Source organism: Aeromonas sp. s2 (assembly GCF_040907935.1).
GTDB classification, from domain to species: domain Bacteria; phylum Pseudomonadota; class Gammaproteobacteria; order Enterobacterales; family Aeromonadaceae; genus Aeromonas; species Aeromonas dhakensis.
Map to the genome: position 1 here is coordinate 2,501 of NZ_JBFOCR010000025.1, position 55,979 is coordinate 58,479.

The 55,979-nt window shown below is 61.1% G+C and carries 55 protein-coding genes (2 of these 55 running past the window's edge); 18 read left to right on the plus strand and 37 right to left on the minus strand.

Going from position 1 to position 55,979, the window contains the following annotated elements; all coding sequences use genetic code 11:
• The 6 genes in view from AB5Y81_RS19045 to AB5Y81_RS19070 are tightly spaced (at most 2 nt apart) and all read right to left on the minus strand, a layout consistent with a single transcriptional unit that may run on beyond the window.
• Window positions 1–684: the 5' portion of a hypothetical protein gene (locus AB5Y81_RS19045; RefSeq protein ID WP_017781085.1), read on the minus strand. 495 nt of this gene lie to the left of the window's left edge; 684 of the gene's 1,179 nt are visible here — the first part of the coding sequence; the start codon lies at window positions 682–684; its stop codon lies beyond the left edge, outside the window.
• Window positions 685–686: 2 nt separating this feature from the next.
• Entirely contained in the window at window positions 687–1,349 is a 663-nt protein-coding gene (locus tag AB5Y81_RS19050) for an energy transducer TonB (RefSeq protein ID WP_017766612.1), read from the minus strand.
• Entirely contained in the window at window positions 1,346–1,747 is a 402-nt protein-coding gene (locus tag AB5Y81_RS19055; protein WP_010635580.1) for a biopolymer transporter ExbD, read from the minus strand. The genes AB5Y81_RS19050 and AB5Y81_RS19055 overlap by 4 nt, the downstream gene beginning before the upstream one ends.
• Complete coding sequence (locus AB5Y81_RS19060) at window positions 1,744–2,274, minus strand: MotA/TolQ/ExbB proton channel family protein (RefSeq protein ID WP_005307253.1); 531 nt, start codon at window positions 2,272–2,274, stop codon at window positions 1,744–1,746. The genes AB5Y81_RS19055 and AB5Y81_RS19060 overlap by 4 nt, the downstream gene beginning before the upstream one ends.
• Window positions 2,271–3,578 (minus strand): MotA/TolQ/ExbB proton channel family protein, encoded by a 1,308-nt coding sequence (locus AB5Y81_RS19065; RefSeq protein WP_017781086.1) that lies wholly within the window; start codon window positions 3,576–3,578, stop codon window positions 2,271–2,273. The genes AB5Y81_RS19060 and AB5Y81_RS19065 overlap by 4 nt, the downstream gene beginning before the upstream one ends.
• A complete protein-coding gene (locus AB5Y81_RS19070) occupies window positions 3,575–4,336 on the minus strand; it encodes a DUF3450 domain-containing protein (RefSeq protein ID WP_164464913.1) in 762 nt (253 codons plus the stop codon). The genes AB5Y81_RS19065 and AB5Y81_RS19070 overlap by 4 nt, the downstream gene beginning before the upstream one ends.
• A 209-nt stretch (window positions 4,337–4,545) precedes the next feature.
• Between AB5Y81_RS19070 and AB5Y81_RS19075 the strand changes: the two genes are divergently transcribed.
• Window positions 4,546–5,322 carry a LuxR family transcriptional regulator gene (locus AB5Y81_RS19075; RefSeq protein WP_016352388.1) on the plus strand — a complete coding sequence of 259 codons (777 nt, stop codon included), beginning with the start codon at window positions 4,546–4,548 and terminating at the stop codon, window positions 5,320–5,322.
• A 69-nt stretch (window positions 5,323–5,391) separates the two neighbouring features.
• Here the strand turns inward: AB5Y81_RS19075 and glmS are convergent, their stop codons facing one another.
• Together glmS and AB5Y81_RS19085 are read right to left on the minus strand one after the other, a co-directional pair.
• Window positions 5,392–7,224 (minus strand): glutamine--fructose-6-phosphate transaminase (isomerizing), encoded by a 1,833-nt coding sequence (gene glmS / locus AB5Y81_RS19080; RefSeq protein ID WP_010635584.1) that lies wholly within the window; start codon window positions 7,222–7,224, stop codon window positions 5,392–5,394.
• A gap of 51 nt (window positions 7,225–7,275) precedes the next feature.
• Window positions 7,276–8,049, minus strand: coding sequence for a DeoR/GlpR family DNA-binding transcription regulator (locus AB5Y81_RS19085; RefSeq protein ID WP_005307234.1), 774 nt, complete (start codon window positions 8,047–8,049; stop codon window positions 7,276–7,278).
• Window positions 8,050–8,171: 122 nt separating this feature from the next.
• Between AB5Y81_RS19085 and blrA the strand changes: the two genes are divergently transcribed.
• The 4 genes from blrA (at window position 8,172) to creD (ending at window position 12,651) form a co-directional block, all read left to right on the plus strand.
• Complete coding sequence (gene blrA, locus AB5Y81_RS19090; protein WP_026141422.1) at window positions 8,172–8,846, plus strand: beta-lactam response regulator transcription factor BlrA; 675 nt, start codon at window positions 8,172–8,174, stop codon at window positions 8,844–8,846.
• A 34-nt stretch (window positions 8,847–8,880) separates the two neighbouring features.
• A complete protein-coding gene (gene blrB, locus AB5Y81_RS19095) occupies window positions 8,881–10,302 on the plus strand; it encodes a beta-lactam sensor histidine kinase BlrB (protein WP_201892915.1) in 1,422 nt (473 codons plus the stop codon).
• 75 nt (window positions 10,303–10,377) lie between these two features.
• Window positions 10,378–11,172, plus strand: a complete 795-nt coding sequence (blaOXA, locus tag AB5Y81_RS19100) for an OXA-12 family class D beta-lactamase (protein WP_017780307.1) — start codon at window positions 10,378–10,380, stop codon at window positions 11,170–11,172.
• A gap of 117 nt (window positions 11,173–11,289) precedes the next feature.
• The gene (gene creD / locus AB5Y81_RS19105) at window positions 11,290–12,651 is read left to right on the plus strand and encodes a cell envelope integrity protein CreD (protein WP_017780308.1); all 1,362 of its coding nucleotides are present in this window, start codon (window positions 11,290–11,292) and stop codon (window positions 12,649–12,651) included.
• A 50-nt stretch (window positions 12,652–12,701) separates the two neighbouring features.
• On the opposite strand, the gene glmU is transcribed toward creD, so the two are convergent.
• The 15 genes from glmU to mioC all read right to left on the minus strand — a co-directional run bounded on the left by glmU (window position 12,702) and on the right by mioC (window position 26,493).
• Window positions 12,702–14,063 (minus strand): bifunctional UDP-N-acetylglucosamine diphosphorylase/glucosamine-1-phosphate N-acetyltransferase GlmU, encoded by a 1,362-nt coding sequence (gene glmU, locus AB5Y81_RS19110; protein WP_099360459.1) that lies wholly within the window; start codon window positions 14,061–14,063, stop codon window positions 12,702–12,704.
• A gap of 94 nt (window positions 14,064–14,157) precedes the next feature.
• Window positions 14,158–14,586, minus strand: a complete 429-nt coding sequence (locus AB5Y81_RS19115) for a F0F1 ATP synthase subunit epsilon (RefSeq protein WP_005307217.1) — start codon at window positions 14,584–14,586, stop codon at window positions 14,158–14,160.
• An 18-nt stretch (window positions 14,587–14,604) separates the two neighbouring features.
• On the minus strand, window positions 14,605–15,993 hold the full coding sequence (atpD, locus tag AB5Y81_RS19120; protein WP_005307215.1) for a F0F1 ATP synthase subunit beta: 1,389 nt from the start codon (window positions 15,991–15,993) through the stop codon (window positions 14,605–14,607).
• Window positions 15,994–16,026: 33 nt separating this feature from the next.
• A complete protein-coding gene (atpG, locus tag AB5Y81_RS19125) occupies window positions 16,027–16,893 on the minus strand; it encodes a F0F1 ATP synthase subunit gamma (protein ID WP_005307212.1) in 867 nt (288 codons plus the stop codon).
• A gap of 43 nt (window positions 16,894–16,936) precedes the next feature.
• Window positions 16,937–18,478 (minus strand): F0F1 ATP synthase subunit alpha, encoded by a 1,542-nt coding sequence (gene atpA / locus AB5Y81_RS19130; RefSeq protein WP_010635591.1) that lies wholly within the window; start codon window positions 18,476–18,478, stop codon window positions 16,937–16,939.
• Between the two features lie 15 nt (window positions 18,479–18,493).
• Window positions 18,494–19,027 (minus strand): F0F1 ATP synthase subunit delta, encoded by a 534-nt coding sequence (gene atpH / locus AB5Y81_RS19135; RefSeq protein WP_010635592.1) that lies wholly within the window; start codon window positions 19,025–19,027, stop codon window positions 18,494–18,496.
• A 13-nt stretch (window positions 19,028–19,040) separates the two neighbouring features.
• Window positions 19,041–19,511 (minus strand): F0F1 ATP synthase subunit B, encoded by a 471-nt coding sequence (gene atpF / locus AB5Y81_RS19140; protein WP_005307207.1) that lies wholly within the window; start codon window positions 19,509–19,511, stop codon window positions 19,041–19,043.
• A 52-nt stretch (window positions 19,512–19,563) separates the two neighbouring features.
• The gene (gene atpE / locus AB5Y81_RS19145; RefSeq protein ID WP_005307205.1) at window positions 19,564–19,806 is read right to left on the minus strand and encodes a F0F1 ATP synthase subunit C; all 243 of its coding nucleotides are present in this window, start codon (window positions 19,804–19,806) and stop codon (window positions 19,564–19,566) included.
• A gap of 58 nt (window positions 19,807–19,864) precedes the next feature.
• The gene (atpB, locus tag AB5Y81_RS19150; protein WP_005307200.1) at window positions 19,865–20,647 is read right to left on the minus strand and encodes a F0F1 ATP synthase subunit A; all 783 of its coding nucleotides are present in this window, start codon (window positions 20,645–20,647) and stop codon (window positions 19,865–19,867) included.
• Between the two features lie 8 nt (window positions 20,648–20,655).
• A complete protein-coding gene (locus AB5Y81_RS19155; protein ID WP_010635593.1) occupies window positions 20,656–21,066 on the minus strand; it encodes an ATP synthase subunit I in 411 nt (136 codons plus the stop codon).
• Between the two features lie 190 nt (window positions 21,067–21,256).
• Window positions 21,257–22,171 carry a ParB/RepB/Spo0J family partition protein gene (locus AB5Y81_RS19160; protein ID WP_279485075.1) on the minus strand — a complete coding sequence of 305 codons (915 nt, stop codon included), beginning with the start codon at window positions 22,169–22,171 and terminating at the stop codon, window positions 21,257–21,259.
• Window positions 22,168–22,971 (minus strand): ParA family protein, encoded by an 804-nt coding sequence (locus AB5Y81_RS19165; RefSeq protein WP_005307193.1) that lies wholly within the window; start codon window positions 22,969–22,971, stop codon window positions 22,168–22,170. The genes AB5Y81_RS19160 and AB5Y81_RS19165 overlap by 4 nt, the downstream gene beginning before the upstream one ends.
• A 26-nt stretch (window positions 22,972–22,997) precedes the next feature.
• Window positions 22,998–23,624 (minus strand): 16S rRNA (guanine(527)-N(7))-methyltransferase RsmG, encoded by a 627-nt coding sequence (gene rsmG / locus AB5Y81_RS19170; RefSeq protein ID WP_024942392.1) that lies wholly within the window; start codon window positions 23,622–23,624, stop codon window positions 22,998–23,000.
• Between the two features lie 20 nt (window positions 23,625–23,644).
• Window positions 23,645–25,534 carry a tRNA uridine-5-carboxymethylaminomethyl(34) synthesis enzyme MnmG gene (gene mnmG / locus AB5Y81_RS19175; protein WP_005307187.1) on the minus strand — a complete coding sequence of 630 codons (1,890 nt, stop codon included), beginning with the start codon at window positions 25,532–25,534 and terminating at the stop codon, window positions 23,645–23,647.
• A gap of 509 nt (window positions 25,535–26,043) precedes the next feature.
• A complete protein-coding gene (mioC, locus tag AB5Y81_RS19180) occupies window positions 26,044–26,493 on the minus strand; it encodes an FMN-binding protein MioC (RefSeq protein WP_005307185.1) in 450 nt (149 codons plus the stop codon).
• Window positions 26,494–26,876: 383 nt separating this feature from the next.
• On the opposite strand from mioC, the gene AB5Y81_RS19185 reads away from it, so the two are divergent.
• The 5 genes from AB5Y81_RS19185 (at window position 26,877) to fhuB (ending at window position 34,434) form a co-directional block, all read left to right on the plus strand.
• Complete coding sequence (locus AB5Y81_RS19185) at window positions 26,877–28,985, plus strand: TonB-dependent siderophore receptor (protein WP_279485077.1); 2,109 nt, start codon at window positions 26,877–26,879, stop codon at window positions 28,983–28,985.
• 79 nt (window positions 28,986–29,064) lie between these two features.
• Window positions 29,065–30,723, plus strand: coding sequence for a multidrug ABC transporter permease/ATP-binding protein (locus tag AB5Y81_RS19190; RefSeq protein ID WP_201990456.1), 1,659 nt, complete (start codon window positions 29,065–29,067; stop codon window positions 30,721–30,723).
• A gap of 22 nt (window positions 30,724–30,745) precedes the next feature.
• Window positions 30,746–31,510 carry an ATP-binding cassette domain-containing protein gene (locus tag AB5Y81_RS19195; protein WP_005307174.1) on the plus strand — a complete coding sequence of 255 codons (765 nt, stop codon included), beginning with the start codon at window positions 30,746–30,748 and terminating at the stop codon, window positions 31,508–31,510.
• A gap of 18 nt (window positions 31,511–31,528) precedes the next feature.
• Complete coding sequence (locus tag AB5Y81_RS19200; RefSeq protein WP_279485078.1) at window positions 31,529–32,452, plus strand: ABC transporter substrate-binding protein; 924 nt, start codon at window positions 31,529–31,531, stop codon at window positions 32,450–32,452.
• Window positions 32,452–34,434: a Fe(3+)-hydroxamate ABC transporter permease FhuB gene (fhuB, locus tag AB5Y81_RS19205; protein WP_279485079.1), complete on the plus strand. Its 1,983-nt coding sequence runs from the start codon at window positions 32,452–32,454 to the stop codon at window positions 34,432–34,434. Before AB5Y81_RS19200 ends, fhuB begins: the two co-directional genes overlap by 1 nt.
• Before the next feature lie 70 nt (window positions 34,435–34,504).
• Here fhuB and mnmE read toward each other — a convergent pair whose 3' ends face one another.
• The 8 genes from mnmE to AB5Y81_RS19245 form a co-directional block, all read right to left on the minus strand.
• Window positions 34,505–35,866 (minus strand): tRNA uridine-5-carboxymethylaminomethyl(34) synthesis GTPase MnmE, encoded by a 1,362-nt coding sequence (gene mnmE, locus AB5Y81_RS19210; protein WP_017410486.1) that lies wholly within the window; start codon window positions 35,864–35,866, stop codon window positions 34,505–34,507.
• Window positions 35,867–35,975: 109 nt separating this feature from the next.
• On the minus strand, window positions 35,976–37,622 hold the full coding sequence (gene yidC, locus AB5Y81_RS19215) for a membrane protein insertase YidC (RefSeq protein ID WP_021463924.1): 1,647 nt from the start codon (window positions 37,620–37,622) through the stop codon (window positions 35,976–35,978).
• Between the two features lie 5 nt (window positions 37,623–37,627).
• On the minus strand, window positions 37,628–37,876 hold the full coding sequence (gene yidD, locus AB5Y81_RS19220; RefSeq protein ID WP_010635605.1) for a membrane protein insertion efficiency factor YidD: 249 nt from the start codon (window positions 37,874–37,876) through the stop codon (window positions 37,628–37,630).
• Complete coding sequence (gene rnpA / locus AB5Y81_RS19225) at window positions 37,843–38,202, minus strand: ribonuclease P protein component (protein ID WP_005307159.1); 360 nt, start codon at window positions 38,200–38,202, stop codon at window positions 37,843–37,845. Before rnpA ends, yidD begins: the two co-directional genes overlap by 34 nt.
• Window positions 38,202–38,336, minus strand: a complete 135-nt coding sequence (rpmH, locus tag AB5Y81_RS19230) for a 50S ribosomal protein L34 (RefSeq protein ID WP_005307156.1) — start codon at window positions 38,334–38,336, stop codon at window positions 38,202–38,204. Before rpmH ends, rnpA begins: the two co-directional genes overlap by 1 nt.
• Before the next feature lie 269 nt (window positions 38,337–38,605).
• On the minus strand, window positions 38,606–39,340 hold the full coding sequence (locus AB5Y81_RS19235; protein ID WP_005307149.1) for an amino acid ABC transporter ATP-binding protein: 735 nt from the start codon (window positions 39,338–39,340) through the stop codon (window positions 38,606–38,608).
• Between the two features lie 87 nt (window positions 39,341–39,427).
• Window positions 39,428–40,096, minus strand: coding sequence for an amino acid ABC transporter permease (locus AB5Y81_RS19240; protein ID WP_005307147.1), 669 nt, complete (start codon window positions 40,094–40,096; stop codon window positions 39,428–39,430).
• On the minus strand, window positions 40,097–40,855 hold the full coding sequence (locus AB5Y81_RS19245) for an amino acid ABC transporter substrate-binding protein (protein ID WP_005307144.1): 759 nt from the start codon (window positions 40,853–40,855) through the stop codon (window positions 40,097–40,099).
• Window positions 40,856–41,168: 313 nt separating this feature from the next.
• Between AB5Y81_RS19245 and dnaA the strand changes: the two genes are divergently transcribed.
• The 4 genes from dnaA to gyrB all read left to right on the plus strand — a co-directional run bounded on the left by dnaA (window position 41,169) and on the right by gyrB (window position 47,240).
• Window positions 41,169–42,539: a chromosomal replication initiator protein DnaA gene (dnaA, locus tag AB5Y81_RS19250; RefSeq protein ID WP_005307141.1), complete on the plus strand. Its 1,371-nt coding sequence runs from the start codon at window positions 41,169–41,171 to the stop codon at window positions 42,537–42,539.
• Between the two features lie 83 nt (window positions 42,540–42,622).
• Window positions 42,623–43,726, plus strand: a complete 1,104-nt coding sequence (gene dnaN / locus AB5Y81_RS19255; RefSeq protein ID WP_005307138.1) for a DNA polymerase III subunit beta — start codon at window positions 42,623–42,625, stop codon at window positions 43,724–43,726.
• Window positions 43,727–43,728: 2 nt separating this feature from the next.
• A complete protein-coding gene (gene recF, locus AB5Y81_RS19260; RefSeq protein ID WP_017787844.1) occupies window positions 43,729–44,832 on the plus strand; it encodes a DNA replication/repair protein RecF in 1,104 nt (367 codons plus the stop codon).
• Window positions 44,829–47,240, plus strand: coding sequence for a DNA topoisomerase (ATP-hydrolyzing) subunit B (gene gyrB, locus AB5Y81_RS19265; RefSeq protein ID WP_279485080.1), 2,412 nt, complete (start codon window positions 44,829–44,831; stop codon window positions 47,238–47,240). The genes recF and gyrB overlap by 4 nt, the downstream gene beginning before the upstream one ends.
• A gap of 101 nt (window positions 47,241–47,341) precedes the next feature.
• Here the strand turns inward: gyrB and AB5Y81_RS19270 are convergent, their stop codons facing one another.
• Together AB5Y81_RS19270 and AB5Y81_RS19275 are read right to left on the minus strand one after the other, a co-directional pair.
• Window positions 47,342–47,719 carry a VOC family protein gene (locus AB5Y81_RS19270; RefSeq protein ID WP_279485081.1) on the minus strand — a complete coding sequence of 126 codons (378 nt, stop codon included), beginning with the start codon at window positions 47,717–47,719 and terminating at the stop codon, window positions 47,342–47,344.
• Between the two features lie 66 nt (window positions 47,720–47,785).
• A complete protein-coding gene (locus AB5Y81_RS19275) occupies window positions 47,786–48,490 on the minus strand; it encodes a YafY family protein (protein WP_010635611.1) in 705 nt (234 codons plus the stop codon).
• 236 nt (window positions 48,491–48,726) lie between these two features.
• Between AB5Y81_RS19275 and AB5Y81_RS19280 the strand changes: the two genes are divergently transcribed.
• Together AB5Y81_RS19280 and AB5Y81_RS19285 are read left to right on the plus strand one after the other, a co-directional pair.
• Window positions 48,727–49,140, plus strand: coding sequence for an Hsp20 family protein (locus AB5Y81_RS19280; protein WP_010635612.1), 414 nt, complete (start codon window positions 48,727–48,729; stop codon window positions 49,138–49,140).
• A gap of 93 nt (window positions 49,141–49,233) precedes the next feature.
• Window positions 49,234–49,674: an Hsp20 family protein gene (locus AB5Y81_RS19285; protein WP_042027063.1), complete on the plus strand. Its 441-nt coding sequence runs from the start codon at window positions 49,234–49,236 to the stop codon at window positions 49,672–49,674.
• A gap of 73 nt (window positions 49,675–49,747) precedes the next feature.
• Here the strand turns inward: AB5Y81_RS19285 and AB5Y81_RS19290 are convergent, their stop codons facing one another.
• Entirely contained in the window at window positions 49,748–50,995 is a 1,248-nt protein-coding gene (locus AB5Y81_RS19290) for a valine--pyruvate transaminase (protein WP_279485082.1), read from the minus strand.
• A gap of 282 nt (window positions 50,996–51,277) precedes the next feature.
• On the opposite strand from AB5Y81_RS19290, the gene AB5Y81_RS19295 reads away from it, so the two are divergent.
• The gene (locus tag AB5Y81_RS19295; protein WP_005307116.1) at window positions 51,278–51,511 is read left to right on the plus strand and encodes a hypothetical protein; all 234 of its coding nucleotides are present in this window, start codon (window positions 51,278–51,280) and stop codon (window positions 51,509–51,511) included.
• On the opposite strand, the gene AB5Y81_RS19300 is transcribed toward AB5Y81_RS19295, so the two are convergent.
• Window positions 51,441–52,265, minus strand: a complete 825-nt coding sequence (locus tag AB5Y81_RS19300) for a helix-turn-helix domain-containing protein (protein WP_005307115.1) — start codon at window positions 52,263–52,265, stop codon at window positions 51,441–51,443. The two genes, AB5Y81_RS19295 and AB5Y81_RS19300, sit on opposite strands and share 71 nt — an antisense overlap.
• A gap of 92 nt (window positions 52,266–52,357) precedes the next feature.
• Here AB5Y81_RS19300 and AB5Y81_RS19305 point away from each other — a divergent pair, with 92 nt between their 5' ends.
• Window positions 52,358–53,485, plus strand: coding sequence for a multidrug effflux MFS transporter (locus AB5Y81_RS19305; protein ID WP_279485083.1), 1,128 nt, complete (start codon window positions 52,358–52,360; stop codon window positions 53,483–53,485).
• A gap of 4 nt (window positions 53,486–53,489) precedes the next feature.
• On the opposite strand, the gene AB5Y81_RS19310 is transcribed toward AB5Y81_RS19305, so the two are convergent.
• A complete protein-coding gene (locus AB5Y81_RS19310) occupies window positions 53,490–54,173 on the minus strand; it encodes a response regulator (protein ID WP_242761683.1) in 684 nt (227 codons plus the stop codon).
• 38 nt (window positions 54,174–54,211) lie between these two features.
• Window positions 54,212–55,979: the 3' portion of a sensor histidine kinase KdpD gene (locus AB5Y81_RS19315; protein WP_279485084.1), read on the minus strand. It continues 821 nt past the right edge of the window; only the last 1,768 of its 2,589 coding nucleotides appear in the window; the start codon falls outside the window, past its right edge — the gene reads right to left on this strand; the stop codon is at window positions 54,212–54,214.

Genomic DNA, 55,979 nt, shown 5'->3' on the forward strand with positions numbered 1-55,979 from the left:
CTGACGGTCGATGGCGGTTTGCAGCAGAGCCAGCGCCTGATCGCCGCGCTTGGCGGAAAGATTGAGCGACACCGCCTGTTGCCACCACTTGCTCTCTTTCGGCTCGTGGCGGATCAGCTCTGCGGCCTGATCGGCCGCCACGCCGTAGCGCTGCAGCGCGGTGAGGGCCGAGAGGCGGATGATCGCAGCCTGCTTCTGCCAGCTCTTCTTCAACAGCTGTTCACTCTGGCTGGCCGCCTCACCATACTGCTTGTTGTGGTAATGGAGGCCGGCCAGACGCAGGCGCAAGGCATCGTCAGCCTTGATGGCCAACGCGGCCTTGTAGCTGGCGATGGCACCGGCCCAGTTGGATTGCTGGGCCTGGATGTCGCCGCGCAGCCGCAGCAGTTGCAGCTGTTGCTGCTCGGGCCACTCTTTATAGGCCAGCGCCTGCTCCACGTAACGGCTCGCCTGCGCGGTCTGCTGCAGGTTGGCAGCCAGGGACGCCTGCAGCTGGGCCAGCCAGGCGCGCTCAGCATCGCTATTTGGTTTGAGGCCGGATGCCTTGCTCTGGGCCTGTTGCCACTGGCCGGACTGATAGAGCTTCATCACGGGCTCCAGCTGGCGGGAGAAAAGAGGGCTCACCTCCATCGCCAGACAGGCTTGGCTGACCAGGGCCAGCACACAGATCCAGATCCGCAACATAGTTATGACTCCAGTTTGAATTTGAGCGTGATGACTTGTACCAGCTTGTCGGTGGCACCCGGCCTAGGCTGATAGCGCCACTTGTTGATCGCCTGAATGGCCGCCCGCTCGAACTGACGCTTCGGCTTGGCCTCGACCACTTCCACATCCTGTACCCGACCGTCGGCATCGACGCTGAAACGCAGGGTCACCGACCCTTCGATGCCGGCCTGCTGGGCCCGATAGGGATAGACTGGCTCGATCCGCTGCAATGGCATCAGCATGTCGCCGGCGCCGATCCCGGCACCTTGCTGCTGGCCATGGAAGTTGCCGCTCGCGACCGGGTTGGGACTGGTCGCAACGCCAGGAGCATAGACCTGCACCGCGCTGAGGCTGGAGACCAGATCCAGGCTCGGCTGCACCGAGGGCAGCGGGGCCGCCGCCGGCATAGGCAGCGGCGTCGAGGCCAGCGCGGCAGGCGGCTCCGGCAGGGGTTCCGGCTCCTGGGGTACCGGGCGCTCACGCACCTGCACCTCGGTCACCTCGTTCTGCATGTTGATGACGATGGACTTCTGCTCGGCGCTCGCCTTCTCCCCTCTGGGCGGCTCCACCAGGGTGGCCATGAACAGCAGGATCCCCAGACTGAGGGCAATCCCCAGCCCCAGGCTCATCAGCTTGTATTTCATTTCGGTGCCACCGCCACGGCGATGTTGGCGATGCCTGCCGCCTTGGCCTCATCCATCACCCGCACCACCTTGCCGTGGGGTACCCGCTCGTCGGCCTGGATCACCAGGCTGGCATCGGGCTGTTCCGCCAGCAGGCGGGCGACGCTGGCCTGTACTCGCTCCACGTCGATCTGCTTGCGGTCGAGGAATATCTGCCCCTGAGGGCCGATCGCCAGCATGATGCTGGAGGACTTCTGCGCCTTGGCCTGGCTGGCCTGGGGCCTGTGCACCTCGAGCCCGGCTTCGCGCACGAAGGAGGTGGTGACAATAAAGAAGATCAGCATGATGAACACGATATCCAGCATGGGGGTCATGTCGATCTGCACTTCGTCGCGCTGGCGTTTGGATTGCCGTCTCATTGCATTACCTTCTCTTCTCGCAGGCCGTCCCGGGTCTTGGCCAGCGCACGCTTGGCCTGGCTCTCGAGCCGGCTGAGTAACAACACGCCGGAGAGAGCGACCACCATGCCAGCCATGGTGGGGATGGTGGCACGGGAGATCCCGCCCGCCATGCTCTCCGGGTTAAAGCGGTTGGCCGCGGCCAACGCATCGAATACGCCTATCATGCCGGTCACGGTACCCAGCAGCCCCAGCATGGGGCAGAGCACCACCAGGGTGCGGATGAAGATCAGATGACGGTTGAGCTCAAGCTCGGCCTCGGCCAGCCAGCGCCCGCGAATCGCCCGAGCGTGCCAGCTGTGGCGCTCGCTGCGGGCCTGCCAGCGGCCGAGCAGCTGGCGCTGCAGCGGGGCAAACCCCAAGTTGAGGTAGAGCAGCCGCTCGATCATCAGAATCCACATCAGCACCAGCAGGGCCAGAATGACCCAGAGCACCGGGCCGCCACGGCCCATGAAGCTCTGCAGCTGTTGCCAGATGTCGAGCATCATGCCGCCCGCTCCATCCCGTCACGGTTGCTTTCGGCCCGCTCGGCCAAAATGCCGGCCACCTGCTGCTCCAGCACGTTGGAGAGCTCGGTGAAGCGGGACTGCAGCAGGCTGTGGGCCAGGATCAGCGGAATGGCCGCCACCAGACCCTGTACCGTGGTGACCAGCGCCATGGAGATGCCGCCCGCCATGATCTTGGGATCACCGGTGCCGAACTGGGTGATGGCCTGGAAGGTGCCGATCATCCCGGTCACGGTGCCGAGCAGCCCCAGCATGGGGGCAATGGCCGCGATCACCTTGACCATGCCGATGCCGCGCTCCATGCGAGGGGTCTCCTGCAGGATCGCCTCGTCGAGACGCAGTTCGAGGGTCTCCATGCTCAGCTCGGGATGCTTGTCAGCCACCGTCAGCACCCGGCCGAGGGCATTGTCGGCATGATATTCACCGCTCTTGAGCTGGCGACGAACCCGACCCAGTTCACGGGAAAGGCTCCACAGCCGCACCCCGGCGATCCCCAGGCCGATGGCGGCCAGCAGCACTATGATGGCGCCGACCTGGCCACCTTGCTGGACTTGCTGCCAGAAGGTGGGGGCTTGCGCCAGCATCGCCAGCAGAGTGCCATGGGAGGGATCCAGCGGCAGCGCTTCTCCTTCCTGGCCCTGATAGACGGCCGCGGCGGAGAGCACGTTGCCGGGCAGGCCCAGCACCGGGCTCAGGCCTTCGGCTGTTGGCTGCAGGAACCCCTGCTCGCCAAACAGCGCGAAGCTGCCGACCCGGGTCAGTTGCTGCTCGCTGGCCGCCCCCTGAGCATCCAGCACCTTGCCGTTGAACTGGGCAACCCGGCCCGATTCGCGGATCTCCTGCAACAGGGTGGCAGGCAGCAGGGCGAGGGCGGCGCGATCCGGTACCTGCTTCTCCTGTGCCATCGCCTTGAGCGGCGCGAGGCGCTCGGGGTATTGACCCTCGACCGCGGATTCACTCAGCAGCTTGACCGCATCACTGGCCCCCTGACGGGTGACCGCAAAGATCTCGTTCATGTCGCCGGAGGCCTGCTCCCACTGGGCATTGAGCTCCACCAGCTGCTTCTCATTGGTGGCAAACTGGCTGGCCAGCTCCTTGCTCAGGCGCTGGGCCTCGGCCAGCTTGGCGCGGGCACTGTTCAGCTCCTTGGAGACGGACGCCAGATCCTGCTGTGCCTGCTGTTCACGGGCCTGTTCCTGCTGCTGCCAGGCTTCATCGGCCACGGCGGCAGTGGTGCCCAGAGAGAGGGCGAGGGCTAGGGGGAACCACTTCATGGTGACGCTCATGACTGGGCCTCCTGACCACGGCTGACGGAAAGGGGGACATTCAACAACTGGGGAACCTTCTTGTCGGCGGCCATCTCCAGCGCCTCGGCGACGGGGGAGAGCCACTGGCTGTCGAGGGGCTGCCACTGCTTGTTCTGCACTGACCAGCGCCACGCCTGGGAACGATCGGCGGTCATCGCCAACAGGGAGACCCGACCCACCGCCAGCACGTCGACCCGGCGCGGTGCGCCGTCCAGCACCAGTTCGGCGGCATAGCTGTCGAGCCGGCTGCCATATTCGGCTTCGATCTGGTAGGCCTGCAGCAGCTGGCGGAACTTCTCCGCCTCGCTCACGTCAGCCCTGGCCAGAGTGGCTTTCAGCTGTTCAACCCGCGCCAGGCGATCTTCCTTGCGCAGCGGAATGTCATTTTGTACCAGCTGCTCCAGATCGGCCTGCATCTTCAGCATCAACGGGATCAGGCCCTGCCGGGTCTCCTGTACCGCTTCCAGCTGCTGACTCAGCTTGCCCAGCTCATTTTGCTGATCGGCCACCAGAGACTGCATGTAGCGGTTGTAGGCTTCCAGATCGCGCAGTTGCAGCTGCGCATTCTGCAGCTCCAGCCTGGCGGCAACGGCCGCATCGGCGGCTTTCTCCACGCGCTGCTGGGAGGCTTTCCCGGCAGCTATGCTGTTTTTCAGTGCCGGCGCGACCAGCTCGTCGGCGCCGGCAGCGAAGTGGACTGACAGTGGCAACAAGGCCAAACCCCAAAACTTGTTCATGATATAAATCTTAACAATGATAACTATTCTCATTGTCTCAGAGTGGAGGGTCAGTGGCAATCAGATGATTTTGTTGGCCTTCGGCTGAAAAAACAGGATAATTTTTAAGCAAGCACGGGAGTCACTGGCGTTGTTCGTCACAACACCAAATTAATAAATAAAAAATATCTTTTCGATCAATGTGATAGAGATCGAAAAAGGAGAAGTTCATGTTCAACGATGCGATCTGGGAACATATCGATCGGTTCACCAAGGCCAAGAAGACCAGCGACATCCAGCAGCAGCTGGAGCGCTTCAGTCACCAGATGGGCTTTGATTACTTTCGTTTGCTGATTATTTTCCCCATCAGCATGCAGAAATCCCATGTGGCGTTGTTCAACAACTGCCCCACCAGCTGGTTCGATGCCTATTCGGAGCGGCACTACCTGACCCAGGATCCGGTCGTCTTCCTGGGGCTGAAGCAGACCCAGCCCATCTTCTGGAACAAGCTCGACTGCGACTCCCCCTGGCTGCCCAGCGCCAGCCGGGAGGTGATGAACCTGGCTGCCGACTTCGGGGTGAGAAACGGCGTCTCCTTCCCGCTGCACACGCCGCAGGGGGAACACGGCATCCTCTCCTTCATCAGCAAGGAGAAGTCCAATTCCGATCTGATGTTTGAAAACGTTCCCTTGCTGTCGTTCTGCGCCAGCTACATCTTCAACTCGGCGCTGCAGCTGATAAAGAGCAGGCCGGATCTGATGAAGTACCTGACCGAACTGTCCGATCGGGAGAAGGAGTGCCTGTTCTGGGCCAGCGAGGGCAAGACCTCCTGGGAGATCGCCACCATCCTCGGCATCAGCGAGCGGACCGTGAACTTCCACCTCAATCAGGTCACCAACAAGACCGACTCGAAGAACCGCAACCAGGCGATCGCCAAGAGCATCTCCAGCGGCATCATAGTGCCCTCGCTGGACGACGTGACCATCACCAACCTGCGGTTGTCATGACGCCAGCCCGGCAGCACAGCCAATAAAAAAGAGCCGCAATGCGGCTCTTTTTTCATTTCTGACGACGGCTTATTCCACCGTCACGGATTTTGCCAGGTTGCGCGGCTGATCCACATCGGTACCCTTGATGAGGGCTACATGGTAGGAGAGCAGCTGCAGCGGCACGGTATAGACGATCGGCGCGATCACCTCTTCCACGTGGTTCAGGCTCATCACCCGCATGGTCTCGTCGCTCTTGAAGCCGGTATCGGCATCGGCGAAGACGTAGAGGATACCGCCACGGGCACGCACCTCTTCCACGTTGGACTTGAGCTTCTCCAGCAGATCGTTGTTCGGCGCCACCACTATGATGGGCATCTCGGCATCGATCAGCGCCAGCGGACCGTGCTTCAACTCACCGGCGGCATAGGCCTCGGCGTGAATGTAGGAGATCTCTTTGAGCTTGAGAGCCCCTTCCATGGCGATGGGGTACTGGCTGCCGCGACCCAGGAACAGGCTGTGGTGCTTGTCGGCAAACTCTTCGGCCAGGGCCTCGATATCCTTGGCCAGCGCCAGGCTCTCCTTGATGCGCAGCGGCAGGGCCTGCAGCGCCTTGACCAGCTCGGCTTCGGCGGCGGCGCTCAGGTTGCCGCGGCAACGACCGATGGAGGCCACCAGCATCAGCAGACCGGCCAGCTGGGTGGTGAACGCCTTGGTAGAGGCCACGCCAATTTCAGCCCCCGCTCGGGTCATAAAGGCCAGATCCGATTCGCGCACCAGGGAGGAGCCCGGCACGTTGCAGATGGCCAGCGAGCTCATGTAGCCGGACTCCTTGGCCAGGCGCAAGGCGGCCAGGGTATCGGCGGTCTCGCCACTCTGGGAGAGAGTCACCAGCAGGCTGTTGGGGCGCACCACCGACTTGCGATAGCGGAATTCGGAGGCGATCTCCACGTCGCAGGAGACGCCGGCGATCTCTTCGAACCAGTAGCGAGCCACCATGCCGGAGTGATAGGAGGTGCCGCAGGCGACGATCTGCACGTGATCGACCTTGTCGAAGATGGCGCGCGCGCCGTTGCCGAAGGACTCGACCACCACGTGATCACCACCCAGACGCCCTTCCAGGGTGTTGGTGATGGCCTTGGGTTGCTCGTGGATCTCTTTGAGCATGTAGTGGCGATACTCGCCCTTGTCACCGGCGTCGTGGGAGAGTTCGGACTCCTGCTCTTCACGCACCACGGCCTCGCCGTGGGTATCGAAGATGTGCACGTCGCGACGGGTCACTTCGGCCACGTCACCCTCTTCCAGGAAGATGAAGCGACGGGTCACCGGCAGCAGCGCCATCTGGTCGGAAGCGATGAAGTTCTCGCCGATGCCGCGGCCGATCACCAGCGGGGAGCCGGAACGGGCCACCACCACGCGGCTGTCGTCACGGCTGTCCATCACCACGGTGCCGTAGGCGCCGCGCAGCTGCTTCACCGCGACCTGCATGGCAGCCAGCAGGCTGGGGGCGGATTTCAGCTCGTGGTGCACCAGGTGGGCGATCACCTCGGTGTCGGTGTCGGAGCTGAACACATAGCCCAGCGCCTTCAACTCTTCACGCAGCTCTTCATGGTTCTCGATGATGCCGTTGTGCACCACCACGATATGCTCGGAGACGTGAGGGTGGGCATTGCGCTCGGACGGTTCGCCGTGAGTGGCCCAGCGGGTGTGGGCGATGCCGGTACCGCCATGCACGGACTGCTCGTCCAGCGCCTTGGCCAGCTCGGCCACCTTGCCGAGGCGACGCACCCGCTGCAGCGGCTGACTGGCGCTGAACACGGCCACACCGGCCGAGTCGTAGCCGCGATATTCCAGACGGCGCAGACCCTCTACCAGAATTTCAGCCACATCACGTTGGGCGACGGCCCCGACGATGCCACACATACACTTCTCCTTAAGACGCTATTGATTCGGTTGGATAATCATTTGTTCAGGTCAGACTGCCACGGGGGCGCAGATCAGCTGGATCCCCTTGGCCTGAATTCGTTCTCTGGCCGAGATGGCCAGCCCCTCGTCGGTCACCAGGGTATGGATGCTGGACCAGGGCAGTTCGAGATTGGGGATCTTGCGGCCGATCTTCTCCGACTCCACCATGACGATGACCTCCCGCGACACCTCGGCCATCACCCGGGACAGCCCCACCAGCTCATTGAAGGTGGTGGTACCGCGTTCCGGATCGATGCCGTCGGCACCGATGAACAGCTGGTCGAAGTCATAGGAACGCAGCACCTGCTCCGCCACCTGACCCTGGAAGGATTCGGAGTGGGGGTCCCATGTGCCTCCCGTCATTAACAGGGTAGGCTCGTTTTCCAGCTCGCGCAGGGCGCCGGCCACATTGAGGGAGTTGGTCATCACGATGAGACCGCGCTTGTTGCCGAGCAGCGGGATCATGGCGCTGGTGGTGGTGCCGCTGTCGATGATGACGCGGTTGTGATCGCGGATCCGTTCGGCCGCCGCCTTGGCGATAGCCAGCTTTCGTTTCGAAACTTGCTCTGGATTGCCGTCCACCACCATCTCGCTGGGCAGGGGGACGGCGCCACCGTAACGACGCAGCAACAGACCACCGGTCTCCAGCACGGCCAGATCTTTGCGAATAGTCACCTCGGAGGTGGAGAAGTGCTTGGCCAGGGCATCGACGCTCACTTCACCCTGCTCCTGCACCAGGCTCACTATGGTGTGACGGCGCTGCTGAGTATTACGTTTGGTCATCTTAAGGTTTCGATTCGAAAGAATTTCGAAATATTAATGCCTTTTCTGGAAAAATCAAACGGCAAATAGGATCCGATATGGTTCGATGCCAGAATGGGGAGCTGATTTGCGACGAGGATGCCATGCAAAAACGAACCATCTGGCTGGTAGAAGATGAAGCCAGCATCGCCGACACCCTGATCTATGCCCTGCAAACCGACGGTTTCGAGGTGGAGTGGTTTTCCCTCGGCCAGCCGTTGCTGGCGCGACTTGCCCAGTCGCGCCCCGACTTCCTGATCCTGGATGTGGGGTTGCCGGACATCAGCGGCTTCGAGCTGTGCAAGGAGGTACGAGCCCGCTGCGACGTTCCCCTGATGTTCCTCACTGCCCGCAGCGAAGAGATAGACCGCCTGATCGGGCTGGAGATAGGGGCCGACGACTATGTGGCCAAGCCCTTCTCGCCCCGCGAGGTGTGCGCCAGGGTACGGGTAATCCTGCGCCGCAGCCAGCCAGCCGCCACCCAGCCGAGCCAGACACTCACCCTGGACGAGGAGCGGGCCCGCATCAGCTTTCACGGCCAGCCGCTGGCGCTCACCCGTTACGAATACCTGCTGCTCAAGACCCTGATGCAGGCGCCGGGCCGGGTCTACTCCCGCCAGCAGCTGATGGATCTGGTGTGGAGCGGGGCGGAGGAGAGCCTGGATCGTACCGTGGATACCCATATCAAGACCATCCGTGCCAAGCTGCGGGAGCGGGATCCCCACGCCAACCTGATCCTGACCCATCGTGGACTCGGCTACAGCCTGGAGCAGGCATGAACAGACGGTTGCCGGGTCACGGCCGGGGGATGACATGAGAATCGGACTGCAACTACTGTGCGGGCTGGTGCTGATCTTTGCGCTGGCCGCCTGGTTCGTGCTGGAGATCTTCGTCGAGGAGATCAAACCAGGGGTGCGCAGCGCCACCGAAGATACCCTGGTGGACATGGCCCAGATGCTGGCCCCGCTCGCGCTGGATGACCTGCAGGAGGGGAAAATGGCCGACGGCCGGCTGGCCAGCGCCTTCGCCCGCCTCAACCAGAGCCCCATCAACGCCCTCATCGACGGCCACCTCAAGCAGCAGGCGGAGTACCGCATCTATGTGGTCGACCGCTGGGGCAAGGTGGTTTACGACTCGGACGGGGTGGATCTGGGCAAGGACTACTCGCGCTGGAACGACGTCTACCTGACCCTGCGCGGCGAATACGGCGCCCGCAGCACCCGCAGCGATCCCGACGATCCCACCAGCTCGGTGATGCACGTCGCCGCCCCGCTGCGGGAGGGGGACGACATCCTCGGCTCCCTCACCGTCGCCAAACCCAACCGCACCCTGCTGCCCATGATAGAACGCAGCGAGCACCAGCTGCTGCAGGGGGCAGCCTTGCTGCTGTTCATCTCACTGCTCATCGGCGCCCTGCTGGTGTGGTGGCTCAACCGCGCCATCGGCAAGCTGGTGCACTATGCCGATGCGGTCAGCCAGGGCCAGCCCGCCACTCTGCCACGCCTCTACAGCCCGGAGCTGGATCGGCTCGGCCGCTCCCTTGAGACCATGCGCCGCCAGCTGGACGGCAAGGCCTACATCGAAGCCTATGTGCACAGCCTGACCCACGAGCTCAAGAGCCCGCTGGCCGCCATTCGCGGGGCAGGGGAAATACTGACCGAGGCCCCGCCGCTGGACGTCGCAAAGCGCTTTATCGGCAACATCAATCTGGAGACGGCCCGCATGCAGCAACTGATCGAGCGGATGCTGCAGCTGGCCAAACTGGAGTCGGGGCAGGGGCTGGACAGACAGGCGGTCGAGCCGGCCAGGCTGGGCAGACGGGCGCTAGACGCCCGCCAGATCCTGGCCCAGCGCCGCCAGATCACCCTGCACGCCGAGCTGGGGGAAGCCCAGAAACAGAAGTGGGATCCCCTGCTGGTGGAACAGGCCCTCGGCAACCTGCTGGACAACGCCCTCGACTTCTCCCCCGTCGGCAGCACCCTCAGGCTGAGCGGCACCATGGAGGAGGGGGGTTACTGCTTCCGGGTGCGGGATCAGGGACCCGGCATTCCGGCCTACGCCCTGCCGCGCATCTTCGAGCGCTTCTACTCCCTGCCCAGACCCGACAAGGGCAAGAGCAGCGGCCTCGGGCTCAGCTTCGCCATGGAGGTGGCGCGCCAGCACGGCGGCCGGCTGACCCTCACCAACCAGGCTGACGGCGGAGTGCTGGCCGAGCTCTGGTTGCCAGCGGGCTGACACTTCACACTGGGCACATAAAGCGGCGCTATGCTGGTGTTTTCCCAGCGAACTTTATGCGCTCAAGGAGCCCCCATGTCCCGCCTTCTGTTATCCGGCCTGCTCGGCGCAGGCCTGCTGTTTTCGCTGCCGGCCAGCGCCGCCACCGGCTGCTTTCTCTATGCCGACGGCAACGGCCAGACCCTCTCCAGCGAAGGGGATTGTTCAAGCCAGCTGCCACCCGCGTCCACCTTCAAAATTCCGCTGGCGCTGATGGGCTATGACAGCGGCTTTCTGGTAGACGAAGAGCACCCGGCGCTGCCCTTCAAGCCGGGTTACGACGACTGGCTGCCCGCCTGGCGGGAGACCACCACCCCGCGCCGCTGGGAAACCTACTCGGTGGTCTGGTTCTCCCAGCAGATCACCGAATGGCTGGGGATGGATCGCTTCCAGCAGTACGTCGACCGTTTCGACTACGGCAACCGGGATCTCTCCGGCAACCCCGGCAAACACGACGGCCTGACCCAGGCCTGGCTCAGCTCCAGCCTGGCCATCAGTCCAGAGGAGCAGGCCCGCTTCCTCGGCAAGATGGTGAGCGGCAAGCTGCCGGTGTCGGCGCAGACCCTGCAGTACACCGCCAACATCCTCAAGGTGAGCGAGATCGACGGCTGGCAGATCCACGGCAAGACCGGCATGGGCTATCCGAAGAAGCTGGATGGCAGCCTCAACCGGGATCAGCAGATCGGCTGGTTCGTCGGCTGGGCCAGCAAACCGGGCAAGCAACTCATCTTCGTCCATACCGTGGTGCAAAAACCCGGCAAGCAGTTCGCCTCCCTCAAGGCCAAGGAAGAGGTGCTGGCCGCCCTGCCGGCCAAACTGAAAACCCTGTGATACCGAGACCGGCGCTCTGCGCCGGTTTTTTTATCCCCCTTCACCCCTACTTCACACAGCCCCATCCCCCCTTCACCCGACCCAGCCACACTCGCTCCATCAACAAGGAGACGTGTCATGGTCAAACAGATATTCAGCCACAAGATCTTTCTGCTGCTGTTGCTCAGCCTGCTGCTGATGGTGCCGGTGCAATCCATCATGGAGCTGAACCGGGAGCGCCAGGCCTATCGCAGCCAGGCCATCCACAGCATCATGGCCAGCAGCAGCGGGCCGCAGCGACTGCTGGGGCCGGTCGTGGTGCAGCCTTATACCCGCACCGTCACGGTGGAGCAGGATGGCAAGCGCTTCGAGCGCAAGCTGCAGCTCTATCGCTACCTGCTGCCGGAACAGCTGGATGTGCAGGCCAGCATGGAGGTGACCCCGCGCAAGCTCGGCATCTACCAGGCACAGGTCTATCACACCCGGCTCTCCCTCTCCGGGCGGCTGCCTGCCGAACTGAACGGTCAGACCCTGATCAGCGGCGAACCGGATCTGACCGTCGATGGGGCCGATCCCGCCCTGGTGGCAGGTAAACCCTATCTGAGCCTGGTGCTGTCCGATGCCCGCGGCATCAACCGGGTACCCGAGCTGCAACTGGGGGAGCAGCGCATCCCGTTCGCCCCCGGCGCCCTGCTGGGTGACGGACTGGCCGGCATCCATGCGCCGCTCGCGGCCCTGCCGGGGGAAGGTGGCGCTTTTCACATCGAACTGGACCTGCAGGGGATGAACCAGCTGGAAGTGGTGCCGCTCGGCCAGGACAGCAGGCTCAACCTCGCCAGCAACTGGCCCCACCCCAACTTCATCGGCGACTTTCTGCCGGGCAGCCGTACCCTCACCGCCAGCGGCTTCGAGGCGAGCTGGCAGAGCAGCTGGTTTGCCACCGACATGGAGAGCCGTTTCAACCGGATGATGAAGGGTACCAGCGGCGATCTGCCCGCCTTCAGCATCAGCCTGGTGCAGCCGGTGGATCACTATCAGCAGAACGAGCGGGCCGCCAAGTATGCGCTGCTGTTCATCGGCCTCACCTTCCTCAGCTTCTTCATGTTCGAGCTGCTCAAGGGGCTGCGGGTGCACCCGATCCAGTACGCGCTGGTGGGCATGGGGCTGGCCATCTTCTATCTGGTGCTGCTGGCACTCACCGAACACCTCGGCTTTGCCTGGGCCTATCTGATTGCCGCCCTGGCCAGCGTGGCCCTCAACGGCTTCTACCTCAGCCATGTGCTGGGTGGCCCCAAACAGGGGCTCGGCTTCGCGGCCCTGCTCGGGCTGGTCTACGCCATCCTGTTCGGCTTGCTGCAGGCCGAGGAGATAGCCCTGCTGCTCGGCGCCCTGCTGCTGTTCGCCATCCTGGCGCTGGTCATGGTGCTGACCCGCAAGCTGGACTGGTATCGGGTGATGGGGAACGCCCCGATGCCCCCCGCCAGCGGGCAGGAGAGCTGAAAACAAAACCGGCGCCATCAGGCGCCGGTTTGCATTTCATTGATCGGGCATCACTTCTTCTTGACCGGGCGAGCCCAGTTCTGGATATGGCGCTGTGGCACCCGGGTAATCACCAGCTCGTTCTCGGCCACGTCCTTGGTGATGGTGGAGCCGGCCCCCAGGGTCGCCCCCTTGCCGATACGCACCGGTGCCACCAGCTGGGTATCGGAGCCGACGAAGACGTCATCCTCGATGATGGTCTGGAACTTGTTGACCCCGTCGTAGTTGCAGGTGATGGTGCCGGCACCGATGTTCACCTTGGCACCCACCTCGGCATCCCCCAGATAAGTCAGATGACCGCACTTGGAGCCAACCCCCAGCCGGGCCTTCTTCATCTCGACGAAATTGCCGACGTGGGCATCCTGCTCCAGTACGGCACCCGGGCGCAGGCGAGTAAAAGGACCGACCGAGCACTGGTCGGCGATTTGCGCGCCTTCGATGACGGAGTAGGGTTTCACCTCGGTGTGATCGCCGATCACGCAATCCTTCAGCACGCTGCCGGCCCCGATGCGGACGTGGTTACCCAGCACCACCTTGCCTTCGATGATGACGTTGACGTCGATCACCACCTCTTCCCCGATCTCCAGGGTACCGCGCAGATCGAAGCGGGCAGGGTCGATCAGGGTGGCACCGGCGATCATCAGCTTCTCGGCCTGCATCTGCTGATAGCTGCGCTCGAGCTGAGCCAGCTGCACCCGGTTGTTGGCCCCTTCAACCTCCATGGCGCTGTCCGGGTGAACCGCGGCGATGGGGCAGTTGTCGGCGTGGGCCATGGCAATGACGTCGGTCAGATAGAACTCGCCCTGGGCATTCTTGTTGTCCAGACGGGAGAGCCAGCTGCGCAGCTGGCCACCGTTGGCCACCAGCACGCCGGTGTTCACTTCGCGGATGGCGAGCTGCTCGGCGTTGGCATCCTTCTGCTCGACGATGCCGACCACCTGACCATTGCTGCGCACGATGCGGCCATAGCCGGTCGGGTTGTCCAGCACCACGGTCAGCAGCGCCATGCCGTCGTCGGCCTTGGCGGCCAGCAGCCGCTGCAGGGTTTCCGGCTGGATCAGCGGGGTGTCACCGTACAACACCAGCACGTCGTCTTCATCGTTCCAGAACGGGATGGCCTGGGCCACCGCATGACCGGTTCCCAGTTGCTGGGCCTGCAGCACCCAGTTCAGGTCGGATGCCTGGATCCGCTCCTTCAGCAGTTCGGCACCGTGGCCATAGACCAGGTGCAGCTGCTCGGCCCCCACCTGGCGGGCGGTATCGATCACATGGGAGACCATGGGCTTGTTGGCGACCGGGTGCAGTACCTTGGGCAGGGAGGAACGCATACGGGTACCTTTACCCGCAGCAAGGATCACGACGTTGAGGGACATAATTCGACCTTTGGAACATGAAAAAATACTCGGCGGAGTCTATCCAACGAGTAAAAAAAAAGCGACCCGCAGGTCGCTTTTTACCTCACCGTTATTAACGGTAATTCTTTTTGACGATATCGATGACCCGCAGTTGAGCCATCGCCTTGGCCAGCTCGGTGGCGGCCTGGGCGTAGTCGATATCACCATGGGAGCTGTGGATCCGCTCTTCCGCCGCGCGTTTGGCTTCCTGGGCTTTCGCCTCATCCAAATCGTCGGCACGAATCGCGGTGTCCGCCAGCACGGTCACGGCTTCGGGCTGCACTTCCAGCATGCCGCCGGAGATGTACAGCACCTCTTCAGTTCCGTTCTGCTTCACCAAGCGGACCAGGCCCGGCTTGATGGCAGTCAGCAACGGAGCATGACCGTGGCGGAGACCCAGCTCACCTTCGGAGCCTGATACCTGAGCGGACTGCACGCGACCGGAAAACAGTTTTCCTTCGGCGCTCACCACGTCCAGGTGAAAGGAGATCATCTCAGCCATGGGCCCTCCTATCGAGGCTTACAGTTTCTTGGCTTTCTCGACAACTTCGTCGATGCTGCCAACCATGTAAAACGCCTGCTCCGGCAGATCGTCGTACTCGCCTTTCAGGATGCCCTGGAAACCACGGATGGTCTCTTTCAGCGGCACGTATTTGCCCGGAGAACCGGTAAACACTTCGGCCACGAAGAACGGCTGGGACAGGAAACGCTCGATCTTACGGGCACGGGCTACGGTCAGTTTGTCTTCTTCTGACAGTTCATCCATACCCAGGATGGCGATGATGTCCTTCAGCTCCTTGTAGCGCTGCAGTACGGTCTGAACGCCACGAGCAGTCTCGTAGTGCTCCTTGCCAACCACCAGCGGATCCAGCTGACGGGAGGTGGAGTCCAGCGGGTCAACGGCCGGGTAGATACCCAGTGCCGCGATCTGACGGGACAGTACCACGGTCGCATCCAGGTGGGCGAAGGTGGTCGCCGGAGACGGGTCGGTCAAGTCATCCGCAGGCACGTAAACGGCCTGTACGGAGGTGATGGAACCGGTCTTGGTGGAGGTGATGCGTTCCTGCAGAACACCCATCTCCTCGGCCAGGGTCGGCTGGTAACCTACTGCAGAGGGCATACGGCCCAGCAGTGCGGATACTTCAGTACCGGCCAGGGTGTAACGGTAGATGTTGTCCACGAAGAACAGCACGTCACGACCTTCGTCACGGAACTTCTCGGCCATGGTCAGGCCGGTCAGCGCCACGCGCAGACGGTTTCCGGGCGGCTCGTTCATCTGACCGTAAACCAGAGATACTTTGTCCAGTACGTTGGACTCCATCATCTCGTGGTAGAAGTCGTTACCCTCACGGGTACGCTCACCTACACCGGCGAACACGGAGTAACCGCTGTGTTCGATCGCGATGTTACGGATCAGCTCCATCATGTTTACGGTCTTGCCTACACCGGCACCACCGAACAGACCAACCTTACCCCCCTTGGCGAACGGGCATACCAGGTCGATAACCTTGATACCGGTCTCCAGCAGGTCGTTGCTGTTGGACTGATCTTCGTAGCTGGGAGCCGCGCGGTGGATGGACCAACGCTCTTCTTCACCGATCGGACCTTTTTCGTCGATCGGATCGCCCAGTACGTTCATGATCCGACCCAGAGTCGATACGCCGACCGGCACCTGGATGGATTTACCGCTATTCACTACTTCCAACCCACGACGCAGACCGTCGGAGGAGCCCATGGTGATGCAACGAACGACGCCGCCACCGATCTGTTGCTGAACTTCCAGCACCAGACCCTGGCCTTGACCTTCGCTGACAACCTTCAGTGCATCGTACACCTGGGGCACGGCATCTTGCGGGAACTCGATGTCCACCACAGCGCCGATGATTTGGACGATGAAACCGTTACTCATGTCAAATCCTCTAAACCTTTGATAACCCTTGCCTTACACCGCAGCAGCACCGGACACGATCTCTGTCAGTTCCTGGGTAATACTGGCCTGACGGGCCTTGTTGTATACCAGTTGCAGATCGTTAATCAGGTTACCGGCGTTGTCAGTCGCGGCTTGCATGGCAACCATTCGGGCTGCCTGTTCACTTGCCAAGTTTTCCACTACCCCCTGGTAGACCTGGGATTCGACGTAGCGAATCAGCAGGGTATCCAGCAGTTGCTTGGGATCCGGCTCATAGAGGTAATCCCAGTGGTGTTTCTTGGCGAGCTTGCTGTCTTCAGTTACGGGCAAAGGCAGCAGTTGATCGACTCGTGGTTGCTGAACCATGGTGTTGACGAACTTGTTGTACACCAGATACAGCCTGTCAATCTCACCGTTGTCGTAAGCCTTCAGCATGACCTTGACTGAACCAATCAGGTCATTGACGCTCGGGTTATCGCCCAGTCCTGCGACGTGAGCTTTCACCTTGGCGCCGTGCCGTTCAAAGAAGTTGGAGGCCTTGTTGCCGATCAGAGCCAGGTCAACCTTGGCTCCTTTCGCACTCCATTGCTTCATGTCATTGAGGGCAGCCTTGAACAGGTTGATGTTCAGACCACCACACAGGCCACGGTCGGTGGAGACGACGATGTAACCCACTCGCTTGACCTCACGTTCGATGAGGTAGGGGTGCTTGTATTCCAGGTTCCCCTGAGCGATATGGCCGATCACCTTGCGCATGGTTTCAGCGTACGGACGGCTGGCAGACATGCGATCTTGCGCACGGCGCATCTTGCTTGCTGCCACCATTTCCATAGCGCCGGTGATCTTCTGAGTGTTTTTCACACTCGCGATCTTGTTACGTATCTCTTTTGCGCCGGCCATCTCTTACTCTCCATCAGGTGGCAGCTCGCGCTGCCACACACGCTTACCAGGTCTGGGTTGCCTTGAAGTTGTCCAGCAACGCAGTCAGCTTGCCAACGATCGCGTCGTTGTAGTCGGCCTTGGCATTGATTTCAGCCATCAGCTCGGCATGCTGGGTATTGGCGTAAGAGAGCAGAGCGGCTTCGAAGTCGACGATCTTGTTCAGCTCGACATCGGAGAGATAGCCTTTTTCCGCGGCGAACAGCACCAGAGACTGGTGAGCCACGCTCAGCGGAGAGTACTGCTTCTGCTTCATCAGCTCGGTCACTTTCTGACCGTGGTCCAGCTGCTTGCGGGTCGCATCGTCCAGGTCGGAAGAGAACTGGGCGAATGCAGCCAGTTCACGATACTGGGCCAGCGCGGTACGGATACCACCGGACAGCTTCTTGACGATCTTGGTCTGAGCGGCACCACCTACACGGGATACAGAGATACCCGGGTCAACGGCCGGACGGATACCGGAGTTGAACAGTTGTGAAGTCAGGAAGATCTGGCCATCGGTGATGGAGATCACGTTGGTCGGAACGAACGCGGATACGTCACCGGCCTGGGTTTCGATGATCGGCAGCGCGGTCAGAGAACCGGTCTGGCCTTTCACGGCACCGTTGGTGAACTTCTCTACGTACTCGGCGTTGACGCGAGCAGCACGCTCCAGCAGACGGGAGTGCAGATAGAAAACGTCGCCCGGGTAGGCTTCGCGTCCTGGCGGACGGCGCAGCAGCAGGGAGATCTGGCGATAAGCTACGGCCTGCTTGGACAGGTCATCATAGATGATCAGCGCGTCTTCACCGCGGTCACGGAAGTACTCACCCATGGAGCAGCCGGCATACGGAGCCAGGTACTGCAGGGCAGCCGCTTCGGAGGCAGAGGCAACCACCACGATGGTGTTGGCCAGGGCGCCGTGCTCTTCCAGCTTGCGTACCACGTTGGCGATGGTGGAGGCCTTCTGGCCGATCGCAACGTAGACACACTTAATGCCGGAGTCTTTCTGGTTGATGATGGTGTCGATGGCGATGGCAGTCTTGCCCACCTGACGGTCACCGATGATCAGCTCACGCTGGCCACGACCGATAGGGATCATGGCATCGATGGCTTTCAGACCGGTCTGGACCGGCTGGTCAACAGACTTACGCTCGATAACGCCCGGTGCAATCACTTCGATCGGCGAGAAGCCGTCGTTGTCGATTGGACCTTTACCGTCGATCGGCTGACCCAGGGTGTTCAACACCCGGCCCAACAGACCACGACCGACCGGCACTTCCAGAATGCGGCCAGTCCCTTTTACTTTCATTCCTTCTGACAGGCCGTCATAGGAACCCATGATCACCGCACCGACGGAGTCACGCTCCAGGTTCAATGCCAGAGCGTAGCGGTTGCCCGGCAGCTCGATCATCTCACCTTGCATGGCATCGGCCAGGCCGTGAATACGAATGATACCGTCGCTCACAGAGACGATGGTACCTTCGTTACGCGCTTCGCTCTTTACATCAAACTGCGCAATGCGCTGCTTGATCAGCTCGGCGATTTCAGTGGAATTCAGTTGCATGCTCTAATACCCCAATCAAGATTGCAGCGCGTCAGCCATGCGATCCAGCTTACCGCGGACCGTGCCGTCGATAACCAGGTCACCGGCCTTGATGAGCACCCCGGCCATCAAGGACGCATCCATGCTGCAATTCAGCTTCACTTTGCGCGCGAGACGTTGTTCCAGAGAAGCCTGAATATTGGCTTTCTGCTGGTCGGTCAGTTCGATCGCCGAAATCACGTCAGCCTGAACTTCTTTATCCAGTTCAGCCTTGAACGCGATGAATTCGGCAACGACCGCCGGCAGCACACCCAAGCGACCATTCTCGGCCATCACCCGGATCAGGTTCTGACCATGCTCGTCGAGTTGCTCACCACAGATGCCGACAAACAACTTTGCCAGCTCTTCGGCAGCCACAGAGCCGTTTACCAGGTTGTGGATGGTCTCGTTCTCCGCTACTTGTGCAGCGAAGCCGAGCATCCCCAGCCACTGGTCAACCGCCTTGTGCTCAACGGCAAACTCGAAAGCAGCCTTGGCGTAGGGGCGAGCGATTGTAGTCAGTTCAGACATAGCCCCGTTCCCGTTACAGTTCTGCTACCAGCTTGTCGACGATGTCGCTGTTGGCAGCCTGGTCGATTTGGCGCGCCAGGATCTTCTCTGCACCAGCAATGGCAAGAGCAGCAACCTGCTTACGCAGTTCTTCTTTGGCACGATGACGTTCAGCTTCAATCTCGGCACGGCCCTGAGCCAGGATTTTTTCCCGCTCAGATTGGGCACCGGCAGCAGCTTCATCAATGATCTGGGCCTTGCGTTTGTTGGCCTGTTCAATGATTTCTGCAGCCTGGAGCTTGGCTTCTTTCAGCTGATCGGTGGCGTTGGCCTTGGCCAAATCCAGATCTTTCTTGGCACGCTCGGCAGAAGAGAGGCCGTCAGCAATGGTTTTCTGACGGGCTTCGATGGCAGCCATCAGCGGCGGCCACACGTACTTCATGCAAAACACTACGAAGAAGAAAAAAGCAACTGCTTGGCCGAGGAGGGTGGCGTTGATATTCACAGCCTGTGTCCTCTTAGTTAGTTAATGGGTTATGTCCGGAGGTCGCTATGACTTAGCCGGCAACCGCAAACATCACGTACAGACCCAGACCAACGGCGATCATCGGGATCGCATCCACCAGACCCATCACGATGAAGAACTGGGTACGCAGAACAGGGATCAGGTCCGGTTGACGAGCTGCACCTTCCAGGAATTTGCCACCCAGGATACCGATACCGATGGAAGCGCCGATAGCCGCCAGACCCATCATCATTGCAGCAGCGATGTACAGCAGGTCCATGTTCAAGTTTTCCATGAGGATCTCCATTTATTTAGATGTAATTGATTGTATAAAAAGGATTATTTGAGTTGCATCAACCATGGTCTTCTTGAGCCATCGACAGATAGACGATGGTCAGCACCATGAAGATAAACGCCTGCAAAGTGATGATCAGGATGTGGAAAATTGCCCAAGGCACGGACAGGATCCACTGAGACCACCAGGGTAGCAAACCCGCAATCAGGATAAAGATCAGTTCGCCAGCATACATGTTGCCGAACAGTCGAAGACCCAGAGAAACAGGTTTGGAAATCAGCGTAACAGTTTCCAGGATGAGGTTAACCGGGATGGCCGCCGGGTGGTTGAAAGGCTGAAGCGTCAGCTCCTTCACAAACCCGCCGATACCCTTGACCTTGATGCTGTAGTACAGGATCAAGAAGAACACGCCCAAAGCCATGGACATGGTGATGTTAACGTCAGCAGAGGGAACCACACGCAGATAGGGAACACCCATCAACTGTGCAGCGTGGGGGATAAAGTCAACGGGGATCAGATCCATCAGGTTCATCAGGAAGATCCACACAAACACCGTCAGGGCCAAAGGTGCGATGACCTTGTTGCGACCGTGAAAGATGTCCTTGACGTTACCACTCACAAACTCGACCAGCATCTCCACAAAGCACTGCAGTTTACCGGGCACACCACTGGTAGCGTTGACGGCTACGCGGCGGAACAACCAGATAAACAGAGCGCCCAACAGAACAGAAAATATCATTGAGTCGACATTGACTGTCCAGAACCCAGACCCGACTTGCAGATGGGTCAGATGGTGGGAGATATATCCCTGAGGAGTCAGGACTTCTCCGGTTGCAGACATGAGTTTTCCTAATAGTGGTTGTTAAGCGTGAATGAGACTATCCACTGTACAACGAGGGCGAGGATATAAGTGGCAAAGAACGAGACGGTATCGACCTCGATCCCGGCGCCAAACATCAGGGCGAAAAGTCCTGTTGTAGTAATGAGCTTAATCCCTGCCCCACCATAAAAGTCCCGCAGAACCAGGCCCACGCTCTCTTTCGTCACCTTGCGGCGCAGAACCCAGAGCGTGAACAGGGCTTGAGGAACCCAGTACATGCTCCCCCCGTAGAGAGAGGAGCGTCCGGCAAACGCACCGGCCTGGTAAAACCAGACGGTACTGATCGCCAGGATCAGGACGAGCTGACAAACGAGCATAGCCAAGGCCAGCGTTAAACCTTCCAAGGCTATTTTCTGCTTCACCAACCTACCCCTGAACATTACAGAACTGTAAAAAATCGGGATCCGAAGACCCCGCGTTTACAGCCCAAAAAGCCGGTCAAATTATACCCTTGAAGACAGCTATTGCAACATGGCAAAAATCCTTAATTTTTGCGGCTTTCCGCACAGAATTAAGGTTATGTTCATATCAAAAGGAATGGATGTTTTATTACTACAAAAAGCGTAAAAATCACGATTCTGACAGGCCAAAATAGCTCAATACCCGGTCCAAATCCGCCAAGTTCTCGTAACTAATTACTAACTTGCCGCTATCCTGTTTTCCCGGCTGAAGTTGTACCTGATTGCCAATTTTTTCTGAAATCTGGCGCTCGAGATAACCAAACTGGGGATCGCGGACGGGCTCGACCCTGGCTTTTGCCGGTTCCAGCGCCTTTTGCACCAACTTCTCGGTATCTCGCACGGTCAGCCCCTTCTGGGCCACCAATTTGGCCAGTTCAGACTGGGCCTGGCCGCTCAGGGCCAGCAGGGCACGGGCATGGCCCATATCGAGGTCACCGTGCTCGACGAAGCGCTTCACGTCGTCGTTGAGCTGGTTGAGGCGCAGCAGGTTGGTCACCGTGGTGCGGGACTTGCCCACCGCATCGGCCACCTGCTGGTGGGTCAGTTCGAATTCGGTCAGCAGCCGCTGCAGGGCGACCGCCTCCTCGATGGCGTTGAGGTCTTCACGCTGGATGTTTTCGATGAGCGCGATGGCGACGGCCGCCTCGTCAGGCACGTTCTTGACCAGGCAGGGCACCACCTCGAGGCGGGCCAGCTGGGAGGCGCGCCAGCGCCGCTCACCGGCGATGATTTCGAAGGATTGCTCGCCGAGGGGGCGTACCACGATGGGCTGGATCACCCCCTGGGCACGGATGGAATTGGCCAGCTCTTCCAGCGCATCCTGCGACATGTCCTTGCGCGGCTGGTACTTGCCGGACTGCAGCCACTCCACCGGCAGCTTGCGCAGTTCGCCCTGGTTGGTCGGGGTCGGTGCCATGGCCTGCTCGGTGCGCTGATCGCTCATCACCTGCTTCTGGCGCGCGGCCGTGCTGGTGCTGAGCAGAGCGTCCAGCCCCTTGCCCAGCCCACGTTTTTTCGGCGTCATATGCTCTCTCGGTCTGCGATGGTCACCTGACGCTCCTGCTCCTGGCGACGCAGGATCTCGCCAGCCAGAGCCAGATAGGCCTTGGCGCCCACCGATGATTTGTCATAGTGCATGGCCGGGGCGCCGAAACTCGGTGCCTCCGCCAGTCTTACGTTGCGGGGAATGATGGTGCGATAGACCTTGTCCCCGAAGTGCTGTTTAAGCTGATCGGACACATCATTGGCCAGCCGGTTGCGGTGATCGAACATGGTGCGCAGCACCCCTTCGATCTTCAGATCCGGATTGACCACGGCTGCCAGCTTGCTGATGGTGTCGACCAGGGCGGTCAGCCCTTCGAGCGCATAGTATTCGCACTGCATGGGCACCAGCACGGAGTCGGCGGCGGCCATGGCGTTGACGGTCAGCATGTTGAGAGAAGGCGGGCAGTCGATGAAGACGTAGTCGTACTTGTCCCGCACCGCGGCCAGCGCGTTGCGCAGGCGGATCTCGCGGGCGAAGAACTCCATCAGACGAATTTCGGCCGCGGTCACGTCGGCGTTGGCGGCGATCAGGTGATAGCCCCCGGAGGTTTCGGGGATGATCACCTCGCCGATGGGGGCGTCCTCGATCAGCAGCTCATAGGCGGTGCGCTCGACTTCGTACTTGTCGACACCGCTGCCCATGGTGGCATTGCCCTGCGGATCCAGATCGATCACCAGCACCTTGCGGCGGGTAGCGGCCATGGAGGCGGCCAGATTCACACAGGTGGTGGTTTTACCCACTCCACCCTTCTGGTTGGCTATGGCGATGACTTTTCCCACACTGTCCCCTAAATGAAACTGCGACCCTATTCGGGCTGGATATGTTTGAATTCCAGCAGATGACGTTCGCCTTCCAGCTCCGGCACCACCAGTTGATGGGAGGCGACCAGACGGATGTTGGCGGGCAACTGGGCCAGCTCCTGCTCGGGATACTGTCCCTTGAGCGCGAGGAAGCTGCCCTGGGCCGACGGCAGATGGTGACACCAGCCCAGCATGTCCTCCAGCGAGGCGAAGGCCCGGCTCAGCACGCCGTCAAATCCCACCTCGGGCTGATACTCCTCGACCCGGGATTTGACGGGAGTCACGTTGGTCAAGCCCAGCTCCAGGATCACCTGGCGGATGAAGTTGATCCGCTTGCCCAGACTGTCCAGCAGCACGAACTGCTTGTCCGGATTGATGATCGCCAGCGGCAGTCCGGGCAGACCCGGGCCAGTGCCCACATCGATGAAGCGCTCACCGTGCAGGTGCCGGCTCACCACCAGGCTGTCGAGGATGTGCTTGACCAGCATGGCGTCCGGATCTCGTACCGAGGTGAGATTGTAAGCCTTGTTCCACTTGTGCAGCAACTCGACAAGCCGAACCAACTGGGTCTTTTGGGTCTCGGTGATAACAATTCCGGCCTGCATGAGCAGGCCGTTCAATCTTTCCAGCATGTTTTGCAACGGTAGGATCCTCAGGCGGTTTTACGCAGCAGGCCGTGTTTTTTCAGATGAACCAGCAGAATGGAGATGGCCGCCGGGGTGATGCCGGAGATGCGGGACGCCTGACCTATGGTCTGCGGCTTGGCATCGTTGAGCTTGGCGATCACCTCGTTGGAGAGACCGTTGACGTCGCGGTAGTTCATGTCCAGCGGCAGCAGGGTGTTCTCGTTGCGCAGCTGCTTCTCCACCTCGTCGTGCTGGCGTTCGATGTAGCCGGCGTACTTGATCTGGATCTCCACCTGATCGGCGGCGGCCGAATCGCTCAGCGCAGGCCCGACCCCCTCGATGGCCATCAGCGCATCGTAGGTCACCTCGGGGCGACGCAGCAGCTCTTCCAGGCTCTGCTCGCGGGTCAGCGGGGTGTTGACCAGGGCGTTGACTGCCTCCAGCGACGGATGTTGCGGGTGGATCCAGGTCGAGCGCATGCGCTGACGCTCCTGCTCCACCTGTTCCATCTTGGCGTTGAACTTGCTCCAGCGCTCGTCATCCACCAGGCCCAGCTCGCGGCCGATGGCGGTCAGGCGCAGATCGGCGTTGTCTTCCCGCAGCAGCAGGCGATATTCGGCACGGCTGGTGAACATGCGGTAGGGTTCGCGGGTTCCCAGGGTGGAGAGATCGTCCATCATCACGCCGATGTAAGCCTGATCCCGGCGCGGATGCCAGGGATCCTTGCCCTGCGCACGCAGGGCGGCGTTCAAACCGGCCAGCAGTCCTTGGGCTGCCGCCTCTTCATAGCCGGTGGTGCCATTGATCTGGCCGGCGAAGAACAGGTTGCCGATGCACTTGCTCTCCATGTTGGCCTTGAGATCCCGCGGATCGAAGAAATCGTACTCGATGGCATAACCCGGGCGGGTGATGTGCGCATTCTCGAAGCCACGCACGGAGCGGACGATCTGCACCTGCACGTCGAACGGCAGGCTGGTGGAGATCCCGTTCGGGTAGAGTTCGTGGGTGGTCAGGCCTTCCGGCTCGACGAAAATCTGGTGCGCCGTCTTGTCGGCAAAACGGGTGATCTTGTCCTCGATCGACGGGCAGTAGCGCGGGCCAATCCCCTCGATCACCCCGGCGTACATGGGGCTGCGATCCAGGTTGTTGCGGATCACCTCGTGGGTGCGCTCGTTGGTATGGGTAACGTAGCAGGGCACCTGACGCGGATGCTGGCTGGCATTACCGATGAAGGAGAAGACCGGACGCGGATCGTCGCCGTGCTGGGCCTGCATCACCGAGAAATCGACGCTGCGGGCATCGATGCGGGGCGGCGTACCTGTCTTGAGGCGATCAATGCGCAGCGGCAGTTCCCGCAGGCGCTGGGCGAGGGCGATCGAGGGAGGATCCCCGGCGCGGCCCCCCTTGTAGTTTTCCATGCCGATGTGGATCAGGCCGTTCAGGAAGGTACCCACGGTCAGCACGACCGTCTTGCCGCTGATGCGGATCCCGCTCTGGGTGACCACGCCGGCAACCCGATCCCCGTCCATGATGAGATCGTCACAGGCCTGCTGGAAGATCTTCAGGTTGGGGTAGTTCTCCAGCATCTGGCGCACGACTGCCTTGTAAAGCAGACGATCCGCCTGGGCGCGAGTGGCGCGAACCGCCGGGCCCTTGGAGGAGTTGAGGGTACGGAACTGGATCCCGCCAAGATCGATGGCACGCGCCATGATCCCGCCGAGAGCGTCAACTTCCTTGACCAGGTGTCCCTTGCCGATCCCGCCGATCGCCGGGTTGCAGGACATGTGTCCCAGCGTATCGATATTGTGGGTCAGCAACAGGGTATTGAGGCCCATCCGGGCTGCCGCTGTTGCCGCTTCGGTTCCTGCATGACCGCCACCGACGACGATCACATCAAATTGTTCATGGTATTGCATTGGGGATCACCTTGATCTGCACGCCTGAAGATCTTTGTTTGCCTGTGCTCGAGGGCGGAACATTCTATCTGTTTAGCGTCCTGAGGGGAACGTCTACTTAACGTTCAGTATGGAGGGAGGATCCACTAAATAGATCTTAAGGATCTTTAGATCGATCTTTTATTGGATCTTTTATTAGGATCCGCCACTTCTGTTGATAAGCACTTTTTGATCATAAAGATCATCGTCTTAAGAGCGATCTCTGGTTGTGGAAAAGCTTGGATCCTGGCCCCGTGAACTGGGGGATAACAAGGGTTTTTATGCACAGACACCCTTTGGTTTAGATCTAATACATGGATAACTATAGGTTTTACAGAGTTTCACACAGGAGTTATTCACAATTTCTCGGAGCATTCTAGGGGAACCCTTGGAACAACTTCTCCGGATCCACCTGTTAATAACCTGGTGGATAGCGATCTGGGGATAAGCGGGGAGATCGAGCCGTTCTTGCCGGATCTCCCGCTCCCGGTTCAGGCGATCAGGGCCAACCAGTCCCGGATCCAGATTTCGGCTGCATCTTCCGGGATCTCGTGCCGGGTCACGTCGATGTCGAGACGATCCCCAATCCGGCTGGCGCCGCACTCGGCCAGCAGTCGATCCAGCGTCTTGCCACCCTGGCAGAAGGTGTCATAACTGCTGTCTCCCAGCGCGATCACCCCGTATTTCCAGCCATCAAGATCCGGACGCTGCTCGGCAAGATCCTTGGCGAAAGGCTGCAGATTGTCGGGCACATCGCCGGCACCGTGGGTGGAGGTGACCACCAGCACTATGGCCTCCGGCTCGGCAAGCACCCTGGCCAGGCTGGCGGGGTTGTGGATCTCGGTTTGATGGCCCGCTTGTTCCAGCAGGCCGGCGATGTGGTCCGCGACATATTCAGAGGCGCCCAGCATGGAGCCGACGACGAGATTGAGTTTGGCCATGGAATGGATCCTGATTTCAGACGAAGCAAGAGAAAGCCGGATTCTACCGCCAAAGGGTGTGGATAAATATGGATAAAGCTTGGGGATAATGGATCCTCGCTGCTTTTGTACGGAAAAAAGGGATCCCCGCCCGCCGATCCTGCCCAATCTTGCGATCGTGTCGAAAAGGGGCCGTTTCCTCCTCTTGTGTGTTCTCCGCTCGGCTCCTAATACGTCAAGTAACAATACGGATGCAAATGATTAGCAATTATTGAATCGATTCGATCATGGCTCCTGTAGTAGCATGTCGCTGCTTTATTCGCCTGAGGAACCGGGCTACCGGCATGACCGGCTACCAATAATAAGAAATCAGAAACAACTCATTGATATTTGAGACACTTACTATGATTGCGCAAAAAAACACCCCCATCGCAGCGATGCGAAAGAGAGGGGCACAGCAACTGCTGCCGCTCTCCTGCCTGTTGGCCAGCCTGCCCGTGCTGGCGGCCGAACAACCGAAAGAACTGCCCAAAGCCAGCGAGACCATGGTGGTCACCGGCACCGCCATGAAGGTGGAAGTGCCCATGGCCGAGACGCCTCGCGCCGTCTCCGTGGTCAACCGCGAGGAGCTGGATCAGCGTGCCGTGCAGCAGCTTGACGAGTCCCTGCGCTACCGCTCCGGCGTGCTCACCGGCCTCTATGGCTCCGACAACAATACCGACTGGTTCAAGGTGCGCGGCTTCGATGCCGCATCCTATCTGGATGGCAACCGCCTGTTCGGCACCGGCTATTATCTCTGGACGCCGGAGCCGTTCGGCCTAGAGAGCGTGGAAGTGCTCAAAGGCCCGGCCTCGATCCTCTACGGCGAGGCGCCTCCCGGCGGCGTGATCAATGCCATCAGCAAACGGCCGACCGCCACCCCGCAGGGGCTGCTGGATCTGCAGCTGGGCAGCCGGGATCACCGCCAGATCGGGGTGGATGTCTCCGATGCACTGACCGACAACAGCCGCTACCGCATGGTTGCTCTTTATAAGGAGCGTGACGGCGTGCTGGACGGCACCTACAACGATCGCGTCTATCTGGCGCCGAGCGTGACCTTCGATCTCTCGGATCGCACCAGCCTGACCCTGCTGGCCAGCTTCCTGCACGACGAAGGGGTACCGACCAACGGTTTCTTCCCGGTTTACGGCAGCCTCAATACCAGCGGTGGCCAGATCGATCCCAGCACCAACCTGAGCCAGCCGGATTACGATCGCAACCGCAACACCCAGATCTCCACCGGTTACGAGCTGGCCCACCAGCTCAACCAGACCTGGGAGTTTAAGCAGAACGTCCGCTTCAACTACAACGATCTGCTGCTGCGCCAGACCTATATCTTCCCGACCTATGAAGGCACCACCGCCTTCCGCGGCCTGATCTATCGCGACGGCACCACCAAGAGCGCCACCATGGACAACCAGATGGTGGGTTACTGGAACACCGACAGCACAGAGCAGACCCTGTTGCTGGGGGTGGATCTGCAGCGCCATGTCAATGAAGGCCAGGAAGCTGACAACTACGGCATGGGCTCCATCAATACCATGAACCCGGATTACAGCGGCTTCCCCGGTTTTGATGAGTCCACTGCCACCCACCAGAAGAGTACCAAGGGTCAGAGTGGCCTCTATGCCCAGCACCAGATCCGCTGGGACGATCGCTGGTTGCTGACCGGCGGCGGTCGCTTCGACTACGTGGAGACCCACAACATCAGCGAAGCCAAGGGCAAGAACGAGAAGCAGTATGATCACGAGCTCTCCCTCTCCGGCAGCTTGATGTACCTGGCCGACAACGGTCTCTCTCCTTATGTTGCCTATGCCGAGTCGTTCGAGGTGCTGCCTGGGATCGACCCCAACACCAGCGAATCCTACAAGCCGCTCAAGGGCACCCTGTACGAGACCGGCGTCAAGTACGCGCCGAGCTTCCTCGATGGCTACATCAACCTGGCCCTGTTCGATCTGGAGCAGACCAACTCGCTGGTCTCCACCGGTTCCGGCCAGCAGACCCAGGCTGGTGAAGTGACCTCCCGGGGTGTCGAGCTGGAAGGGAGCGTGCAGGCCACCGAGGCGTTGCGCCTGACCGCCGCCTACACCTATACCGATGCCAAGACCAACGACACCGGCAAGGGCGATCGCCGTGCCAGTCTGATCCCGCGCCACCAGGCCTCCTTCTGGGGCAACTACAAGGTGCAGCAGGGGCCGGTCTCCGGTCTGGAGCTGGGGAGCGGCGTGCGCTACGTCGGTTCCAGCGTCGGCATCGGTGCCGTGAATGCGGACTACACCCCCATCTACGGCTCGGCCCAGGTGCCGGCCCATACCGTGTGGGATGCGATGATCGGGTATGACTTTGCCAAGAACTGGCGGGCTCAGCTCAACGTCAACAACCTGCTGGGTGATACCTACGTGGCCAGCTGCGACTACTACTGCTACTACGGCGAGCCGCGCAGCGTAGTGGGCAGCATCAACTACCGCTGGTAATCGGAGTGGGGCGGGAACCGGGTTCCCGCCCTTCTTTTCATCTGCAGTTGCTCTGATCTCTCTGGAATACCGGTCCGTTATGGAACTCTTGTCTCTGGTTTATCGCCAATATCGTTGGCCCTTCATCGCCATTACCCTGCTCAGCCTGCTCAGTGCCGTCAGCGGGATTGGTGTCATTGCCTTTATCAATCAGTCTCTTGTCGAATCCGTCGGCGATCCGCTGCCGGTGCTCGGCCAGCTGATCGGCCTCATTTTATTGCTGCTGGTGATCACGCTCGGCTCTCAGCTGGCGCTGACCACCCTCGGCCATCATTTCGTCTACCGGCTGCGCGGCCGCCTGCTCAAGCAGTTGCTGGATACCGATGTCGCCCGCCTGCGCCAGATTGGCCAGGGGCCGCTGCTGGCCTCCCTTTCCAGCGACATCGGCCAGATCACCATCGCCTTCGTGCGCCTGCCGGAGCTGGTGCAGGGGCTGGTGCTCACCCTGGGGTCGGCCCTCTACCTCGGCTGGCTGTCGCCGGCCCTGCTCGGCGTCACCACGCTCTGGGTCACCTTCACCATGGTGGTGGGCTGGCTGCTGGTGAACCGGGTCTATCGCCATCTCTCCCACATGCGTCAGGCCGAGGATCGGCTCTATCAGAACTATCAGGCCATCATCGCCGGCAGCAAGGAGCTGGCGCTCAACCGTGAGCGGGCCCACTTCGTCTACCACCAGCTTTATCAGCAGAATGCGCAGGACTATCGGGAGCAGATCATTCGCGCCGACACCTATCACCTGAGCGCGGTGAACTGGTCGAATATCATGATGCTGGGGGCCATCGGTCTGGTCTTCTTTCTGGCCAACGGGCTGGGTTGGGCCGACACCCAGGTGGCCGCCACCTTCGCGCTGACCCTGCTGTTCTTGCGTACCCCCTTGCTGCAGGGCATTGGCGCCCTGCCGACCCTGCTCTCCGCCCAGGTGGCGTTCGACAAGATTGCGGCCCTCAATCTTGCCGCGCCGGACGCCGAGTTCCCGCTGCCGTCCGCGCCCCGCGCCTGGCAGCGTATCGAGCTGGAGCAGGTGAGCTTTCACTATCAGGGGGAGGGCGGCTTTGCCGTGGGTCCCATCAATCTGGTGATCGAGCGGGGGGAGCAGCTCTTCATCATAGGTGGCAACGGCTCTGGCAAGTCGACCCTGGCCATGCTGCTGACCGGCCTGTATCAGCCGGTATCGGGCCGGATCCTGCTGGATGGGGAGCCGGTCACCGATCGCAACGCCTATCTGGCACTGTTCTCCGCCATCTTCACCGACTATCACCTGTTCCAGCACCTGCTGGGGCCGGAGCCCAAGGATGAGCTGGTGGCCGAGTGGCTGGAGCGGCTGCAGATGGGCAGCAAGCTCACCATCGAAGAGGGCTTCATCGCCGATATCGACCTCTCCCAGGGGCAGCGCAAGCGGGTCGCCCTGCTGCTGGCGCTGGCCGAGCAGCGCGAGGTGATGCTGTTCGACGAGTGGGCCGCGGATCAGGATCCCCAGTTCCGCCGCATCTTCTATCAGCTGCTGCTGCCGCGCCTCAAGGAGATGGGCAAGACGGTGATCGCCATCAGCCACGACGATCTCTACTTCTCCCAGGCCGACCGGCTGCTGGAGATGCGCCAGGGCCGGCTCAGCGAGCTGACCGGCGAGCGGCGCGAGCAGGTGAGCCGCGATGCGGTCGCCCATCTGGATTGTGACTTGAATGCAGAGGCGCCGGTTTGAACCCGGCCAACAGGAACCGCTTATGTTTGAGATGAAATCAGCCAGCTTCGCGGTCAATGACCGCACGCTGTTGCACCCTACCGATCTCTGTTTCGAGCAGGGCAAGGTCTATGGCCTCATCGGCCACAACGGTTCGGGCAAATCCACCCTGCTCAAGCTGCTGGCACGCCAGCAGCCGCTCAGTGACGGCGAGATCCGGTTCGATGACAAGCCGCTACCGGCGTGGGGGGCGCGCGACTTCGCCCGTCAGGTGGCCTATCTGCCCCAGCATCTGCCGAGCGCCGAAAACCTGCTCGGGCGGGAGCTGGTGGAGATGGGTCGCTACCCCTGGCGCGGCCTGCTGGGGCGGATGGGGGCGGAGGATCACCGCCAGGTCGAACGGGCCATCGCGCTGACCCATACCGAACGCTTTGCCGATCGGCTGGTGGATACCCTCTCCGGCGGCGAGCGGGGGAGGGTCTGGCTGGCCATGCTGCTGGCACAGGAGAGCCGTTTCATCCTGCTGGACGAGCCGCTGGCCGCGCTGGACGTAGCCCATCAGGTGGAGGTGCTCACGCTCGTCAAGCAGTTGAGCCGTCAGCTCAAGCTCGGGGTCATCATCGTCATTCACGACATCAACATGGCCTCCCGCTTCTGCGATCGGCTGGTGGCGCTGCACTCCGGCCGCCTGCTGACCCACGGCGAACCCGAACAGATCATGACCGGCGAGACCCTGCACGCCATCTATGGCATCCCGATGGAGGTCATTCGCCACCCGGCCCATGACCACGCCATCGCCATCGTTTAGATAAGGCTTGTTATCTCGATGCTCTTATTCAAGAAAGTTGGCTGGTTCTGCTGCCTCTTGGCTCCGCTTATGTTGCAGGCCGAGCCAGCGATGCCTGCCGCTGCAGACCTCCCTCAAGCCGATGCGGTGAAGTCGGTACCCCGCATCGCCACCGTCGACTGGACCATAGCCGAAACCCTGCTGGCACTCGGGGTGACGCCGCTGGCGGTGGGGGATGTCGGTTCCTACCGCGCCTGGGTCGGTGAACCGCTGCTGCCGGCTGCCGTGGTGGATATCGGCCAGCGCGCCCAGCCCAACCGGGAGCTGCTGGCCGAGCTCAAACCCGATCGCATCCTCATCTCGCCGCTGGCGGCCCCGCTGGCGCCGACCCTCTCCCGCATCGCGCCGGTACAATCCATCGCGCTCTACGAGCCGGATGCCGATCTGTGGCAGCGGCTGCACGAGGCAACCCTGACCATAGCCGCGCTGGTGGACAAAACCGCCGAGGCCGAGCAACTGCTGGCCAGGCTGGACCAGGATCTGGCGCAGATGCGGGCGGCGTTGCCTGCAGAGCTGCCGCCCCTGCTAGTGGTGCAGTTCATCGATGAGCGCCATGTGCGGGTATTTGGCCGCCACAGCCTGTTCGAGGCGGTGATGCAGCGGCTCGGCCTGCGCAATGGCTGGCAGGGGGAGACCAATGCCTGGGGCTTTGCCGTGGCCAGTCTGGAGCAGTTGATGGCGCTGCCGCAGGCGCGGCTGGTGGTGGTCGATCCGATCCCGGTCGGGGTGAGTGAGCGGCTGCAGGAGCCCGGTCTGTGGCAGCTGCTGCCACAGGTGAGGGCGGCGGCCGTGCTGCATCTGCCCGCGGTGTGGAGTTTTGGCGGCGTGCTGGCGGCGCGTCGCTTTGCCGTGCAGCTGAGTACTGCGCTGCAGCGGGATGGGCAAAGCGGGGAGGGGCTGTGATGAACCAGATTTTTCCATCGCCGCTGCGACTGCCTGTCAGCCTGTTGCTGGGATTGACGCTGGCGCTCGCCGGTTGGGAGCTGGCCGATCAATTGCCGGTGGCGCGTTGGCTGGCGACCCTGTTGTCGCCAGATCTGACCGATGCCAGCCAGGCGGTGGTCCACTTCAGCTGGCTGCCGCGCCTTGCCGTCTGCCTGCTGGCCGGCGCCGCCCTCGGGCTGGCCGGCACCCTGATGCAGCAGGTGTTGCGCAACCCGCTGGCCTCGCCCACCACCCTGGGGGTAGCCTCCGGCGCCCAGCTGGCGCTGATGATGGTGACCCTGTTTGCTCCCTCCTGGCTGCTGCTGGGGCGGGAGTGGATCGCCATGGCCGGCGGCAGTCTCGCCATGGGGCTGGTGTTTGCTCTGGCCTGGCGTCGCCAGCTCAATCCGGTGGTCATCGTCTTTGCCGGGCTGGTGATCAACCTCTATCTGGCGGCCATCAGCATGGGGCTCCTGCTGTTCTTTCAGGAGGAGCTGAAAGGCTTGCTGGTGTGGGGCAGTGGCTCGCTGGTGCAGAACAGCTGGAGCGGGGTGAGTTACCTGCTGCCCCGTCTGCTGCTGGCTGGCGTGCTGGCCGCGGTGCTGGTGCGCCCGCTGGCGGTGCTGGAGCTGGATGATGCCAGTGCCCGCAGTCTGGGGGTCTCCCTTCAACACCTGCGTTTCGCCGGACTGGGGCTAGCGGTGTTCGTCACTGCCTGCGTGGTGAGCGTGGTGGGGCTGATCGGCTTCATCGGGTTGGCGGCGCCCGCCCTGGTGCGCTTGCTGGGGGTGAGAAAACTGGCCCTGCGACTGCTGTGGGCCCCGCTATTGGGCGCTCTGCTGCTGGCGGCCACCGATCTGTTGCTGCAATCCTTGAGCCGCAGCGGCTCTGTACTCATTCCGACCGGCGCCATGACGGCTCTGCTGGGGGCGCCGCTGTTGTTGTGGCTGATCCCGCGCCTGGGTATCAAGTCGGGCACACCAAAGGCGAATGCCGCCCTGCTGGTGGCCCGCCACCCGGCACCGGCTCGCCTTGTCGGCCTGATGTTGATGGGGCTGGTATTGGCGGTGATGGCCTCCCTGCTGTTTGGACAGGGGATTGACGGCTGGCACTGGCCTAGCTGGCTGCGCTGGCAGGCCCAGCTGGAGTGGCGGCTGCCGCGCACCCTGGCGGCCGGTGCGGCGGGCATGCTGCTGGCGCTGGCGGGCACCCTGCTGCAACGGGTCAGCAGCAACCCCATGGCGAGTCCCGAGCTGCTGGGGGTGAGTGGTGGCACCTTCATGGGGGTGATTGCCACGGCGCTGCTGCTACCCGCCCTGCCGCTGCCCATGATGCTGGCCGGCGGCCTGTTAGGTGCCTTCGGTTGTCTGCTGCTGTTGCTGCTGGTCAATCGCAGCCACGGCTTCCAGCCGGAGCGGCTGCTGCTCTCCGGCATCGCCATCACGGCGCTGTTCGAGCCGCTACAGGCCATCGCGCTGGCCAACGGTGACCTGCGGGTGCAGCAACTGCTCTCCTGGATGTCCGGCTCCACCTATTACGTCACCCTGCCGCTTGCCGGCGGGTTGGTCGTGCTGGCACTGACGCTGCTGGCAGCCTGCCTGCTGCTCAGCCGCTGGCTCGATCTGCTGCCGATGGGGCCGGCGGTGGCCGCCGCGCTCGGCATTCGGCTCAACCGGGCCCAGCTCGCCATCCTGCTGCTGGTGGCCGTGCTGACCGCCAGCGCGACCCTGGTGGTGGGACCGCTCTCCTTCGTCGGCCTGCTGGCACCGCACATGGCCAAGCTGATGGGGCTGGTGCGGGCACGCTGGCATCTACTCGGTGCCGCCGTCTCCGGCGCCCTGCTGATGGTGTCGGCGGACTGGATCGGCCAGCAGATCCTGTTCCCGCAGGAGCTGCCGGTGGGGCTGGTCTCCACCTTGTTAGGGGGCGCTTACTTCATGTGGTGTCTGCGCCGCCTCTAGGTTGGTGGATGAAAAATGCACAAAAAAAGCCCGGGATGAACCCGGGCTTTTTATTGCCTGCCGTACGGCGTTATTTGCCGATGCAGAAGCTGGAGAAGATGCGGCCCAGCAGATCGTCGGAGCTGAACTCGCCGGTGATCTCACTGAGTGACTCCTGCGCGAGGCGCAGCTCTTCGGCCACCAGCTCGCCGGCCACGAACACCTCCAGCTGCTCCTTGGCTACCAGCAGCCGCTCGGCGGCACGCTCCAGCGCGTCCAGGTGGCGGCGGCGGGCCATGAAGCCCCCCTCGGTGTTGCCCTGGAAGCCCATGCAGGCTTTCAGGTGCTCGCGCAGGGCGGGCAGCCCCAGCTCGGTCTTGGCGGAGATGCGGTAGACCGCGTGGCCCTGCTCCTGACTAGGCGCCAGATCTTCGCCAGTCAGGTCAGCCTTGTTGCGCACCACGGTGAGGCCGATCTTTTTTGGCAACCGATCAACGAATTCCGGCCAGATCTCCCGTGGGTCGACCGCAGCCGTGGTGGTGCCATCCACCATGAACAGCACCCGGTCGGCCTGTTCAATTTCGGCCCAGGCACGCTCGATGCCGATCTGCTCCACCTTGTCCTGGGTGTCGCGCAGGCCGGCGGTGTCGATGATGTGCAGCGGCATGCCATCCAGATGAATGTGCTCGCGCAGCACGTCGCGGGTGGTGCCGGCGATCTCGGTGACGATGGCGGACTCGCGGCCGGCCAGGGCGTTGAGCAGGCTGGATTTGCCAGCGTTGGGACGACCGGCGATCACCACCTTCATCCCTTCCCGCAGCAGGGCTCCTTGCTTGGCCTCGCCGCGCACCGCATCCAGTTCGTCCATGATGGCGTAGAGATCGCCCGCCACCTTGCCGTCGGAGAGAAAATCGATCTCCTCATCCGGGAAGTCGATGGCGGCCTCCACATAGATACGCAGCCGGGTGAGACTCTCCACCAGCTGCTGGATCTTGCCGGAGAACTGCCCCTGCAGGGAGTGCATGGCACTGCGGGCGGCCTGCTCGCTGGAAGCCTCGATAAGGTCGGCGATGGCCTCGGCCTGGGCCAGATCCAGCTTGTCGTTCATGAAGGCGCGCTCGCTGAACTCGCCGGGGCGGGCTGGGCGCAGCCCCTTTATCTGCAGGATGCGGCGCACCAGCATGTCCATGATCACCGGGCCGCCGTGGCCCTGCAGCTCCAGCACGTCTTCGCCGGTGAAGCTGTTGGGGGCCTTGAACAACAGGGCGATGCCCTGATCCAGCGGCTGGCCTTGCTCATCCCTGAACGGCAGATATTCGGCGTAGCGCACCCGGGGGAGCTTGCCGAGCACTATCTCGGCGACCTGTTCGGCGGCGGGGCCGGAGACGCGGACTATGCCGACGCCGCCACGGCCGGGGGCGGTGGCCTGGGCCACGATGGTATCTGTAGTCATCTTGCTTGGCTCATTTGTTCGCTGATGGTTCACAGCAGTGGGGTCATTGTAATAAAAAAGGCGACCCGAAGGCCGCCTCTTTTGTCATCCATCTTGCCATCGGGAGCGATTAGCTGCGGGTATGCAGGCCTTTCTTCTCCAGCTGACGATAGATGATGGTCTGCTGGGTAATGGAGATGACGTTGCTCACCAGCCAGTACAGGGTCAGACCTGCCGGGAACCAGAGGAACATGAAAGTGAAGATGATCGGCATGAACTGCATCACTTTCTGCTGCATCGGGTCGGTAATGGTGGTCGGGCTCATCTTCTGCAGATACCACATGGAAGCACCCATGAGGATCGGCAGCACGAAGAAGGGGTCCTTCACCGACAGGTCGGTGATCCACAGGGCGAACGGCGCGTGGCGCAGCTCGACGGACTCCATCAGTGCCCAGTAGAGGGCGATGAAGATCGGCATCTGTACCAGGATCGGCAGACAGCCCCCCAGCGGGTTGACCTTCTCCTTCTTGTACAGCTCCATCATGCCCTGAGACATCTTCTGGCGATCGTCGCCGAAGCGCTCGCGCAGGGCGGCCAGCTTGGGCTGCAGCATGCGCATCTTGGCCATGGAGGTGTACTGGGCCTTGGTCAGCGGGAACATGACGCCACGCACCAGCAGGGTCAGCATGATGATGGCCAGACCCCAGTTCTGGACGAAGCCGTGGAACACGGTCAGCAGCCAGTGCAGCGGTTGGGCGATGAACCAGAGCCAGCCGTAGTCGACGGTCAGGTCGAGGTGGTTGGCTACCTTGGCCATCTGATCCTGCAGCTTGGGACCGACCCACAGCTTGCTGGTCACTTCGGCCTGCTGGCCGGCAGCGATGTCAACCAGCGGTGCCTTGTAGCCGATGATGGCCTGGTCTTTGCCAGGGATCACGCGGCTGTAGAAGCTGTTGGTATCGTCGGCATTCGGTGCCCAGGCGGAGACGAAGTAGTGTTGCAGCATGGCGACCCAACCACCCTTGGTGGTCTTGTTCAGGTCGGCATCCTTCATCTCGTCGAAGGTGTACTTTTTGTAGCGGGTATCTTCGCTGGAGAAGGCACCACCGCGGTAGGCGCTGGCCACCATGGCGTGACCCTGCTGGTCTTTCGGCGTGGCCACGGTCTGCTTCAGCTGACCGTAGAACTGCACCTGAACCGGCTCAGCAGACTTGTTGTCGATCTTGTAGTCGACGCCGACTGCGTAGTCACCACGCTTGAGGACGAACTCCTTGGTGAAGACCACGCCCTTGCTGTCGGTCCAGGTCATCGGGACGACGACTTGATCCTGACCGTCGGCCAGCTGGTAGCTGGTCTGGGTGGCTTCATAGGTGGGACGACCCTGGGGCTGGCTGTCCGGGCCATTGCGACCAACCAGGCCGCTCTGGGCAACATAGAGGTGCTCAGGCTGACTGGTCAGCAGTACGAACGGTTGATCCTTGCCTTCTTCCAGCTTGTGGGCCAGCAGTTCGGCAGAGACGATGTCACCACCCTGGGTATCCAGGGTCAGCTTGAGCACGTCGGAGGTGACGGTGATCAGCTTGCGTGCGGTGTTCGCGTTGGCTTGCTCGGAAACCTGAGGAATATCACCGGTCTGACCGGCTTCAGGTACGAAATGTTCGGTTTGGGCCACGGTAGTCGGGGCCGGCTTCGGAGCCTTGTCGGACTCCCACTGTTGCCAGAGCAAAAAGCTCACGAACAGCAAACCGATCAGGATGAGATTGCGTTGTGATTCCATAGTCTTCAGTTTCTTCGCTTTGGTTGCGGAACCGGGTCATAACCACCCTCGGATAAGGGATGGCATTTTAATAGACGTTTGCTGGCTAACCAAACGCCTTTTATGAAACCGTGAAGTCGGATTGCTTCTATCGCAAATTGGGAACAAGTCGGGGTGAAACGGCAGCGCGGCCCGAGCAGAGGGCTAATGATTAGCTGATACAGGCGTATCAGTTTGACAGCTACCCATTGCAACGGCGTGACAGAGTGCGCCATAGCTTTTCCAGTAACTTGAACAGTTCCTCGTTATCCATCTCCTTCACTCCGGCCTTGGCGATCACGACGATGTCGATAGCGGGCAGATTGGCTTGATTGAGGCGGAAACTTTCCCGAACCACCCGTTTTACACGGTTGCGCCAGACGGCACGCTTGAGTGCTTTTTTGGGCACGGCGAGACCAAGGCGAGGGTGTTCGAGCGAATTGGGAGAGGCGAGAAGTGTAATCTGCGGAGAAGCGGCCCGGACAGGCTCGGCGAAAACGCGTTTGAAGTGTTCGGGAGTTAACAGACGTAACTCCCGAGAAAAGGCGTGCTGGGTAGGCATTAGACTACCAGGCGGGCACGACCCTTGGCACGACGAGCGGCCAGAACTTTACGACCGTTGGCAGTTGCCATGCGGGCGCGGAAACCGTGAGAGCGCTTGCGCTTCAGGTTGGACGGTTGAAAAGTACGTTTCATGATTCGATTCCGTATTTCTGTACAGTTTTGATTGTCACACTTAGCCGACGCGCCAGCTATAGCGTGTGACGACTAGCAAAAGAGGCCGAATTCTAAACAGAGTTCGGCTTTTAGTCAATCCGCCGTTCCCTCCCATCCTGCCCCGACCTGGAAAAGGTCTTGGGCGAGCGTGAGGATCCGAAGGATCAAGGGCTCCGGATTATACTGGCAACCCGGGGTTTAACAAGGATCCTCCAATAAAAAAGGCGGCAATGCCGCCAAAGAGAGAGCTATTTAAGCACTTTACGCAGGAACTCCCGGGTGCGGGGATCCTGCGGATCGACCAATATCTGATCCGGCGGGCCCTGTTCCACGATCCGGCCCCCCTCCATGAAGATCACCCGATCGGCAACATCTCGAGCAAATTCAATCTCATGGGTCACCACCACCATGGTCTGGTGCTGGCGAGCCAGCTCCTTCATCAGGCCCAGTACTTCGTCGACCCATTCGGGATCGAGGGCCGAGGTGGGTTCGTCAAACAGGATCACCTTGGAGTGAGCCGCCATGGCCCGGCCGATGCCGACCCGTTGCTGCTGGCCGCCCGACAATGAGGCCGGATAGGCGTCCTGCTTGTCGGCAAGACCTATGTCTTTGAGGATGCCGAGGGCGGTGGCGCGGGCCTCGGCCTTCGGCTGTTTCCAGACGGTGATCAGCCCCTCGGCGATGTTGTCCAGCGCCGTTTTGTTGGCAAACAGGGCGTAGTTCTGGAACACGAAGGAGGCGCGCTTGCGCAGCTCGATGGCCTGCTGCTCGCTGGCCTTGGCCAGGTTGAGCTGCAGATCGTCGATGGCTAGGGTGCCCGTATCGGGAGTCTCCAGCAGGTTGAGGCAGCGCAGCAAGGTGGACTTGCCGGTGCCGGAGGGGCCGATGATGACGACGATTTCCCCCTTTTTCACCTCCAGATCGATGCTGTTTAGCACCTGATTGCCGTCATATGCCTTGGAGAGGCCGGTTAGCTTGATCATGATGGCCCTCCTTTAAACAGGCGCAGAGTTAAAACGGACTTCCGGCGTGCATTGCAAGCGGGTCGGTTGCGTTGTCATGGCAAACCCCTAATAGGCACGGTTGAGCCGCACTTCCAGCAGATGCTGCAGGCGGGTAAAGAAGATGACTACCACCCAGTAGACCAGGGCCACCGCCATGAAGCTCTCGAAGAACTTGAAGGAGGAGGAGGCTTCCATCTGCGCCTTGCCCATGATCTCGGCCACCCCCAGGGTGAAGGCCAGCGAGGTGCTCTTGATCATGTCGATGAAGTAGTTCATCAGCGACGGCGTGGCGATGCGGGCCGCCTGCGGCAGTATGATCCGCTGCATTGCCTGGTAACGGCTCATGCCGATGCTGAGGGCAGCTTCCATCTGGCTCTTGTGGATGCCAATGATGGAGGCTCGAATCGACTCGGCCATGTAGGCGGCAAAGTGAAGGGTCAAACCGACGATGGCGGCGGTGAAGGCATCCATTCCCACGAAGATGGGGAACAGCTGCGGCAGCCCGTAGTAGAGCAGGAACAGCTGGACGAGCAGCGGTGTACCCCGAAAGAACGAGATATAGAGCATCGCCAGCCAGTGGATCACGGGAACGCGAAAGACCCGTACTATCGCCAGGGCCAGCGACAGTACGAGTGCCAATGCGAATCCCCACAGGGCCATTTCCATCGTGGTGCCCAGATACTTGAGCAGGATGGGAAACAGCCCCAGCGTGTATTCGAGGTCAAATTCCATCATTTATTTGTCGGTGATGTCGGAAGCGAACCATTTTTCAGAGATCTGACGCAGGGAACCATCCTTGCGCATGGCGGTGAGGGCGTCATCGACCTTCTTCAGCAGTGCCTGCTTTTCCGGGGTCTTCAGGAAGGGCAGGGCGTTCTCGATGGTCTCGAACGGTGCGCCAGCCTGTTGCAGCGGCAGCTTGGATTCCTTGATCAGCTGGGCGGTGGAGACGCGGTCCATCACGAAGGCGTCGATGCGGCCCAGAGCAACGTCCTGCTCGAAGGCGGAGTCATAGGTGCGGATGTCGATCTTCTTGTTGGGGTCGTTCTTGCGCAGCAGCTCTTCGAAGTTGGAGCCCAGATTCACCGCGACCTTCTTGCCTTCCAGATCCTTGATGCCGTGAATGGTGCTGTTGCCCTTGCGCACCACGATCTGGGCGCCGTCATAGACGTAGGGCTGGGAGAAGGCGTACTTGGCCTTGCGCTCGTCGGTGATGGTGATCTGGTTGGAGATGGTGTCGACGCGGCCGGTTTCCAGCATGCCGAACAGGCCGGAGAAGCTGGCGGTCACGAACTCGACCTTGTAGCCGGTGCGCTCGCCGATCTGGTTCCACATGTCCACTTCAAAGCCCTGCAGCTTGTCCTGCTTGACGAAGGTGAACGGGAAGTACTTGCCGGACATGCCGACCTTGATGGTTTCCTGGGCGATGGCTTGACCGGACAGGGCGGCCAGCAGAATGGCGGCGCCGGAGACCAGCTTGATGGATGACGTCATGGTGATTCCTCTCTCTCTGTAGTTCTGTATTTTTAGTTGTAAACGCTGGGGTTGCGCTGATGTTATTGGAATAAAACCTAAAGAATAAATGATATTTGGTTATATAAAATAACCGCTTCAGGTCTGGATCTTTGGTGCATCGGTAACGGGATCGGGCTGTGGGTAACTTTGGGGATGAAATCAGATCCACGGCTGCTGGATCCTTGAAAGTCAAGGATCTTATTTGCTGGATCCGCGAGGTCGCGGCTAGAGATCCAGCCGCTAAAAACGTAGAATAGCCGGTCTTTAGTTAATCAATCGACGGGAGTTTAGAGTGACTGCTTCGCTATGGCAGCAGTGCCTTAACCGGCTGCAAGATGAGTTGCCCTCGGCAGAATTCAGCATGTGGATCCGGCCGCTTCAAGCGGAGTTGAGTGACAATACTCTGACCCTGTATGCACCGAATCGTTTCGTTCTGGACTGGGTTCGAGACAAGTATCTCATCCGGGTGAACGGCATCATCAATGAGCTCTGCGGGGTCGATGGCCCCACCCTGCGTTTTGACATCGGCAATCGTCCCCATCCCGTCGCGGTGGCCAGGGCGCCGGCGCGGGGTGCGGATCCTGTGAATAACTCGCAGAAGAGCTGGGAAAGCAAGGCCGAGGCCAAGCCCGAACCGAACCACAAGAGCAACACCAACGTGAACTATACCTTCGAGAATTTCGTCGAGGGTAAGTCCAACCAGTTGGCCCGTGCGGCTGCCCGTCAGGTTGCCGACAATCCGGGTGGGGCCTACAACCCGTTGTTCCTCTATGGCGGCACCGGTCTGGGCAAGACCCACCTGCTGCATGCCGTCGGCAACGCCATCAAGGAGCGCAAGCAGGACGCCAAAGTCATCTACATGCACTCCGAGCGGTTTGTGCAGGACATGGTGAAGGCGCTGCAGAATAACGCCATTGAAGAGTTCAAGCGTTATTACCGTAGCGTCGATGCCCTGCTCATCGATGACATCCAGTTCTTTGCCAACAAGGAGCGCTCCCAGGAGGAGTTCTTCCACACCTTCAATGCCCTGCTCGAAGGCAACCAGCAGATCATCCTGACTTCGGATCGCTATCCGAAGGAGATCAACGGGGTGGAAGATCGTCTCAAGTCCCGCTTCGGCTGGGGCCTGACCGTGGCGATCGAGCCGCCTGAGCTGGAGACGCGTGTCGCCATCCTGATGCGCAAGGCGGACGAGAACCAGATCCACCTGCCGGACGAAGTGGCCTTCTTCATCGCCAAGCGACTGCGCTCCAACGTGCGCGAGCTGGAAGGTGCCCTCAACCGGGTGATCGCCAATGCCAACTTCACCGGTCGCGCCATCAACATCGACTTCGTGCGCGAAGCGCTGCGCGATTTGCTGGCGTTGCAGGAGAAGCTGGTCACCATCGACAATATTCAGAAGACGGTGGCGGAGTACTACAAGATCAAGCTGGCGGATCTGCTCTCCAAGCGCCGTTCCCGCTCCGTCGCCCGTCCACGCCAGCTGGCGATGGCGCTGGCCAAGGAGCTGACCAATCATAGCTTGCCGGAGATAGGTGATGCCTTTGGTGGTCGTGACCACACTACCGTGCTTCATGCCTGCCGCAAGATCGAGCAGCTGAAGGAAGAGAGTCACGACATCAAGGAAGACTATTCCAACCTGATCCGTACCCTTTCTTCCTGATGACGGAACTGAGTGCACAGATGCAGCTTGAACATGCCAACCTGATCCGAAACCTTTACTCCTAATCACAACGGAGAGCACAGATGCAGCTCGAAATTAGCCGTGAGGCCCTGTTACGTCCTCTGCAACTGGTGTCCGGTGCCCTCGGTGGCCGGCCGACCCTGCCGATCCTCGGCAACGTGCTGCTTGATGTCAGCAACGGTCTGCTGTCACTGACCGGTACCGACCTCGAAGTGGAGATGATCGGTCAGGTCTATCTCAACAGCGACAGTCAGGATGGCCGCACCACAGTACCGGCGCGCAAGCTGCTGGACATCTGTCGCGGTCTGCCGGAAGGGGCGGACATTCGCCTCAATACCGAAGGCGAGCGCCTGATCATCCGCTCCGGCCGCTCCCGCTTCAACCTGTCGACCCTGCCGGCCACCGAATACCCGAACATCGAGGATTGGGAATCCGTGCTCGAGTTCGACATCGGCCAGCTGGAGCTGAAAAAACTCATCGACGCGACCCAGTTCTCCATGGCCAGCCAGGACGTGCGCTACTACCTGAACGGCATGCTGTTCGAGAGCGAGGGCCATGGCCTGCGTACCGTGGCCACCGACGGTCACCGGCTGGCGACCTGCCGTCGCGAGGTGGTGAGCGAATCGCTGCCCGATCATCAGGTCATCCTGCCGCGTAAAGGCGTGCTGGAACTGGTGCGTCTGCTGGAAGCGGAAGACAAGCCGGTACGGCTGCAGATCGGCCGCAGCAACCTGCGCGCCGCCCTCGACGGCTTTATCTTCACCTCCAAGCTGGTGGATGGTCGCTTCCCGGACTGGCGCCGCGTCATTCCGCGCAACAGCGACAAGGCCCTGATCGCCGGTCGTGAGGATCTGCGCCAGGCCTTTGCCCGTGCCGCCATCCTCTCCAACGAGAAATTCCGTGGGGTGCGTCTCAATCTGCAGGAAAACCTGCTGCGCATCACCGCCAACAACCCGGAACAGGAAGAAGCCGAAGAGCTGCTTGACGTACAATACGAAGCCGGCGAGATGGAGATAGGTTTCAACGTCTCTTATGTGCTGGACGTGCTGAATACGTTAAAATGTGACCAAATCCGGATCAGCCTGAGCGATTCCATCAGCAGCGCCATTATTGAGGATTTTGACAGTCAGGATGCTCAGTACGTGGTAATGCCGATGCGGATCTAGTCGTGTCCCTGGTCAAACTCCAGCTCAGCGACTTTCGCAATATCCAGCAGGCCAGTCTCGCGCTGTCACCCGGCCTCAATATCCTGGTCGGGTGCAACGGCAGCGGCAAGACCAGCGTGCTGGAAGCCATTCACTACCTCGGTCTCGGTCGCTCCTTTCGCACTCACCTGACCGGGCGGGTCATCCGCCAGGGCGAGAGGGCGTTTACCCTGTTCGCCCAGTGCGAACTGGAAGGGCGCCAGGTGCCTATCGGCCTCGCCAAGGACAAGAGTGGCGAGACCCAGCTAAAGATTGCCGGTGCCCAGGCCCAGCGCCTGGCCGACCTGGCCGAGCTGCTGCCGGTGCAGCTGATCCACCCGGATGGCTTCAACCTGCTGACCGGCGGGCCCCAGGCTAGGCGGGCCTGGCTCGACTGGGGTGTTTTTCATCAGGAACCGACCTTCTTCTCCCTGTGGGGACGGGTACGGCGGCTGCTGAAACAGCGCAATGCACTGCTGCGCCAGAGCACCCAGTATCGCCAACTGGCGTTCTGGGATCAGGAGCTGGTGCGGTTGGGGGGAGAGCTGGCCGAGTTTCGCGCCAGTTATTGTCAGGCCATTACCCCCCTGATCAAGGAGATGACGGCGGACTTTTTGCCGGAATTCGACATCAGCCTTGGATTCTATCGAGGCTGGGAAAAAGATACCCCGCTCAATGAATTGCTGGAGGCGGGGTTTGAGCGGGATCGGACGCTGGGTTACACGGGCGTTGGTCCGCAGAAGGCCGATGTGCGCCTCAAGGCGAACGGCGTGCCCGCTCAGGATATTTTGTCCAGGGGTCAGCTGAAGTTGTTGGTCTGTGCCATGCGACTGGCCCAAGGGCTCTATTTGAATCAACATAGCAGCCGTGGCTGTATTTTTTTAATTGATGATTTTGCCTCTGAACTGGATGTCGACAAGCGCCGATTGCTGGCCGCAAGGCTGAAGCAGTGTGCGTCCCAGGTGTTCATTACCGCCATCGACACCGGTCAGCTCGCAGACATGATGGATGCGAATGACTGCAAGTTGTTCCACGTGGAACAAGGCAAGATCTCCGAAACGTTAGAGAAGGCAGAGAGTAAGCTATGAGTGAAAATACTTACGACTCCTCGAATATCAAGGTACTGAAGGGCCTGGATGCGGTCCGCAAGCGCCCGGGGATGTATATCGGCGATACAGATGATGGCTCGGGCCTGCACCACATGGTGTTCGAAGTGGTCGATAACTCCATTGACGAGGCGCTCGCTGGCTACTGCTCCGATATTCAGGTCAAGATCCACTCCGATGGTTCCGTCTCCGTCCGTGACAACGGCCGCGGCATTCCTGTCGACATTCACCCGGAAGAGGGTCGCTCCGCCGCAGAGGTCATCATGACCGTGCTGCACGCAGGCGGCAAATTCGATGACAACTCCTACAAGGTGTCCGGCGGTCTGCACGGCGTGGGCGTCTCCGTGGTGAACGCGCTCTCTGACAAGCTGTTGCTGACCATCCGTCGCAACGGTCACGTCTACGAGCAGACCTATCACCTGGGCGAGCCACAGGCTCCGGTCAAGCAGATCGGCGATGCCACCACCACCGGGACCGAAGTGCGTTTCTGGCCGAGCCCGACCATCTTCAGCGACACCCTGTTCCATTACGAGATCCTGGCCAAGCGCCTGCGCGAGCTCTCCTTCCTCAACTCCGGCGTTTCCATCCGTCTGATGGACGAGCGTGACGGCCGCGAGGCGCACTTCTGCTACGAAGGCGGCATCAAGGCGTTTGTCGAGTACCTGAACCAGAACAAGACCCCGATCCATCCGAAGGTGTTCCACTTCACCACCGAGCAGGACGGCATCGGCGTCGAAGTGGCGATGCAGTGGAACGACGCCTATCAGGAAGGGGTCTACTGCTTCACTAACAACATTCCGCAGCGTGATGGCGGCACCCACCTGGTGGGCTTCCGTACCGCGCTGACCCGTACCCTCAACTCCTACATGGACAAAGAGGACTACAGCAAGAAGGCCAAGTCTGCCGCCAGTGGCGACGACGTGCGTGAAGGTCTGATTGCCGTTATCTCCGTCAAGGTACCGGATCCCAAGTTCTCCTCCCAGACCAAGGACAAGCTGGTCTCTTCCGAAGTGAAGACCGCCGTCGAACAGGCGATGGGCGAGAAGCTGGCCGACTTCCTGCTGGAAAACCCGGGCGATGCCAAGATCGTGGTCAACAAGATCATCGATGCGGCCCGTGCCCGTGAAGCGGCCCGCAAGGCCCGCGAACTGACCCGCCGCAAAGGCGCGCTGGATATCGCTGGTCTGCCCGGCAAGCTGGCCGACTGTCAGGAAAAAGACCCGGCGCTCTCCGAACTCTACATAGTGGAAGGGGACTCTGCTGGCGGTTCCGCCAAGCAGGGTCGCAACCGGAAGAACCAGGCCATCCTGCCACTCAAGGGCAAGATCCTGAACGTGGAGAAAGCCCGTTTCGACAAGATGATCTCCTCCCAGGAGGTGGGCACTCTGATCACCGCACTGGGCTGCGGTATCGGTCGCGACGAGTACAACCCGGACAAGCTGCGCTATCACAACATCATCATCATGACCGATGCGGACGTCGATGGTGCGCACATCCGTACCCTGCTGCTGACCTTCTTCTATCGTCAGATGCCGGAAATCATCGAACGTGGCTATGTCTACATCGCCCAGCCGCCGCTCTACAAGGTGAAGAAGGGCAAGCAGGAGCAGTATCTGAAAGACGAGGATGCGCTGCTGCAATACCAGACCGCCATGGCGCTGGATGGTGCAACCCTGCACGTCAACGAATCCGCCCCGGCCATCGGTGGCGAGGCACTGGAGCGTCTGGTCAACCAGCATCGCGCCGTGACCCACCTTATCACCCGCATGTCCCGTCGTGCGCCGGAAGCCGTGCTGACCCAGCTGATCTATCAGCCGGAACTGAACGAAGCACTGCTGACCAGCGAGAGCGATCTGCAGGCCTGGTGCCAGAGCATGGAAGCCGTGCTCAACGAGAGCAACCACGGCATCCAGTATCAGATGCAGGTGCGCCGCGATGAAGAGCGCCGTCTGTTCGTGCCGCACGCCGTGGTACGTCAACACGGTGTCGACCGTGAATACCCGATCAGCTACGACTTCCTGCAATCCTCCGAGTACCGTCAGCTGGTCTCGCTGGGCAAGGAGATCGCCAACCTGATCGAGGAAGGTGGTTACATCAAGCGTGGCGAGAAGGTGAAGCCGGTCGCCAGCTTCGTCGAAGCGGTCGAGTGGCTGATGGGCGAAGGCAAGCGCGGCATCTACATCCAGCGCTATAAAGGGTTGGGTGAGATGAACCCGGACCAGCTGTGGGAAACCACCATGGATCCGGAAGCCCGTCGCATGCTGCGCGTCACCATCGATGATGCCGTTGGTGCCGACCAGCTATTCTCCACCCTGATGGGTGACGCAGTAGAGCCGCGTCGCGACTTCATCGAGACCAACGCCCTGCGCGTGGCCAACCTCGACGTCTAATTCGACGCATCAGTACGATATAAAAAAGCCGCTCCCTGTGAGCGGCTTTTTGTTTTCTGGGTGGAGGAAGTGGCCCGTTCCACGTGAAACATTGAACCCGATTACCCCAGTTCAGGTGCAGGGCAGTAGAGGCGCAGACGATGGCCGTCCGGATCGAGGGCCATACAGGTGTAGCCAAACTCCATCCGGGTCGGTGCCTGGATCAGGGTAAGCCCGCGTGCCTGCCACTCCGCAGACTGGCGATCGACGGCGGCATCATCGGGGAGGGCGAAGGCCAGCTCCATGGCCCCGGCAGTTTGGGTCACTGCAGGTTCGACCGTGGCGCTGGACCAGAGTGCCAGCCTGGCGCCTGACTCGAACACAAACATGGCAAAGGTGGGGGACTCCTCCACCGGGTGGCGGCCGAACAGCTCGCGGTAGAAGAGGGCGCTGCGGGTCGGGTTGGCAACGTAGAGGATGGTGAACTGGGGGACTAACATGGTGATGCTCCTTGCGGATGAGATGGCGCATCGGCGCCGACCCCATCAGCATGGCGCCGCCTGCTGTCAGTTTCTGTCAGCAATGAATCTGGGCTGCGGGATCTGCTGGCTGGCGCGCCACTCCTTGAGCAACCGTTCCCGATTGCCAGGATAAGGTTCCGCCTCCAGCCGCATCGCGCTGATCCTGTCCACCCGAAAGTGGCGAAAGCCCTGGCGCAGCTCGCACCAGGCCACCAGTATCCGCACCTGGTCGAAGTAGCCGAGGGCACAGGGCCAGACGGTGCGCTCCGAACTCGCTTCCTTGAGATCCCGATAGCTCAGGGTCACCTTGCGCTGCTGGCGGATGGCGCTGCGCAGCGGAGCCTCATCGACGGGGCTGTCACCGCGAGCGGTGCCGATCAGCAGGGCATTGGCATGCAGCTGTTGGCGATAATCGGCGGGCAGCACGGCCTCTATCTTGGCCAGCGCGCTGCTGGCGGCGGTGCTGAGGGCATGATCGGCATGGGCCGCCACCCAGCGTGAGCCCAGTACCAGTGCATCCAGTTCCTCTTCGCTGAACATCAGCGGCGGTAGCATGAAGCCGGGGCGCAGGACATAGCCGATACCCGCTTCCCCCTCGATGTGGGCGCCCTGTGCCTGCAGGGTGGCGATATCCCGATAGAGAGTGCGCAGACTGATGCCAAGCTGGCTGGCCAGCTCGCTGCCGGTGATGGCGTAGCGGTGGCCTCGCAGCAGTTGCAGCAGGGCCAGCAGGCGTTCGGAACGAGACATGATGTGACTCCTCAAGATCTCCGCTCAGGGTGCCATGTTTGTGACTGGAGGAGGAAGCCCAATAAGGAAAAAGCCAGCAAATGGGCGGAGAGAAGATTTTTCGATCAGGGCCCTTGAAAGCCGAAAGTGGGCCCCTATATAGATAACAAGGCCGGAACGCTCGACAGAGGTTTCGGCCAGGCGCCCGTCCATCAGGAGGGCAAACAATCGGTTATCGCTCAAAAGAGGATAATACTATGCGTTCTATCGACTTTTCTCCGCTCTATCGTTCTGCCATCGGTTTCGATCGTCTGGCCAATCTCATCGAATCTGCGGCCAGCAATGGCAATGCCGGTTATCCCCCCTACAACATCGAGCAGCTGGGTGACAGCGACTACCGCATCAGCATGGCTGTGGCGGGCTTTACCCAGGAAGAGCTGGAGCTGAGCTTCCAGGAGAATCTGCTGACGGTGAAGGGCAACAAGCAGGCCGATACCGAGCGCAACTATCTCTATCAGGGGATTGCCGAACGTGGTTTCGAGCGCCGCTTCCAGCTGGCCGACTATGTGCGGGTTAAAGGGGCCGATCTGAAGAACGGTCTGCTGCACATCGACCTGGTGCGCGAAGTGCCCGAGGCGATGAAGCCCCGCAAGATCGAGATCAACGGCTGATAGCCTGACCTCGTTGCATTATTGATGTTTCCCGGGTGCCGATTGACGGGCCCGTGGAGAGTAAACCCTGTTGCTTTATAGAAGGATAGGATCATGCGTAACCTCGATTTTTCTCATCTCTATTCCAATGCCGTCGGCTTCGAGCGGATGGCCCGTGAGCTGGAAGGCCTGTTCGATCAGAAGACCTCGGCCTACCCCCCGTACAACATCGAAAAACGCGATCACGACAGCTACCTCATCACGGTTGCCGTGGCTGGTTTCGATCGCAATGAGCTGGAGCTGGAGACCGAAAACGGCACCCTCAAGGTGAAGGGGCGCAAGGTCGCCTCCATGGGCGAGCGCCAGTTCCTCCATCAGGGGATCGCCGAGCGGGACTTCGAGCTCGCCTTCAAGCTGAGCCAGCATGTAGAGGTGCAGGGCGCCAAGTTGGAGCATGGTCTGCTGACCATAGAGCTGGCCCGCGAGCTGCCGGAGGCGCTCAAGCCCCGCGCCATCCCCATCGGCAAGCCCGAGCAGTTGGCGCTGCCCGGCTAAACAGTACCGCTGACTAGCTGATAGAAGAGAGGCCTGCATTTGCAGGCCTCTTTTTTTCATGCCGAAGGGGGAATCAACCGTAGAGGGCGTTGATCTCGTCGGCCAGGATGGCGATGCCGCGCCGCACCAGCTCCTCGCTCTGGGAGTAGTTGAGGCGGATGCACTCCCGGCTGTGACGCCACTCCGGATCGTCGATGCCAGGGAAGAAGTAGTGGCCCGGCACGATCAGCAGGTTCTTCGCCTTCAGTCGCTCGTACAGCTCCTGACAGTGGATCGGCAAGCCTTCGAACCAGAGCCAGAGGAAGAGGGCACCTTCCGGCTTGTGGATGTGGAAGCGTGGGTCGGGGATGGCCTCGCGCAGCAGTTGCACCGCCAGCTCCGCCTTCTGCCGATAGAAGGGCTTCACCACCTGCTCGCTGAGGGCGATGATCTCGCCACTCTCGATCATCGGAATGGTGATGGCGGGGCCCAGACTGCCCGGTGCCAGATTGATGATGCCGCTCAGGTTGGTGATGGCCTGAATGATCTTCTCGTCGGCGATGACGATGCCGCAGCGGGTGCCCGGCAACCCCAGCTTGGAGAGGCTCATGCAGAGGATGGTGTTGGCGTTCCAGAACGGCTTGGCCTCGCTGAAGATGATGCCAGGGAAGGGGACGCCATAGGCATTGTCGATCAGTAGCGGAATGCCCTTGTCGCGGGCGATCTGATCGAGGTGCTCGATCTCTTCATCGGTCAGCACGTTGCCGGTCGGGTTGGTCGGCCGGGAGACGCAGATCACCCCGATGTCGTCACCCACCTGCAGGCTCTCGAAGTCCACGTGGTACTTGAACTGGCCGTTGGGCAGTTTCTCGATGGTGGGCTTGTAGGCCACGAAGTAGTTGTCCGCCAGAGCCGAGTCGGCATAACCGATGTACTCGGGGGCGAGCGGGAACAGTACCTTCTTCTTGCGGCCATCGGCAAATTCGCCCGCCAGCAGGTTGAACAGATAGAAGAAGGCGTTCTGGCTGCCGTTGGTCAGGGCGATGTTGCGGGCGGAGATCTCCCAGCCCAGCTCCTTGCTGAGCAGGGCCGCCAGCGCCTTGGTGAACCTGTCCTTGCCCTGGGGGCCATCGTAGTTGGCCATCGCCTTCACCAGCTCGCCGTTGTCGAGCAGGCTCTTGGCCTCGGCCTGAAAGCGTTCCAGCATGGCGGGGATGGGGGCTGGGTTGCCGCCACCCAGCATGATGGCGTCCGGATTGGTCAGCCCCTGATTAAGGTCATCCATGAGTTGGGTAATACCGGCATGGCGAGTGAACTTCTCGCCGAACAAGGAAAATTCCATTCGGTGACAGATCCAGAGTCAGTTACGGGGGAGCTAGCACCATAGCTCAGTTTAAAAGCGGGTGTCGATCAAAAAAATGGGACGTTCCACGTGGAACAGCAGGCAAAATCTAGTGTGGTGAAAATAACCACTTGTTGGTTCAATCCTGACTACAGAATGTTTTCCAACTGGCGCCATTTATTATCTAAAAACAATTAATTTAAACAAAATCATGTTGTTATAGATGTGGCACGACAATTGGAATAGTTATCTGGTCATCTCAACCACACCGGAGCACACCAGATGAAAATCCTGATCGCAACCTTGATTGCCAGCAGCCTGAGCCTGAACGTCATGGCCGACGAATACCCCAGACCCGAACTGGACAGCGTCAAGCTGGAGCAGGAAATATTGGCCCAGCAGCAGCAGGCCTCCCATGCCGTGGTGGCGGAAGCCATTCACAACCTCAAGCCGCTGGCGCTGGATACCCTGGTGGTGGAGGCGAGCTCGGCCGATGCGACTCACCCCGAGAGTTGAGATAGCGCAAGGGGGTCTGCCCCGTGTGTTGCCTGAAGAAGGCGATGAAGGCGCTGTCGCTGGCGAACTCCAGCGCAGCCGCCACCCGGCTGATGGGCTCGGCTTCTGCCAGCAGCTCCAGCGCCCGCAGCAGTCGCCACTGCTGACGCCAGGCCTGGTAGCTCATGCCGGTCTCCCGCATGAAGATGCGGCCTATGGTCTTGTCACTGGCACCCACCCGTTCGGCCAGCCGGTTGAGCCGATCGGGCAGGGCATCGCCCTGTTTCACCTCCTGCAGCCAGCCGGCCAGACGCACGTCTGACGGCAGCGGCAACTGCCAGGATTCCCGCGGCGCTTGCGCCAGCTCCTCTTTCAATAATGCCAGTGTGCAGGTCTGCTCTGCCTCCGGCTTGTCCCACGGCCAGAGCGCCATCCGTTCGATGATCTCCCGCAGCAGCGGGTTGACCGCCAGCACCGCCATCTCGGCCGGCAAGCCGGGCTCCGGCTGGAAGTAGAGGGAGCGATAGGCCACCACCCCGCGCATCAGCACCCGATGGGGCAGACCCGCCGGCAACCAGGCGGCCCGCGTCGGCGGCAGCAGGCAGACCTGATCGTCCAGCTCTATGGTCATGCAGCCAGCCTGGGCGAACAGCAGCTGATGGCGCCTGTGCTGGTGGCGGCCAGAGTCGTGCCAGCCGAGGGCGGCGGCGATACCGATGGCACTGCCGTCGTGCTGGTCCGGATCAAAAGGGTGATCGGGAAGAATAAAGGCCATGTGTCCGATTCTTGATGTTTATAGTCTTGCTTATTGTAATCGGACAATTGGCGTCACTCTAGAATGACGGCCTCTAGTGAAGGAGGTTTGTCATGAACAACAAGTTGCCACCGCTCTGGCTGGTGGTTGGGCTGATGATGTTTCCGCAGATAGTGGAGACCATCTACAGCCCGGTACTGACCCATATCGCAACTGAGTTTCGGGTGAGTGAGGGGCAGGCATCCCAGACCCTGTCGGTCTATTTTCTGGCGTTTGCGGCGGGCGTGGTGTGCTGGGGTCGGTTGTGCGATCTCATCGGTCGGCGCCCAGCCATGCTGGCGGGGTTGCTGACCTATGGTGCCGGCACCCTGCTGGCGTTGCTGGCCACCCAGTTTGAAACCCTGCTGCTGGCCCGGGTCATTGCAGCCTTCGGTGCCGCCGTGGGCTCAGTGGTGACCCAGACCATGCTGCGCGACAGCTATCAGGGCAGCGATCTGGCGCGGGTCTTCTCGGTGATGGGCATAGCGCTCTCCCTCAGCCCAGTGCTGGGGCTGGTGAGCGGCGGACTGCTGGCCGATGGTTTTGGTTATCTCGGGGTATTTGGCGCCCTGCTGGCACTGGCAGTCGGCTTGTTGCTGATGGCCTGCCGGCAGTTGCCGGAAACCCGACCGATCACCACCCAGCGAGTGGCACTCTGGCCGCTGGCATGCCGGATGGTGCGTGATACCGGTTTGTGGTGGAGCGCCGCTCTGGTGGCCCTGTTCAACACCATGCTGTTCGGCTACTACAGTCTGGCGCCGTTTCTGTTTGCCGATCTGGGGCTGAGCGCGGGTGAGTTTGGTTACTCCGGTATCGTGCTGGCACTGGCGACCCTGGGGGGCAGCCTGCTCAACAAGCGTCTGCTGGGACGTGGCTGGTCGCCTGCCTCCCTGATCAGGTTCGCCGCCGTGTTGGCGCTGGGCTCGGGTTGGCTGGTGTGGGCCAGCCAGGCGTCGCTCTGGTTTCTGCTGCCCATGACGGGGGTGGTGGTAGCATTCGGGCTGGCGATCCCCAATGTGCTGAGCCAGGCGTTGCTGGCCTATCGGGAGGTGGCAGGCAGTGCTGGCGCCCTGTTCGGGCTCGGTTACTATCTGCTGCTCAGCCTGGGGTTGGCGGTTGCTGCCAGTTTGCAGGATCTCGGTCTGCTGCTAGGTGGCTGCGGTCTGTTGGCCCTGTGTTGTTGCTGGCGTCGTTCCACGTGAAACATCAGCTGCCGATAAAGCGGTAGCCGATGCCGGACTCGGTCTCGATGAGAGCGGGGTCTTGAGGGTTATCCCCCAGCTTCTTGCGCAGGCTGGCGATGACGATGCGCAGGTAGTGGGTGTCCTCCTTGTGGCTCGGCCCCCAGATGTCGTTGAGCAGCTGGGTCTGCAGCACCAGCTTGCCGGGATGGCACACCAGCGCCTGCAGCAGGGCAAACTCCTTGCGGGAGAGGGCCACCTCTTCCTCCCCTAGGGTGACCCTGTGGCTGCTGCTGTCCAGGGTCAGCCCGCATTGGGGGAAGTGGCGGCACTCACCGCTGCTGACCCCGGCCCGCTGGCGCAGCAGCACCCGGATACGGGCCATCATCTCGCCGACGCCGAACGGCTTGCTCATGTAGTCATTGGCTCCGGCATCCAGCAGGCGCACCTTCTCCTGCTCCGAGTCCCGCGCCGACAGCACCAGTACCGGATGCTGATGGTGCTCGCGAATGGCCTGCAACACCTGGAGGCCATCCCCATCCGGCAGGCCCAGATCCAGGATCACCAGGTCGGGGTTTAGGTGGCGATACTGCGCCACGCCCTCGTTGACGCCAACGGCCTCGCTGACCTGATGACCTTCGGCGGTCAGGCTGATCCGCAAAAAACGGCGGATGGCCGCCTCGTCGTCGATGACCAGTATGTGAGCCATTCAACCTCCAGCTCGCTGATGAAAAAGGGCGGCGACCATCAGGCCGCCGGTGCGTTGAGGGCCAGCGGCAGGGAGATGCGCATGCAGGTACCGTTGCCGTTGGGGCCGGAAAAGGCCCAGATGCGGCCCCCATGGACCTCTATCATAGCGCGGGAAATGGCGAGGCCAAGCCCGGTACCGCGGCTGCCGCAATCACCGACCGGCTGGGTGTAGAAGAGGTTGAAGATCTTGTCGCGGTCCGACTCGGCGATGCCGACCCCGATATCTATGATGTCGATGATGAGGTCGGGGTCCGCCAGCATCACCTTGAACTCGATGGGGGTGCCGGCCGGCGAGTAGCGGGAGGCGTTGTCGAGGATGTTGACCAGTACCTGCTCGATCAGGGCGCCGTGCACATAGAGGCGGGGTATCTGCTGATCGAAGTGTACCAGCAGCTTGTGCTGGCGCCAGGAGGAGTCGAGCCGGCGGCGGGCATTCTCCACCAGATCCGCCAGATCGACCCAATCCCGTTTCAGCTGGAAGTCGGGTGAGCCGATGCGGGTCATGTCCAGCAGGTTCTGCACATAGCTGTGCAGGCGGCGCGCCTCCTCCTGCACCGAGTGCAACAGCTCGCTGCGGTCTTCGCTGCTGATCCGGTCACCATATTCCAGCAGGGTGCTGCCGGCCCCCATGATGGTGGCGAGCGGCGTCTTCAGATCATGGGAGACAGAAGAGAGCAGGGCGGCGCGCATCCGGTCGGTCTCTGCCTGCAGCTGGCTGTCGGCCAGCCGCTCGTTGAGGTCGATCCGTGCCAGCGCGGCGCGGATATCGGTGAGCAGCGCCTGCAGCTGATGCTCGGCCGAGGAGGCGAGCGGATTGGCCAGCAGTATGCCCAGCACCAGGTCATCGCTGAGGTGATGGTACTGGGCCTCGGCCGCGTTGAGGGTGGCTGTGTGGGCGCCGGCGCTCTGTTTCTGGGCCAGACACCAGTCGATGGCCGCCTTGTCGGTCTGTCCCGGTTTGTGCTCGGTCGAGCCGGCCCAGTACTGGTAGTGCCGATCGAGGGCAAACACCGGCTGACCCAGTGCCAGCGAGATGGCCTGGCTCCCTTGCCTGAGCACCTCGACCGGGCTGCTGGCGGTGGCCAGCCCCTGGCTCAGGGAGAGCAGGGCGTTGCCCAGCTGCTGGGTCTCGCGCAGGCCGACCAGCTGCTGGCGCTGACGGGAGGCGAGCCGTCCGGCCGTGATGCCGACGATCAGCAGCACGAACAGAGTGAGCAGGTCGCTGTGGCTGGCGACGCTGAGGGAGAAGTAGGGGACGGTGAACAGCAGGTTGTGGCCGACGAAGCCCAGCACCGCAGCCAGGATGGCGGGCACCAGGCTGGTGGTGAGCGCGGTGGCCAGCACTCCCAGCACGAACAGCATGGGCAGGGAGGCGGGCGGCAGCCAGTGGGAGAGGCCCCAGACGGCGGCCGAGGTGGTCCCCATGATGACCACCGCCAGCAGGCTCTGGCGAATGTCCTTGGGGTGAAGCGGCTGCCAGTTCAGGCCGGGTTTGCGCTTCTCTGTGTCCACCAAGGTGATCTCGAGCCCCTGTGCCTGCCTGAGCAGATGCTGCACCAGGGAGCGGCGCCACGGCGCCTTGTGGGGTTTGCCCAGCAGCAGTTGCGACACCTGCTGCTGTTCGGCCGTCTCCAGCAGGGCATCGGCCACCGCCGGGCTGGAGAGGGTCAGCACCTTGGCCCCCAGCTGGGAGGCGAGCGCCAGCGCCTGCTCCTGTTCGGCGGAACGCTGCCCCTTGCTGTCGACGTGCACCACCAGCCAGGGC

Coding starts and splice junctions, on each gene's coding strand:
- AB5Y81_RS19280 (WP_010635612.1), top strand. CDS start 48,727: ATGCGTTCTATCGACTTTTCTCCGCTCTATCGTTCTGCCATCGGTTTC.
- AB5Y81_RS19275 (WP_010635611.1), bottom strand. CDS start 48,490: ATGTCTCGTTCCGAACGCCTGCTGGCCCTGCTGCAACTGCTGCGAGGC.
- AB5Y81_RS19295 (WP_005307116.1), top strand. CDS start 51,278: ATGAAAATCCTGATCGCAACCTTGATTGCCAGCAGCCTGAGCCTGAAC.
- creD (WP_017780308.1), top strand. CDS start 11,290: ATGGTCAAACAGATATTCAGCCACAAGATCTTTCTGCTGCTGTTGCTC.
- dnaN (WP_005307138.1), top strand. CDS start 42,623: ATGCAGCTCGAAATTAGCCGTGAGGCCCTGTTACGTCCTCTGCAACTG.
- AB5Y81_RS19285 (WP_042027063.1), top strand. CDS start 49,234: ATGCGTAACCTCGATTTTTCTCATCTCTATTCCAATGCCGTCGGCTTC.
- rsmG (WP_024942392.1), bottom strand. CDS start 23,624: ATGCTGGAAAGATTGAACGGCCTGCTCATGCAGGCCGGAATTGTTATC.
- blrB (WP_201892915.1), top strand. CDS start 8,881: ATGAGAATCGGACTGCAACTACTGTGCGGGCTGGTGCTGATCTTTGCG.
- AB5Y81_RS19300 (WP_005307115.1), bottom strand. CDS start 52,265: ATGGCCTTTATTCTTCCCGATCACCCTTTTGATCCGGACCAGCACGAC.
- gyrB (WP_279485080.1), top strand. CDS start 44,829: ATGAGTGAAAATACTTACGACTCCTCGAATATCAAGGTACTGAAGGGC.
- AB5Y81_RS19310 (WP_242761683.1), bottom strand. CDS start 54,173: ATGGCTCACATACTGGTCATCGACGACGAGGCGGCCATCCGCCGTTTT.
- yidD (WP_010635605.1), bottom strand. CDS start 37,876: ATGGCGCACTCTGTCACGCCGTTGCAATGGGTAGCTGTCAAACTGATA.
- glmS (WP_010635584.1), bottom strand. CDS start 7,224: ATGTGTGGCATCGTCGGGGCCGTCGCCCAACGTGATGTGGCTGAAATT.
- AB5Y81_RS19085 (WP_005307234.1), bottom strand. CDS start 8,049: ATGACCAAACGTAATACTCAGCAGCGCCGTCACACCATAGTGAGCCTG.
- atpE (WP_005307205.1), bottom strand. CDS start 19,806: ATGGAAAACTTGAACATGGACCTGCTGTACATCGCTGCTGCAATGATG.
- blaOXA (WP_017780307.1), top strand. CDS start 10,378: ATGTCCCGCCTTCTGTTATCCGGCCTGCTCGGCGCAGGCCTGCTGTTT.
- AB5Y81_RS19055 (WP_010635580.1), bottom strand. CDS start 1,747: ATGAGACGGCAATCCAAACGCCAGCGCGACGAAGTGCAGATCGACATG.
- AB5Y81_RS19190 (WP_201990456.1), top strand. CDS start 29,065: ATGGAACTCTTGTCTCTGGTTTATCGCCAATATCGTTGGCCCTTCATC.
- rnpA (WP_005307159.1), bottom strand. CDS start 38,202: ATGCCTACCCAGCACGCCTTTTCTCGGGAGTTACGTCTGTTAACTCCC.
- AB5Y81_RS19185 (WP_279485077.1), top strand. CDS start 26,877: ATGATTGCGCAAAAAAACACCCCCATCGCAGCGATGCGAAAGAGAGGG.
- AB5Y81_RS19235 (WP_005307149.1), bottom strand. CDS start 39,340: ATGATCAAGCTAACCGGCCTCTCCAAGGCATATGACGGCAATCAGGTG.
- rpmH (WP_005307156.1), bottom strand. CDS start 38,336: ATGAAACGTACTTTTCAACCGTCCAACCTGAAGCGCAAGCGCTCTCAC.
- atpH (WP_010635592.1), bottom strand. CDS start 19,027: ATGTCTGAACTGACTACAATCGCTCGCCCCTACGCCAAGGCTGCTTTC.
- yidC (WP_021463924.1), bottom strand. CDS start 37,622: ATGGAATCACAACGCAATCTCATCCTGATCGGTTTGCTGTTCGTGAGC.
- AB5Y81_RS19070 (WP_164464913.1), bottom strand. CDS start 4,336: ATGAACAAGTTTTGGGGTTTGGCCTTGTTGCCACTGTCAGTCCACTTC.
- fhuB (WP_279485079.1), top strand. CDS start 32,452: ATGAACCAGATTTTTCCATCGCCGCTGCGACTGCCTGTCAGCCTGTTG.
- AB5Y81_RS19240 (WP_005307147.1), bottom strand. CDS start 40,096: ATGATGGAATTTGACCTCGAATACACGCTGGGGCTGTTTCCCATCCTG.
- mioC (WP_005307185.1), bottom strand. CDS start 26,493: ATGGCCAAACTCAATCTCGTCGTCGGCTCCATGCTGGGCGCCTCTGAA.
- AB5Y81_RS19075 (WP_016352388.1), top strand. CDS start 4,546: ATGTTCAACGATGCGATCTGGGAACATATCGATCGGTTCACCAAGGCC.
- blrA (WP_026141422.1), top strand. CDS start 8,172: ATGCAAAAACGAACCATCTGGCTGGTAGAAGATGAAGCCAGCATCGCC.
- AB5Y81_RS19290 (WP_279485082.1), bottom strand. CDS start 50,995: ATGGAATTTTCCTTGTTCGGCGAGAAGTTCACTCGCCATGCCGGTATT.
- AB5Y81_RS19200 (WP_279485078.1), top strand. CDS start 31,529: ATGCTCTTATTCAAGAAAGTTGGCTGGTTCTGCTGCCTCTTGGCTCCG.
- AB5Y81_RS19160 (WP_279485075.1), bottom strand. CDS start 22,171: ATGACGCCGAAAAAACGTGGGCTGGGCAAGGGGCTGGACGCTCTGCTC.
- atpD (WP_005307215.1), bottom strand. CDS start 15,993: ATGAGTAACGGTTTCATCGTCCAAATCATCGGCGCTGTGGTGGACATC.
- AB5Y81_RS19065 (WP_017781086.1), bottom strand. CDS start 3,578: ATGAGCGTCACCATGAAGTGGTTCCCCCTAGCCCTCGCCCTCTCTCTG.
- atpG (WP_005307212.1), bottom strand. CDS start 16,893: ATGGCCGGCGCAAAAGAGATACGTAACAAGATCGCGAGTGTGAAAAAC.
- AB5Y81_RS19155 (WP_010635593.1), bottom strand. CDS start 21,066: ATGTTCAGGGGTAGGTTGGTGAAGCAGAAAATAGCCTTGGAAGGTTTA.
- AB5Y81_RS19115 (WP_005307217.1), bottom strand. CDS start 14,586: ATGGCTGAGATGATCTCCTTTCACCTGGACGTGGTGAGCGCCGAAGGA.
- AB5Y81_RS19195 (WP_005307174.1), top strand. CDS start 30,746: ATGTTTGAGATGAAATCAGCCAGCTTCGCGGTCAATGACCGCACGCTG.
- AB5Y81_RS19270 (WP_279485081.1), bottom strand. CDS start 47,719: ATGTTAGTCCCCCAGTTCACCATCCTCTACGTTGCCAACCCGACCCGC.
- atpA (WP_010635591.1), bottom strand. CDS start 18,478: ATGCAACTGAATTCCACTGAAATCGCCGAGCTGATCAAGCAGCGCATT.
- mnmE (WP_017410486.1), bottom strand. CDS start 35,866: ATGACTACAGATACCATCGTGGCCCAGGCCACCGCCCCCGGCCGTGGC.
- AB5Y81_RS19060 (WP_005307253.1), bottom strand. CDS start 2,274: ATGATGCTCGACATCTGGCAACAGCTGCAGAGCTTCATGGGCCGTGGC.
- AB5Y81_RS19305 (WP_279485083.1), top strand. CDS start 52,358: ATGAACAACAAGTTGCCACCGCTCTGGCTGGTGGTTGGGCTGATGATG.
- mnmG (WP_005307187.1), bottom strand. CDS start 25,534: ATGCAATACCATGAACAATTTGATGTGATCGTCGTCGGTGGCGGTCAT.
- glmU (WP_099360459.1), bottom strand. CDS start 14,063: ATGTCCCTCAACGTCGTGATCCTTGCTGCGGGTAAAGGTACCCGTATG.
- AB5Y81_RS19050 (WP_017766612.1), bottom strand. CDS start 1,349: ATGAAATACAAGCTGATGAGCCTGGGGCTGGGGATTGCCCTCAGTCTG.
- AB5Y81_RS19245 (WP_005307144.1), bottom strand. CDS start 40,855: ATGACGTCATCCATCAAGCTGGTCTCCGGCGCCGCCATTCTGCTGGCC.
- atpB (WP_005307200.1), bottom strand. CDS start 20,647: ATGTCTGCAACCGGAGAAGTCCTGACTCCTCAGGGATATATCTCCCAC.